We start from the raw sequence: 57,671 nt of genomic DNA, 5'->3' as shown, positions 1-57,671 counted from the left end.
CCAGACCTTCTTCGGTTCCTTGCGCCTGTGGCTGGGCATCGAACGCAGCACCACGCGCGCCAGCGACAAGTGGCTCTCCGGCCTGGGCGCGGCGTTGGGCATCGTGGCGGTGTACCACCTGACCACCTGGGTGTTTCCCCAGGGCTTTGACGGCACCGCTAGCGGGCTGGTGATGGTCGCCTCCATGGGTGCCAGCGCGGTGCTGTTGTTCGCGGTGCCCTTGGGGGCGTTGTCCCAGCCCTGGCCGGTGATCGGCGGGCACCTGCTGTCGGCCATCGTCGGCGTCAGCGTGCAGAAACTGCTGCCGGGGCATGTGCTGGCGCCGGCCCTGGCCGTGGGCGCGGCGGTGGCGGTCATGGCCTTCGCGCGCTGCATCCACCCGCCCGGCGGGGCGACGGCGCTATCGGCGGTGATCGGCGGCCAGCAGGTCCACGCGCTGGGCTACCACTACCTGCTGATGCCGGTGCTGGTGAACGTGGTGGCCATCCTGGCCATGGCGGTGCTGTTCAACGGGCTGTTCCGCTGGCGTCGCTACCCGGCGCATCTGCACCGCCTGTCCCACCCGGCGCAGCCGGTGACGCCGGCGCAGCGACAGTTCGACCTGACCCAGGAGGACTTCCACGCGGCGATGGAGCGGCTCAACGCCTATGTGGACATCACCGAGGAGCAGATGACCGAGCTGCTGGAGCTGGCCAAGCAGCACGCCGAGCGGGTGGTGGTACATCCCCGACAGGTCGTGGTGGGACGTTGCTACAGCAACGGCCGCCTGGGCCGTGCCTGGGCCGTGCGCGAGGTGGTGTCGGTCCCCGCGCAGGATGCGGCGCAGGCGATGCTGTCCTATCGGGTGCTTGCCGGAGAGGGAGCCGGCCAACAGGGGCAATGCACGCTGGAAGCCTTCCGGCAGTGGGCGCGCTTTGAGGTGGTGGCCCAGCGCAACGGGCGCTGGACCAAGGCCGAGACCGGCCAGGCCTGAACCGCCGGCGGCTTTGCATCGGTTGCGGGCGGCCTGCGGGCGGTGTGGCGCGGCCTGTTGCGGCGCACGCTGGCAGCGGTGGGCATCCGGCTTACCCTGCCTCACCTCTCCACAAGGATCTCGCCCGATGCGCGCACGCCGCCTGCTCGCCACCCTCGCGCTGCTGTGCGCCGCGTCCGCCGTGCAGGCGCAGCAGGGGGGCTTCCTGCGCACGCAGGGCACGCAGATCGTGGACGAGTCGGGCAGGCCGGTGATCCTGCGCGGGGTCGGCCTGGGCGGCTGGATGCTGCAGGAAGGCTACATGCTGGAGTTGCCCAGGTTCGGCACCCAGCAGGTGATCCGCCGCAACATCGCCAAGCTGATCGGGCAGGACAAGGCCGAAGCCTTCTACCAGGCCTGGCGCGACAACCACACCACCAAGGCCGACCTCGACGCGATGGGCGCCTGGGGTTTCAACTCCGTGCGCCTGCCTATGCACTACGCGCTGTACACCCTGCCGGTGGACCAGGAGCCGGTGAAAGGCCAGCAGACCTGGCTGGAAGAGGGCTTCCGCCGCACCGACCAGCTGCTGGCCTGGGCCAAGGCCAACGGGATGTACCTGATCCTGGACCTGCATGCCGCACCGGGCGGGCAGGGCAACGACATCAACATTTCCGACCGCGACCCCGGCAAGCCGTCCCTGTGGGAGGACCCGGCGCACCAGGACAAGATGGTGGCCCTGTGGCGGGAGCTTGCCCTGCGCTACAAGGACGAGCCGGCCATCGCCGCCTACGACATCATCAACGAGCCCAATTGGGGTTTTGCCAGCCGGCAGGACCGCAGTGGCTGCAAGGAGACCGGCAACCAGCCGCTGCGCGAGCTGCTCAAGCGCACCACCGCGGCCATCCGCGAGGTGGATACGCGCCATATCGTGGTGATCGAGGGCAACTGCTGGGGCAACAACTACAAGGGCGTGCTGGATGCCGGGTTGTGGGACGACAACCTGGTGCTGAGCTTCCACAAGTACTGGAACGCGCCGGACCGCGCCAGCATCGCCGAGCTGCTGGCGCTGCGCGACCAGCACCAGGTGCCGCTGTGGCTGGGCGAGACCGGCGAGAACTCCAACGACTGGTTCACCCGCACCGTGGCGCTGGCCGAAGGCGAGGGCATCGGCTGGGCCTGGTGGCCGCTGAAGAAGATCCGCTACAACAATCCGCTGCAGGTCCAGCCCAATGCCGGTTACCTGCAACTGCTGGACTACTGGAACGGCAAGGGCCACAAGCCCAGCGCCGCCCAGGCCGAGCAGGCGCTGATGACCCTGGCCACGCGCGACGTGCGGTTCGAGCACAACCTGCAGCACCCGGACGTGGTCGATGCGCTGCTGCGCGCGCCGCATTCGGACCGCGCGGTGCCGTTCAAGCCGCATGCGATCGGGCCTGGCGGCGGGCGGATTGCCGCGGTCGACTTCGACATGGGGCCCGATGGCGTGGCCTATCACGACCGCACGCCGGCCAACGAGTCCACCAGGGCCGATGGGCTGGTGTGGAACCCGGCCATAGCCTATCGCAACGATGGCGTGGACCTGGGACCGGATGGCCAGGGCGGGCTCCAGGTGGCCGGCCTGGAGCAGGGCGAGTGGTTGCGTTACAGCTTCAGCGTGGAGCAGGCGGGCACGTATCGGCTGAGGCTGGTCTCGCCCGGGGCGGGCGAGGCGTCGGTGGTGCTCAATGGCGATGCGTTGCCGGGATCGGCCGATGGGACCTTCCAGGGGCTAGCGCTGCTGCAGGGCCGCAATACGCTGATCGTGCGTGCGCAGGGTCGGCCCTTCGACCTGCAGGCGCTGGAGTTCAGCGCGATGCGGGCTGATTGAGGCGGGCTGGTTAAGGCAAGGCCGAGTACCGCGCTTGTGGGAGCGGCGCTGTGTGGCCTGGGTCATCAGCCGCGAAGGGCTTTGCCGGGAAAGCTCCTTCGGCTCCCACAAAAGCCAAGTTGTGCATCGCGGGGGTGTGGAAGCGGCTCTGCGTGGCCTAGGGCCATCAGCCGCGAAGGGGCTTTACCGGGAAAGCTTCTTCGCCGATGAATCGGCTCCCACAAGGGCTGCCAGCCAGGACGGGCGTGATCGTGAAAAGCTTGCCGCGGCTGTCGATCTTCCGTTCCCCCGTTCGTCCTGATGCTGAAAGTCCCCCGGGCATGTTGCCTCCACCTGACAGGAGTTCACCGATGATTCCCAAGAACACGATCTGCCTCTGGTACGACGGCACCGCGCTGGACGCGGCCACCTTCTACGCGTCGGTTTTTCCGGACAGCCGGGTCAAGGCCGTCCACCGCGCCCCGGGCGACTACCCCTCAGGCAAAGAAGGCGATGTGCTGACGGTGGAGTTCGACGTGCTCGGCATTCCCTGCCTGGGCCTCAATGGCGGGCCGATGTTCAAGCACAGCGAGGCGTTCTCCTTTCAGGTCGCCACCGACGACCAGGCCGAGACCGACCGGCTGTGGAGCGCCCTCGTCGACAACGGCGGCCAGGAAAGCGACTGCGGCTGGTGCAAGGACCGCTGGGGCCTGTCCTGGCAGATCACCCCACGGGCGCTCAGTGAAGGCATCGCCGATCCGGACCCGGCCGTGGCCAAGCGCGTATTCGAGGCGATGATGACCATGCGCAAGATCGACGTGGCGGCCATCGAGGCAGCGCGCCGGGGTTGAGCGATCCGGCGCGGCCGCTGTGCGCTGCCACGCCGGCCTTTGCGGGAATCCGGTGGGCGGCGGAGAATGATCGGCCTTCCATTGCCCTCGTCCCGGGCGATGGCGCCCTCATCCCGCCTCGGATCCTGCCTTGCTGCCCACCCCTCAGGCGATCTCGCCACGCGCCATCCGCCTGACCAGCCACGTGCTGATGGCCGCAGGCCTGCTGCTGGTCCTGTGGCTGCGGCTGTTGCCGGTGCTGCTGTCGGCGCTGCTGGTCTACGAACTGGTGCTGGTGGTCAGCCCGTTGCTGCGCGCGCGCTTGTCCAACGCACGCGCCCGCGCGCTGGTGGTGGCGTTGATCTCGGCGCTGGTGGTCGGCCTGCTGGTGGCCATCGCGCTGGGCGCGCTGGGGCTGATGCAGCAGGACCTGGGCGTGTCGCTCTCGGGTTGGCAGGAGCAGGTGATGTCGCTGATCGCCAAGGCGCGCCAGCAGTTGCCGCAGTCTTGGGTGGCGTTCCTGCCGGCCACCGTGGATGAGCTGCGCCTGGTGCTGGTGGAACAGCTGCACAAGCACGCCGCCGCGCTGCAGATCGCCGGGCGCGAGACCCTGCGGGTGCTGCTGCAGATCCTGATCGGCCTGGTGCTGGGCTCGATCGTGTCGCTGACCCAGGCCAGCCGCAGCCAGCACGAGGGCCCGCTCAGCCAGTCACTGCTGGTGCGCTGCAAGCGCCTGGCCAGCTCCTTCCACGACATCGTCTTCGCCCAGTTCCGCATCTCGCTGCTCAACACGCTGTGCACCGCCTTCCTGCTGCTGATCGTGATGCCGCTGTGCGGGGTGACCCTGCCCTTCACCAAGTCGCTGATCGTGCTGACCTTCCTGGCCGGGCTGATGCCGGTCATCGGCAACCTGATCTCCAACACCGCCATCACCATCGCCGCGCTGTCGATCTCGCCGCTGGTGGGCGTGGCCTCACTTGCCTACCTGATCGTGATCCACAAGCTGGAGTATTTCCTCAACGCGCGCATCGTCGGCTCCAAGATCCGCGCCAGCGTGTGGGAGCTGCTGATCGCCATGCTGGTGATGGAAGCGGCTTTCGGCATTCCCGGGGTGATCGCCGCGCCGGTGTACTACGCCTATCTCAAGTGCGAGCTGCGCGGCGAGAACCTGATCTGACGCGGGCGTGTGCCCTGCGGGGCGCACGCTGGCTCAGCGGCGATTCACCGCGTGGTTTGGCACGATGGCGACCCATCCCAAGGGGCGCGACGATGAAGGCCTGGTTGTTCCTGCTCTCGGCCATCGGTCTGGAAGTGATCGGCACCACGGCGCTGAAGGCCAGCGATTCGTTCTCGCGCCTGTGGCCCAGCGTGCTGACCGTGCTCTGCTACGGCGCGGCGTTCTACTGCCTGTCCATCACCCTGCGCACGATGCCCACCGGCGTGGCCTACGCGCTGTGGTCGGGCATCGGCATCGTGCTGATCACCGCGGTGTCCTGGCTGCTGTTCGGGCAGGAGCTGGACGCGCCGGCGCTGATCGGCATGGCGCTGATCGTGGCCGGTGTGGTGGTGATGAACCTGTTCTCCACGACCACCGCGCACTGAGCGTGGGCGCGCGCAGGGTCAGGTTTCCAGGGCGAGGCTCGGCACGATGTTCGGCAGGATCTTCTCGATCTTCGGCGCGCCTTCCTCACCGGGCCGCTTCATGCCGTAGGCGTTGACCGGCTGCGAGCGGTTCACCCAGAGCGTGTAGTACAGATGATCGGCGCGCGGATCGTCGGAATTGGGATGCAGCAGGATGGTCAGGCCCAGGCTGTTGAGTTGCAGCCACGGCACGATCACCGGCAACAGGTCGTTGGTGAAGCCGAAGTAGAACGAGGGCGTGACGTGGGGGCCACGCGGTTCCAGGTTCCAGTTGCCCAGCTCCACCGGGAAGCGCTGGATCACCCATTGCCGCAGGCGGTCTGCCTTCAGGTAGGTGTCCTCGTCGAAGTACACGTGCGCGTGGTAGCTGTAGATATCGGTGTACGGGCGTGGCGCGGCGGGCAGGCCGTCTGCGCCGTCGCGGGGGCGTACGCTGGCAGGGCGCGTGCCAGGCTCCAGGGCGGTGGCATCGCCCCAGGGGCTGTGGCCGGTGTCGCGCGGCGGCACGATGGCGCGAAAGCCCGGGTCGCCCAGTTTTGCGGCGGTGGCCGCAGGCGCAGCCGCGGCGGGCGCGGCGCCACCGGCAAGGCCGAGTGCGCCGGCCGCCAGGCCGGCATTGACGATCAGTCGGCGACGCGTGGGCGAGAGCAGGTCGGCCCAGGCCTGGTCTTCTTCGCTGTTGCGCAGCACCTGGCCGTGGTGGTCGACCAGCGTCGGCGCGGCGGGCAGGTCGAGGCCCGGCGTGTGGAGTGGGTGCTCGTGTTCTTGTTCGTGCTCGTGCTCGTGCTGGCTCATGGTGTGCGCTCGATGGGGTGTAAGAGGCCACAGCGCCGCCGCGGCTCCCATGGCTCGACGGCGTGGAGGCTGGCTGGTCCTTCGTGGTCCCCGCCATCGACGCTATTCAAGTGCCGACAGCACCGCAAAGGACGATTGCGAATGTCGTTATGCGCGAACCGCCGCTATCCTGCACGCCTCGCGACAGGGAGGCGAAACATGAAGATCGCGGCTTGGGTGCTGGCGGGTGTGTTGTTGGTCTCGGCCGGGCTGTACGGGGCCTGGCGCGCCGGCACGACGGTGGGCGAGAAGATGCATCGCCAGCGCGCGGCTCAGGCGAGCTCGCCTTCGGCGCGCGCAGGCACGCCGGCCGACGCGGCGGCGCTGCTGGCTCCGTACGAGCAGGCCCTGTCGCAGACCACGCGCCCGGTGATGCACGTGCGCCTGCAGGCCCTGGACACCGACGATGCCCTGGTCAGCAAGGTCGGCGGCCAAGTGTGGTGGCCGCGGGCGCAGGCGCTGCCGGTGGATGAGCACGGGCGGCCGCTGACGCTGCTGGCGCAGGTCAACTTCGCCGAGCTGCCCGAGCCCTTGCCCGGCTATCCGGACCAGGGCCTGCTGCAGTTCTTCATCGCCACCGAGGACGACTTCTACGGCGCCCGCCTGGACTCGATGGACAGCCGGCGCGCGCAACGCAACTTCCGCGTGGTGTACTGGCCCGACCTGGGCCTGCCCGCGCGGACGCTGCCGGCGGTGCAGGGCGATCAGCTGCCGATGGATCCTAGCCGACCGCAACGCATGCACTTTGTCGCCGGCGCCGAGCGGATGAGCGTGGCGGACCATCGCTTCGACCAGCACACCGGCCAGGACCTGGACGGGCTGACCGAGGCTTATGCCGCAGCCCACGGGATCGATGCCGACAGCCTGTTCCAGGCGGTGCTGGACCTGCACGATGGCGGCGGCCACAAGCTCGGTGGCTACCCCAGCTTCACCCAGGAAGACCCGCGCCGCGATGGCGACGACGAGCTGCTGCTGCAGCTGGATTCGGACGATGTGCTGATGTGGGGCGACTCGGGCGTGGCCAACTTCTTCATCCGCCCGGCGGACCTGGCCAGGCGCGACTTCAGCCGCGTGGCCTACAACTGGGACTGCTACTGACGGGCACGACCTGGTGGATCACCTCTTCTCGACCTGGCCGGCGCCATGCTGACACCCGGCCGCGCCGGTCTGCGCGGTCGCCCCCACCTGTCCCCACCCGGAGTCCATCGTGATCGTCGAGGTCCGCCCGCGCCTGCTGAACGTGCTGCACCATGTGTGGAAACCCCTGGCGGCGTTGTTCATCTGGGACTGCGTGGTCACGATCATGTATTACGTGTTGCCGTTCACCGCGCCGGCCCTGCCTTCGGCGCTGCTTGGCTCGGCGCTGGCATTGTTCCTGGGCTTTCGCGCGAACTCGGCCTACCAGCGCTGGTGGGAGGGGCGCATGCTCTGGGGCCTGATGATCAACGCCTCGCGCAACGTGGTGCGGGTCTCCGGCGACATGCTCACCGACCCGCGCGCCGATGCGCTCAAGCGCGCCGTGGCGCTGCGGCAGATCGCCTACGTCAACGCCGTGCGCTGCCAGCTGCGGCGGCTGCCGATCGACAGCTCGGTGACCCGCCACCTGGCCGAAGGCGACCAGGACCCGGCGCTGAAGAACAACAACGTCGCCAATGGCCTGCTCAACGGCACCGGCCGCCAGATCGCAGGCGCCGTGGGCGCCGGCTGGATGGACACGATCCAGCAGACCACCGCCGAGCGCGTGCTGATCGATATCGCCAATGCCCAGGGCGGCATGGAGCGGTTGAAGAACACCCCGCTTCCCGCGCAGTACCGCTTCTATCCCAATCTGTTCACCCGCCTGTTCTGCCTGCTGCTGCCGATCGGGCTGGTCGAATCGCTGCAATACGCCACCCCCATTGGCTCGACCGTGGCCGGCTTCATGTTCCTGGCGGTGCTGCGGATCGGCGATGAGCTGGTGGACCCGTTCTCCACCGACGTGCACGGCCTGCCGCTGGACGCGATGTGCCGCACCATCGAGATCGACGCGCTCGATGCCATCGGCGAGCCCGCGCCCGAGCCGGCCAAGCCGGTCGATGGCGTGCTGTGGTAAAGCCGGTGCCCTACCACGCTTGCCTGGGTCAGGCGCGCTGATCAGGCCGCCGGGCGCAGGCGCAGGGTCAGGCCCTTGAGGAAATTGCGCAGCAGTTGGTCGCCGCAGGGCCGGTAGTTCTTGTGCTCGGGCAGGCGGAACAGCGCCGACAGCTCCGGCTTGGACACGGGAAACCCGGCCGCCTCGAAGATGGCGTGCATGTCCACGTCCTTGAGCTGAAAGGCCACGCGCAGCTTCTTCAGGATCAGGTTGTTGGTCACGCGCGCTTCCACCGGGCGCGGTGGCGCCGACTCGTCGCGCCCCCGGCAATACACGATCAAGCCATCCAGGAAATGCGCCAGCAGGGCGTCAGAACACGGCGCGTAGCCTTCCTCGTCCTCCTTCTTCAGCGCGGCCTGCACCTCGGCGCGGTCGACGACGAACCCGGGGTCGGCCAGCTGCGCGATCTCGATGATCTTCGGCTCGCTCAGGTCCAGCATGTAGCGCACGCTGCGCAGGACGGTGTTGTGCATCATGGCAATCACTTCCGCGGGCGCATGGCCCGATTGAACAGACAGTCGCGCAGTTTACCGGTCCGCCGGTGCCGCATCCGTGGCCGCTCTTCCATGCGACCGGCCGGGCAGGCACGCAGCCGCGGTGGCACGCCTGCCATGGCATCATCCGTCTCCCCCATCCAATCTGGCATCGCTGCGTGCGCAAGTGCGTGGTGCGAGGGGAGAAGTCTCGATGCTGCAACGTTTCGGTCCATGGTGCTGCGCGGTGATCGCGCTGGTGTCGCTGCTACCGCAGGCGCAGGCGCAGGCCGCCCGCCCGGCGCATGTGCGCGTGGTGCAGCAGGGCGAGGGCTATCAACTACAGGTCGATGGCGCGCCGTTCCTGGTCAAGGGCGCCGGGATGGGCTCGGGCGGGCAGGCCGCGCTGGTGGCCGCAGGCGGCAATGCCTTCCGCACCTGGGACAGCGACGATGTGGCCAAGACCACGGCGATGCTCGACCAGGCCCAGGCCAACGGCCTGAAGGTGTCGCTGGGGCTGGTGGTCGCGCGCGAGCGCCACGGCTTCGACTACGGCGATGCCCAGGCCGTGGCTGGCCAGCGCGAGCGGTTGCGCAAACAGGTCATGGCCTACAAGGACCATCCTGCGCTGCTGACCTGGCTGGTGGGCAACGAGCTGAACCTGGAGTCCACCGACCTGCGCGTGTGGGACGCGGTGGGCGAGCTGGCGCGCATGATCCATCGGCTGGATCCGCATCATCCGGTGATGACCACGCTGGCCGGCTTCGACAAGCCATTGATCGAGGCGATCAAGACGCGTGCCCCGGCGCTGGACCTGATCGGCATCCAGCTCTACGGCGATATCGATGCGCTGCACGACAAGCTGGAAAGCAGCGGTTGGCGCGGCCCGTACATTGTCACCGAGTGGGGCCCGACCGGGCACTGGGAAAGCCCGACCACGGCCTGGGGCGCGGCCATCGAGGACGATGCCTCGCGCAAGGCGCAGCTGCTGGCCCAGCGCTATGCGCGCGACATCGCCAGCGATACGCGCCAGGGGCTGGGCTCGTACGTGTTCCTGTGGGGCAACAAGCAGGAGCGCACGCCGACCTGGTATGGCCTGTTCCTGGCCGATGGCAGTGCCACGCCCAGCGTCGATGCGATGCAGCGGGCCTGGACCGGGCACTGGCCGGCCAACCGCAGCCCGTCGATCACCCCCATCGTGCTGGAGGGGCGCCAGGCCATCGACAGCGTGACGCTGCGCCCGGGCCAGCCGGTCACCGCGGCCGTGCAGACCCAGGACCCGGACGGCGATGCGCTTGAGGTGCGCTGGCAGATCCGCGAGGAGAGCACCGCCACCAGCGTCGGCGGCGACCCCGAGCAGGTGCCCACGGTGATGCCGACCTCCTTCCGGGCCGTGGAGATCGGGAAGGCGTACTTCGCCGCCCCGGCGCGCGCCGGCCATTACCGGTTGTTCGTGGAAGTGCGCGACGGCAAGGGCCATGCCGCCTACGCCAACTTCCCGTTCCGCGTGCAGGAGGACGTGCGCTAGAAGCGCACCTCGATCGCTTCGACGTTCTGCTGGGACGGGCCGTGGTAGACCGCCTCGATGTTGTTGCCATCCGGGTCCAGCACGAAGGCGCCGTAATACCCCGGATGATACCCGCGTTCGCCCGGCGCGCCGTTGTCGCGGCCGCCGTGGGCCAGCGCGGCGGCATGGAAAGCCTCGACCATGCCGCGGTCACGGGCCTGGAACGCCAGGTGGTGGCGGCCGGTGAGCTCACCCAATGCGGCGGCGCTGCTGGCGGTGGAAACGAACAGCTCATCGGCCCAGAAATAGTCCTCTCCACTGCCGGCCAGCGGGATGCCCAGCACCGCCAGGACGGCGGTGTAGAACCTGCGGCTGGCCTCCAGGTCGCGCACGACCAGTTGCAGGTGGTCGATCAGGCGGCCGCGGTAGATGCGATCGGTCTCCAAGGCGTGCTCCTCAAGGGGTGGGTCGTCAGGCGCTTTGTACCCTGGCCGGGTTGCGGTCCTGTGAGTCGTGTCGAGGCCGGGCAGCAAGCGCACTAGGACCGGCCGCTCGCCGGCCGCGGCGCGATGAGGACGGTGGGCGTTACCGGGGCCATCGTCGATGCCACCGAGGGGCCGACAGCAACGTTCACGTCGGAGGGGCCGCGTTGCTGCGCTGCGGCGCGTGACTATCGGTCACGTCGAGCATCCTGCGCGCTCGACCGTCAAGTTCGCCGATCGCGCCGCCATCGGCCAGCAAACAAAGCCGGAAAACCTGTGCAATGATCGGCCCCCACGGATGGGGGATGAGACATGCTGGAAGCCGTCGGAATCTTGATGCTGGTTGGGGTCCTGGCCCTGTATGGCCATCAGGCGCTGGTGCGCACGCGCCGTGAGGATCAGCGCGCCTTCGCCAGCCTGGTGTTCGACACCGCCAGGGGGCTGGTCACGGGCCAGTCGCTGAAAGTCGTGCATCGTGCGGTGCGCTTGCCGCAGTCGGTGCAAGGGCTGCCGGGCGTGCCGGCCTCTGGTGCGAGCTACTGGTTCTGCGTCGGCCCTGGGCCCAGCTATTACCTGGCCGTTCCCCTGCGCGTGCGGGGCGCAGGCTTCGATGGCCCGTTGGAGTGGGTGGTCCGCCCGCTGACCGCCGAGCGGATGCGCGCGGCACTGTCGGCCAGGCCGGCGGCCCTGCGCCGGGCCTTTCCACACGCGGTCCTGTCCGAATGACGGTGGCGCCTTGTCGCTGAGCCATCGCCGAGGGCGGCGCTGCCCCGCGCGTTGGCCCATGCCCGCCGCATGGCCCGCGCAGGCGGGGCCTGGCTGGTGAGTACGCGCGCGATGCTGCATCTGCTGCTGCATGCGGCCGTGCCGGCGCTGCTGGCGGGGCTGTTCTGGCGCGGCCGCTTCCTGCAGGCCTGGGCCTGGATGCTGGCGGGTTGGCTGATCGACCTGGACCACCTGCTGGCCGATCCTGTCTATGCACCGGACCGCTGCAGCATCGGCTTCCACCCGCTGCACACGACGCCGGCCATCGTGGTCTATGGCGCGCTGACTGTTCCGTCGCGCACACGCCTGCTCGGCATCGGGCTGCTGGTGCATATCGCCCTGGACGCGCTGGACTGCTGGTGGATGCACCACGCCTGAGCATGGTGCCGGTGGCGCGCAGCGGGCGCTACATCGCGGCGCGTGCCGAGCGCCCCGCGTCTGGCGGGGCAGGACGCGGGGCGCCGATGCTCAGCGTGCAGGTGACGGCAGCAGGAAGCGCGCGAGCACCGGGAAATGATCGGACGGATAGCGGGCGCCGCGGTGCATGTCGATGGTCTGCACCGACTGCAGCTGCAGGTTGCGGTACAGCACCCAGTCGATACGGTAGTCGGGCTTGCCGGTGAAGTTGTGGAAGGTGCGCTCCGGCCCGCTGCGCTGGGCGGTGGACAGCCAGGCATCGGAGAGCGTTTCGGTCAGCACCTTGTGCACGCCGCTGTCGGGCTTGGCGTTGAAATCGCCGGTCAGCACGAACGGCTCGTTGGCCGGCAGCGAGGCCATGCGTTGCAGGATCAGCTTCGCACCGCGCTCGCGCGCGTCCTCGTCCTGCTCGCGATAGGGCAGATGCGTGTTGTACAGCGTGAAGCGCGCGCCGTCGGCGATGCGCTCGAACCGCGCCCAGGTCACCATGCGCGGCATGAGGTTGTTCCAGCTGATGCTGCCGGGCACCTCGGGCGTGTCGGACAGCCAGAAGTTGCCCGAATCCAGCACGCGCAGACGATCGGGCCGGTAGAACACGCCCATATGCTCGTCGCTGTCATCGCCCCGACGGCCGGTGCCGAACCAGGTGTACTGCGGCAGCGCGGCGATGATGTCATTGGCCTGGCGCTTGACCAGCTCCTGGGTGCCGATCACGTCCGGATCCTGCTCGCGCAACATGTCGAACAGCACCTGTCGGCGGTTCTCCCAGCGATCGTCGTTGGTGTCGGCCGGCGTGCGCACGTTGAAGGACATCACTTTCAGCGTCTGCGCCTTGGCCGGCGTCGCCGCCAGGGCGTTGCCCGCGATCGTCGAAAGCATCAGCAGCGCGACCACGCGCAGCGCGCGATGCAGGGCGGGAAGGAAGGTGCTGCGTTGCGGCATGAGGCGACTCCTACACGGACAAGAGCGGCATTGTCCCCTTTTTGTCCGACATTCGCGTGAGCGCGTTGCCAGCGCTGCACACCGAGCCAAGCACGTTTGCACTGTGGGAGCGGCTCCAGCCGCGAAGGGGCTTTATCGGGAAAGCCTCTTCACGGCTGATGCCGCTCCCACAGGGACATTCGTCTGGGCTTCATCGTGGCAAGGACGTTCGTCAAGCGCAGGATCAAGATCGCTGGGAGCGCTTCAGGCGCGCCGCTCGTTTCTCGTTCCTCCGCACTCGTTCCTCACCCCACGGCCGCCCCTCAACTCCAGTCCGCGTGAAAACTCCCCTCCGCATCGACGCGCTCGAAGGTATGCGCGCCGAACAGGTCGCGCTGGGCCTGCAGCAGGTTGGCCGGCAGGCGTTCGCTGCGATAGCTGTCGTAGTAGGCGATGGCCGAGGAGAAGGTCGGCACCGGGATGCCGGCCTGGATCGCCGTGCTCACCACCTCGCGCAGCGCGCTCTGGTATTCGGCGGCGATGTCGCGGAAGTAGGGGTCCAGCAGCAGGTTGGCCAGCCCCGCATCGTGCTGGTAGGCCTGGGTGATCTTCTCCAGGAAGCGCGCGCGAATGATGCAGCCGGCGCGGAAGATCTTGGCGATCTCGCCGTAGCGCAGGTCCCAGTGATATTCGTCCGAGGCCGCGCGCATCTGCGCGAAGCCCTGCGCGTAGGACACCAGCTTGCTGAGATACAGCGCGCGCCGGACCGACTCGATGAAGGCCGCACGGTCGCCCTGGAACGGCTTGGCCGCCGGGCCGGTCAGCACCTTGGCCGCGGCCACGCGTTCGGACTTGAGCGCGGAAATCACCCGCGCGAACACCGCCTCGGTGATCAGCGGCAGCGGCGCGCCCAGGTCCAGCGCGCTCTGGCTGGTCCACTTGCCGGTGCCCTTCTGCGCGGCACGGTCCAGCACCATGTCCACCAGCGACTGTCCGGTCTTGTCATCGCGCTTGCGAAAGATCTGCGCGGTGATCTCGATCAGGTAGCTGTCCAGCTCGCCCTGGTTCCAGTCGGTGTAGACCTCGGCCAGCTCCTCGTTGGACAGGCCCAGCACCGACTGCAGCACGGCGTAGCTCTCGGCGATCAGCTGCATGTCGCCGTATTCGATGCCGTTGTGGACCATCTTGACGTAGTGGCCGGCGCCGTCGGGACCGATATAGGTCACGCACGGCTCGCCGTCAGGCGCGCGCGCGGCGATCTCGGTCAGGATGGGGGCAACCAGCTCGTAGGCGTCCCGGGGGCCGCCGGGCATGATCGAAGGGCCTTTGAGCGCGCCTTCCTCGCCGCCGGACACGCCGGTGCCGATGAAGTGCAGGCCGGCCGCGGCCAGTTCCTCGTTGCGCTTGCGCGTGTCCTGGAAGAACGTGTTGCCGCCATCGATCAACACATCGCCCGGGGCCAGCAAGGGCTTGAGCGAGGCGATGACCGAGTCGGTGGCCGCGCCGGCCTTGACCATCATCAGGATGCGCCGCGGCGACTGCAGGGAATCGACGAATTCCTCCAGCGTCGCCGTCGGCACCAGGCCGGCGTCGGGATGCGCGGCCATGACCTCGTCGGTCAGGTCCTGGGTGCGGTTGTAGATGGAGACCGAGTGGCCGCGGCTGGCGATGTTCAAGGCCAGGTTACGGCCCATGACGCCCATGCCGTAGACGCCGATGGGTTGCTTCTGCATGTGTTGCGCTCCGCGCCGGCGATGTGCCGGCCCTGTCAGGGGCGCGATGATAATCCTGGCGCGTGCAATGCGGCGTTAGGGCAGGGGCACTGGGACGCGATGGAGCGTTGCGGCCCGCGTCCGGGCCCGGCCGGATTCAATGCAGCCAGAGCTTTTCCAGGCTCTTGAAGCCCCATTGCGCGGGCGATTCGATGTTGACGATGCGGTCCTGGCAGCCGGGCGTGGCCAGGTCGATGTCGTGGATCAGGATCTGGATGCGCGAGCGCGCCGAGTAGAAAGCGCGCACCCGCGGCATCAGCAGCGAGCCCGGCGCCTGCTCGACCACCACGGCCAGCTTGTCCGAGGCCAGCCGCACCAGCGAGCCGACCGGATAGATGCCCAGGCTCTTGACGAAGGCCTGCAGCAGCAGGGGATCAAAGTGGCCCTTCCACGAGACCATGTGGCGCAGGGATTCGGCCGGATCCCAGCCCGACTTGTAGGGGCGGTCGGAGGTCACCGCGTCGTAGACGTCGCAGATCGCGCCCATGCGCGCCATCAGGCTGATGTCATCGCCCACCAGCTTGTGCGGGTAGCCGCTGCCGTCGATCTTCTCGTGGTGGTGCAGGGCGATCTGCAGCACCGCCGGGTTGTCCATGCCGGCGGCCATCAGCAGCTGCATGCCGTCGTTGGGGTGGCGGCGCATGACGTCGAACTCGCCATCGGTCAGGCGCCCGGGCTTGTTGAGGATCTCCAGCGGCGTCATCGCCTTGCCCATGTCGTGCAGCAGGCCGCCCATGGCGGCTTCCAGCACCTGCTCGTCGGACAGGCCCTGCTGCCGCGCCAGCGCACTCATCAAGGCGGCCACGGCCATCGAATGCAGGTAGGTGTAATCGTCGGCGGTCTTCAGCCGTGCCACGCTGATCAGAGCGTTGGGATGCCGCATGACCGAGGCGTTGATCTGTTCGACCAGCGGCATGGCGCGCTCCGGGTCCACGGTGCGCCCCAGTCGCACATCGCGGAACATTGCTTCCACCGTCTCGCGGCCGTCCAGGCAGATGCGGCGGGCGCGCTGCACCTCGGCGGCCAGGCTGCTGGCGGCGGTGGAGGGGGCCTTGCCCGGCGCCGGGGCGCGTCCGGTCTGGCCTTCGTCACTCTCATCGATCCCGGCCTCGCCCGCCTGGTCCTGGGCGGTGTCCAGGGCCGCATCGGTCGCGGTGTCGCGCTTGGTTTCAGGCTCGGGCGGCTCGGCCTGTTCAGCACCGAGGTCCTGCGCCACGTCCAGGCCGCGCGAGGTATCGATCACCACCTGCTCCACCGCGCTGCGCTGCAGGCACAGCACGTCCTCGGCCGAGGCCAGGAACGAGGCGCGCCAGAACGGATGCTTCACCCACGCGCCCAGGAGCTTGTGGATGTACATGCCGGGCTGTAGCTGGGCCGAATCGATGGTACGGAGCATGACAGCCTGAGCGCGCCTCCCCGGCGATGGATGGTGACGGCCGAGACGGTGCCGCCATGGTCGTATCGGCCTGAATCGGCAGTGCTGAAGGGCCGTCACGAAAAAGTCATCAAGGCCTCAACTCGCCCAGGCCCGCGCCGATAAGGCGTACAGCCGCCGACTTGGCGCCCGAATTGGAAGATCCCGCATGCATCCGCTCATCCTGCTGCGTCGGCGCGTTGCCGACCTGTCCCTTGTCCGCAAGTTCATCCTGTTGTGTTCCCTGCTGACAGTGGGGGTGATCCTGCTGGCCGTGGCCGCGGCTCGCCTGCAGTACCTGGATCTGGTCGATGCGCGCAAGAACAGCGTCAAGACCCAGGTCGAGATGGGCATGAGCGTGGTGGAGTACTACGCCGGCAAGGCCAAGACCGGGGAGCTGGATGAGGCCCAGGCACAGGAAGCGGCCAAGAACGCGCTGGCGCAGATGCGCACCAACGGCGGCACCGACTACTTCTTCGTCATGGACCCGGCGATGAAGCTGGTGCTGCATCCGACCCGCAAGCCGGGCACGGACATGAGCCAGTACAAGGACGAGCACGGTGTCTTCGTCTACAAGTCGCTGGCAGCCGCCGCTGCCGACGGCACGGGCTTTGTGAACTACTCCGCGCCCAAGCCGGGCCAGGAAGGCCAGGTCCCCAAGATCAGCTTCGCCCAGCAGTTCCCGGCCTGGAAGTGGACGCTGGCCATGGGCGTGTACGCCGATGACATCCAGACCCAGGCGATGGGCTTCACCAAGACCCTGACGGTGATCGGTGCCGGCCTGGTGTTGCTGGTGATCGGGCTGTGCTGGCTGATCGCCATGGCCATCGGTCGTCCGCTGAGCGCGGCCACCCGCACCGCCGAGGCCATCGCCGCCGGCGATTTCCACAACGAGATCAAGGTCGAATCCCGCGATGAGACCGGCCGCCTGATGGCCAGCATGCAGCAGATGCAGGAACAGCTGCAGCGCTTCAACAACGAGATGCAGCGCCTGATCCAGCTGCAGGCCGGCCAGGACATCACCCACCGCATGCCGGAGGACTTCCCCGGCGACTACGGCACCATGGCCCGTGGCGTGAACACCGCGCTGTTCGAGCACCTGGATGCGATCGGCGAGGCGATGCAGGTCATGGACGCCTACGGCCATGGCGACCTGCGCCCGGACATGCGCCGCCTGCCGGGCCAGCGTGCCGCCCTACACGAGGCGCTGGATGCGGTGAAGCACAACCTGTCGGCGGTCAACGGCGACATCGCGCGCCTGGCCGATGCGGCTGCGCGCGGCGATTTCTCCGCCCGCGGCGAGGAGGCGCGCTACCAGCACGCCTTCCTGGACATGGTCAGCGCGTTGAACCGACTGATGCAGCAGGCCGAGGGCGGCCTGTCCGACGTCGGCCGCATCATGGGCGCCATCGCCGACGGCGACCTGTCCCAGCGCGTGGCCACGCACTACGAGGGCGCCTTCGGCCAGCTGGCCGACGCCGCCAACCGCACCGCCGAGCAGCTCACCGACATCGTGCGCGGCATCCAGCGCTCGGCCGAGTCGATCAACACCGCCGCCGGCGAGATCGCCCTGGGCAACGCCGACCTGTCGGTGCGCACCGAGCAGCAGGCCGCCAGCCTGGAGGAAACCGCCGCCTCGATGGAGGAGCTGACCTCCACGGTCAAGCAGAACGCCGACAACGCCCGCCAGGCCAACCAGCTGGCGCTGGGCGCCGGCCAGGTCGCCGAGGCCGGCGGCAAGGTGGTGGACGAAGTGGTCAGCACCATGGCCGCCATCACCACCTCCTCGGCGCGGATCGCCGACATTATCGGCGTGATCGATGGCATCGCCTTCCAGACCAACATCCTGGCGCTCAACGCCGCGGTGGAAGCCGCGCGCGCCGGCGAACAGGGCCGCGGCTTTGCGGTGGTGGCCTCGGAAGTGCGCTCGCTGGCCCAGCGCAGCGCCAGCGCCGCCAAGGAGATCAAGGAACTGATCGAGGACTCCAGCGAGAAGATCAACCTGGGCGCCTCGCTGGTCACCCGCGCCGGCAGCACCATGGCCGAGGTGGTGACCTCGGTGCGTCGGGTTACCGACATCATGGGCGAGATCACCAGCGCCAGCACCGAGCAGAGCTCGGGCATCGAGCAGGTCAGCAAGACCGTGATGCAGCTGGACGATGTCACCCAGCAGAATGCGGCCCTGGTGGAAGAAGCCACCGCCGCGGCCAAGAGCCTGGAAGACCAGGCCGCCGATCTCACCCAGGCGGTGGCGGTGTTCCAGCTGGAGGAGCAGGCGCTGCGCGCGGCGGCTGCACGTCCGGCGACCGCGCCCGTGGCCGCCGTGGCCACGCGCCCGGCGCCGGTGGCGGGCGCAGCCAAGCGCAAGCCGGCCGCGCCGGCGCGCCGCCCGGCCACCACGGCCAAGGCCCCGGTGGCGAAAGCGAGTGCCGACGAGGCGGAGTGGGCCGAGTTCTAAGCCCGCACGCCACTGCGGTCATCGCGACAGAAAAAGGGGCCGTGATGGCCCCTTTTTTTGTTCGTATCGCAGCGCTGGACGTTGGCCGTGGTCAGGTCCCGCGCGACCTTGCCACTGGCATCGGCGCTCAGCGCTTGCTCGCCAGCACGCCGTCCAGCGCGGGCTGCGCCTTGAAGCCAGCCTTCTCCAGGCGCTTGACCACCTCGCGCGGCACGTCGCGGCCACTGGTGAGTCGATTCGGACTGCCGGTGTAGTGGAACAGCTTGCCGCCCCGCTTGAGCACCCGCGCCAGCTGCGCGTAGAAGTCCTGCGAGTACAGCTCGCCCGCGATGCCGAAGCGCGGCGGATCGTGCAGGATCGCATCGAACCCAGCCTCGGGCAGGGTGGCAATGGACTGGGACACATCGCCGTGGGTGAGCTGCAGGCGGCCGGCGGCCTGCGCCGAGGCCGGATCCGGCGACCACGGGTTGAGCGTGCGCAGCCACAGCACGCTGTCGTTCTTCTCGAAGGACTGGATGCGCGCCACGCCTGCGTCCAGGCAGCAGGCGGCGAAATAGCCCAGCCCGCCGCAGGTATCCAGCACCGTCTTGCCGCGCGGCTCAATCAGCGCGACCTTGCGGCGCGCATCGTCCAGCGGCGATTCCTTCGAGGTCGGCAGCATCTTGATGCCGTCGATCTCGAAGGTCGGCACGTTCCACTCGGTGGGCACCAGCTTGATCAGCGACCCGGCAAAGCGCGAGACCGCGACGAAGTCCTCGCCATCGAAGTGGTACAGCGTGCGCTCGCGGGTCTTGCCCGGGTACGGGTAGCGCACCCCGTGCCATTCCCAGACATCGGCATGCAGCAGGGCGGTGCCGACCGAACGCTCCAGGTCCAGCGAGCCGGTCCATTCGGGCAGGCCGGCATCGCGGGTGGCGGTCAATGCGCCAGCGGTGGCGTGGGTCAGCAGGGGAGCGGTGGCGTGCGACAAGGTTCGGGCTTGCGCCGATTGCAAGCGGAGCGGGGAGGGGCCCGCATGCTACCCGACCGCCTGCCGGCATGCCTCGGCTGCCCTCGACGCGTGCTCAGCGCCTGGGCGCCACCGGCCGGCGAGGTTCCGGAAGGCCGATCGCTCTTGGACCTGTCGCTCGGGTTGGCGAACCCGCAAGGGCGCTGCGGGTGGCGCTCCGTGTCCGTGTCCGAGCGCGCGTGGGCGTTGAGACGGAGATCGAGAGCGTGAAGCTGACCTCGCCGACCAGGAGTGTGGCGTCCGGGAACGACCAGCCGGGCCTGGTGCCGAGTGCATCGCAGCGCGAACGAGCGCCACGTCCCAGTTCAGGGCAAGCGTTCCGATTGCGCCTCAAGTTGCCCAGACGCCAGCCGATGGGCTCGATAGTCACCACAGCCGCACCGAGCCGCCCATGTCCCGCACCGCCATCGTCCTGCTGATCTGTTCCGTCCTCGGCGCTGCGAGCGTGGCACTGGCGCGCGCGGACCTTGAACAGGATCGCCCGCTGAAGACGCACGCCGCCTCGGTCGAGGCAGCGCCGACGGCCTGAGGCGGCCCTCGGGGTCTCGAATCACCTCAAATTTGTCCTGTGGTAGCGGCCTGCCGTGGGAGCAGTCTTCTGTGGTAGCGGCTCGAGGTGGCCTAGGGCCATCAGCCGCGGACAGGCTTTCCCTTTGCAGCCCGGACTGAGGGGCGAACCTCTTCGCGGCTGATGGCCCTAGGCCACCTCGAGCCGCTCCCGCAAGACAGTGCGCTTGGCTCGAGTCGTCTGTCATCCTTCGAGAAGGTGTCCTCGAGTAGCCCATCATGCGCGGTCCAAGACCGCGCCGCTTGAAGCGGTTGTTCCCCTGTGTGGGATTCCCACGGCGAAATGGCCGGTCGCCGTCCCTGTCAAGGGTTCACAAGCCGCGCTACGGCTGGGATCCTGGGCCACGCACACTCGCGTGAACCTTCACGCATCGTCCTGCGGATGCCGCTGGCGCCACGCCGCCAGCTTGTCGCGGTAGGCCGCCATCTCTTCCGCGTACAGGTCGTACACGCACGGATCGCAGCCGCTGTCGCAGCAATCGCCGGGCAACGGCGCTTCCGGTGCGATCGGCATGGGGTCTTGGTCATCGCGCATGCCTGGATTATCCGCCGGACTCAGGTCCGCCTCCAGCCCGGCACCGGCTGCGTGCCAACTTCACCGGGTGTGCTCCCATCCATGACATGAGGAGACACGATGCATTGGCTGACCAGTTACGAACTGCTGGGGAACCGCCTGCTGGCCTGGGCCACCGCCGCGGGCATCACCTTGCTGGCGCTGCTGGCCCTGGCCGCGATCAAGGCGGTGCTGGTCAACCGGCTCGGCGCCGTGGCCAGGCAGGGCTCCACCGCCGACAGAGTCTTCGACTCGCTGGCCTACATGCTGGGCGGCACGCGCCTGTGGCTGCTGTTCTTCCAGGCGCTCAACTTCGGCCTGCAGACCGCGCTGGACCTGCCTGATCGCGCCTACAGCATCGCCGGCAACATCGCCGCGGTGGCCCTGTTCGTGCAGGTCGGCATCTGGGGCACGCGCCAGGTGCGGTTCTGGGTGGACAGCTCGCGCACGCGCGCGGCGCAGGACACCAATCTAGGCGCCACCACCAGCCTGGGCGCGATCAACTTCATCGCCATGACGGTGCTGTGGTCGCTGGTGCTGCTGGTCATTCTGCAGAACCTGGGCGTGGACATCACCGCGCTGGTGGCCGGCCTGGGCGTGGGCGGCATCGCCGTGGCGCTGGCGGTGCAGAACATCCTGGGCGATCTGTTCGCCTCGCTGTCCATCGTGATCGACAAGCCGTTCGTGGTGGGCGACTTCGTGGTGATCGACGAGTTCGCCGGCACCATCGAGCACGTCGGCCTGAAGACCACGCGCATCCGCAGCCTGTCCGGCGAGCAGCTGGTGTTCTCCAACAGCGACATGCTGTCCACGCGCGTGCGCAACTACAAGCGCATGGATACGCGGCGGATCGTGTTCGAGTTCGGTGTGCCGCACCACACCCCGATCGAGCAGCTGGAGGCCATCCCCAGGCTGGTCCGCGAGATCGTCGAAGGCATCGACACGGCGCGCTTCGACCGCTCGCACTTCAAGGGCTTCAGCCCCTCTGCCTTCGACTTCGAGACCGTCTACATCATGCAGACGCCGGACTTCAACGCGTACATGGACGTGCAGCAGGTCATCAACCTGGGCCTGGTCAAGCGATTCGCCGAACGTGGGATCCGCTTTGCCTATCCCACGCGCACGCTGGACGTGCCCGCGCCGGTGCAGGTGGCCATGGCCGGGCCTGCGGCGCAGTGAGCCACAAGCGCGCGCTGAGTCCTGCCGGCCCGGACGGGACACCTTGATGTACGCATGTTGTCCTGCATCAGGTCATCGCCAGGCCTGACGCAGGACAACATGCGGTCGCGCGCCGGGAACATGACAGGTTGCCCGGATTCGCCTGCCGCCTGCCATGCCACGATGCCGCGCCCGTGATCGCCCATGCTGCTGTGGTGTATCGCCTGGGCATTGGCTCTTCCCATCACGCGGAACCATCGAGGTAGACCCGCCAAGGAGACGTACATGAAGCGCATGGTGTTGTGGATGACGACGGTCTTGGCCGTCCTGGTGCTGATGGTCCCGCGCGCAGGCGCGCAGACCGGCAGCGATTACGCCCACGGTGGCGCGGTGGCCGGCAGTACCGCCACGGTCTGGTTCGCGCCCTCGCAAGGCACGACCACCTGGGTCGACATCCACTACCGGCTCAACGGGGGCGACCAGCAGAACCTGCGCATGCAGTGGAACGCCGGCAGCGGCCGCTACGAGACCACCATCGCGCCGGTCGGCAGCGGCCAGCAGATCGGCTACAGCTTCACCTACAACAAGGGCGTCGCCGCCTACGACAGCGCCACCCACACCTACACCGTCGGCAGCGGGGGCGGTGGCTTGCCGCCAGGCAACGGCGGCGGCGAGGGCGGCGCCTGGGACGGCCGCACCACCTTCAACATCGTCAACCAGACCGGCGGCCGCTGGGCCGACGCGCAGGTGTACTGGGCCATCATCGGCCGCGACTGGAACACCGGGCAGTTCGTGCACGTGGACGCCAACGGCAACCTGGTGCCCATGTCGGTGGCCGACAACGGCGCGCTGGTGAAGAACGGCCAGGGCTACACCAACTACTTCCACACGCTGAGCCAGAAGCGCTCTGTCACCATTCCGCCGATCGACTCGGCGCGGGTGCTGATGTCGGTGGGCTCGCCGATGTACATCAAGGTGCTGCTCGACGGCAACGGCAACATCGGCTATGCCGGGGCCAATATCGAGAACCCCACCGATCCGAACATCGATGTGTACTTCGACTTCGGCGAGATGGCGATCCTGCCGCCGGGACACGACAACCCGGGCATCTTCGTCAACACCACCCGCGTGGACCATTTCGGTTTTCCGCTGCGGCTGCGCGTGCAGGGCCTGGGTGGCTTCGACCAGAGCGTGGGCGAGCCGCTGACCGAGTCGCGGGCACAGCTGTTCACCGCCTTCCAGCAGCAGGTGCCGAGCCAGTTCACCCACCTGGCGCAGAACCCCTATGCGCCCTATCGCATCGTGGCGCCATCGCACGCCACCTTCATCGCCGGCCAGCCCAATGGCGACTACCTGCAGGGCTACATCGATGCGGTGTGGGCCAGGTTCCGCAACGAAGACCTGGTGTTCACGCTGGACAACCTGGGGACCTTCCGCGGCCGCGTGCAGGGCGATCGCTTCGTCTTCACCGGCGGCAACCAGAACGGGACCTATTACATCAACGGCAAGCCCACCACCTCCGAGGTGTTCCTCGGCGCGGGCCTGCTCAACGATGCGCGCGAGGCCAGCAACGTGGATATCCAGCTGCAGCTGCAGGCCCAGCTGTGCGCCGCATTGAACCGCCACGTCGCCGAGACCCCGGCCCTGTGGTACGACCAGCCTTCGCACTACCCGGCGGGGCAGGCGGCCAACTGGTACGCCAAGTTCTGGCACGACCACAGCATCGGCGCGCTGGCCTACGGGTTCGCCTACGACGACGTCGGCGATTTCAGTCCTTCGATTCACACCGACGCGCCGACCACGGTGACCTTCACCATCGGCTGGTAAGCGTCACCAACGCCGGTCCTGGCCTGGCGCGGCGGTTCCAAGGCGGTGGTGGGCCGGGCGGCACGATGACGCTTCGTGCCGCCCGCATGCGGCCAGGTCGGGGACTTGGCACAATGTGCGCTTCTTCCAGGTCCGCGCGTTCCCGTCGCGGGCCGTTCCCGCCAGGCCCCCATGTCCCCGCTGCAATCCGAACTGGCGCAATGGCGCCACCGACCCGTGCGCGAGCTGCTCGCCGGCGCGGTGGCCACCTTCGCGCTCATCCCGGAGGTGATCGCCTTCTCCTTCGTGGCCGGCGTGGACCCGCAGGTGGGCCTGTACGCCTCGTTCGTGATCTCGCTGGTGATCGCCTTCACCGGCGGGCGCCCGGCGATGATCTCGGCCGCGGCCGGGTCGGTGGCGCTGGTGGTGGCGCCATTGATGGCCAGCCATGGTTTGCCCTATCTGCTGGCCGCCGGCGTGCTGGCCGGGGCGATTCAGATCGTGTTCGGCCTGCTGCGGCTGGGCGTGCTGATGCGTTTTGTCAGCGCCTCGGTGCGCACGGGCTTCGTCAACGCGTTGGCCATCCTGATCTTCAGCGCGCAGCTGCCGCAGCTGGCCGGCGCGGGCGTGGCGACCTATGCGATGTTGGCGCTGGGCCTGGCGATCATCTATGGACTGCCGCGCCTGCCATGGCCGGGCGTGTCGGCCATTCCCTCGCCATTGATCTGCATCGTGCTGCTCACCGTCATCGCCGGCGCGATGGACTTGCCGCTGAAGACCGTCGGCGAGCTCGGCCAGCTGCCGGATCGGCTGCCGTACTGGCATGGCCTGGGTGTGCCGCTGGACTGGGAGACGCTGCGCATCATCGCCGGACCTGCGCTGGCGATCGCGCTGGTGGGCCTGCTGGAATCGCTGATGACCGCGCGGGTGGTCGATGAACTGACCGACAGCCCCAGCAGCAAGAGCCGCGAATGCGCTGGCCTGGGCCTGGCCAACATGGCGGCCGGCCTGTTCGGTGGCATCGCCGGCTGCGGCATGATCGGCCAGACCGTGGGCAACGTGCGCTACGGTGGCCGCGGCCGCCTGTCCACGCTGTTCGCCGGGGTTTTCCTGCTGATCCTGATGGTGCTGCTCAAGCCCTGGGTGTCCAAGGTGCCGGTGGTCGCGCTGGTGGCGATCATGGTGATGGTCTCGGTGTCCACCTTCGACTGGGGCTCGCTGCGCAAGCTGGCAGCGCACCCCAAGCTGTCCAGCCTGGTGATGCTGTCCACGGTCGCCGCGACCCTGGTCTCGCACGATCTGTCCATCGGCGTGGGCCTGGGCGTGTTGCTGAGCGCGCTGTTCTTCGCCTGGAAGGCGGCCTCGGCGGTCCGGGTGGTGCACGCGGTGGAGACCGGGCCGGATGGCGCGCCGCTGCACCGCTACACCGTGGCCGGGCCGGTGTTCTTCGCCTCGGCCGATGCCTTCCTCGATGCCTTCGACCCGCGCCAGGCCCAGGGCGCGGCCGTGGTGCTGGACGTGGGCGGCGCGCGCTTCTGGGACATCACCGCGCTGGCGGCCCTGGACAAGCTGCGGGCGCGTTTCGAGCACCATGGTTGCAGCTTGCAGCTCATTGGCCTGCAGCAACGCGCGCTGCTGGACGATGGCGCCGATGAAGTCGCCGGGTGATCCACCGGCGCCAGCGGCGCTGACCAGTTCGTCGTAAGCCGGCGTTCTCGATGACCGCTGCAGGGCACGGCCACCGCGGAGTGCATCCCAGCATTCGTGTGGACCGCCGGCCACGCCCGCGCGCGACGTGGCGCGCCGCACAACCGGCTGGCGCGATGCGCTGCGTATGATCGTGCCGGCCACGCCGGTGCAACGCCGCGGCGCGTGCGCCAACGGATCCCGTTGCCGCCGCAGCGATGCCCTGCGCATCGGGGACCTTCGCTGCCTGCCGCCGGAATCCGCCGCGCGGCATGGGTGCAGGTCACATGCGCATGGCGCGCGCCGTGCATGATGCTGCCATTCCAAGAGAACGGACGATGCCATGAAGCCCCAAGCCCTGCGCGCGCCCCTGTACGGACTCTGCGCCAGCCTGTTGCTGGCCGCCTGCGCGGGCGCGCCCCGCGCGGTGCCGAGGCCCGCACCGGCGGGCAGCCCGCCAGCGCCGCGCCTTGCCGCCACGCCGGCACCGGTCACGCCGGACCTGCTGTACCCGGCGCTGTTCCGCGCGGTGCAGGAAGGGGAGGTCTTCAGCGACCAGAAGCATTTCGTCGACATGACCGTGCGCGGCGAGCCTGCGCAGGTGGAAGCACGCTACCTGGCCGAGCGCGGAAGGCCCGGCTTCGATCTCAAAGCCTTCCTCGCCCAGCACTTCGACGAGGACCCACCGCTGCAGGTGCCGGTACTGCGCCAGGACACCGGCCTGCGCGCGCACATCGACGCGCTGTGGCCGGTGCTGACCCGCAGCTTCAAGACCGTGCCGCCACACAGCAGCGCGCTGGCGCTGCCGCAGCCGACGGTGGTGCCGGGCGGGCGCTTCCGCGAGGTGTACTACTGGGATTCGTACTTCACCATGCTGGGCCTGGCCGAAAGCGGGCGCGGCGCGCTGGCGCGGCAGATGCTGGACAACTTCGCCTACCAGATCGACACCTACGGCCATGTGCCCAATGGCACCCGCAGCTACTACCTGAGCCGCTCGCAGCCGCCGTTCTTCGCCTTCATGGTCAGCGATGCGGCCACCCGCGAGGGCAAGGACGTGCATGGCCGCTATCTGCCGCAGCTGCAGGCCGAGTACGCCTACTGGATGCGCGGCAGCGAAGGCCTGGCGCCGGGCAGCGCCTCGGCGCGGGTGGTGAGGCTGGCCGATGGCAGCGTGCTCAATCGCTATTGGGACGATCGCGACACCCCGCGCCAGGAAGCCTGGGTGCACGACATCCGCACTGCGGCCGAAGTGCGGCAGACGCGCCCGGCCGGCGAGGTCTATCGCGACCTGCGCGCGGCGGCCGAGTCGGGGTGGGATTTCTCCAGCCGCTGGTTCGACGACCCGCAGCGGCTGTCCAGCATCCACACCACGCAGATCGTGCCGGTGGATCTGAACAGCCTGATGTATCACCTGGAGCGCACGCTCGCCGCGGCTTGCGCAGAGCAGCCCAAGGCCTGCACCACCGATTACGCCGCGCGCGCCAGGCAGCGGCAGGCCGCGATCGAGCGGCATCTGTGGAATCCCAAGGGCTATTACGCCGACTACGATCTGCGTACCCAGGCGCCGCGTGAGCAGGTGACGGCGGCCATGCTGTTCCCACTGTTCGCAGGCCTTGCTTCGCCTGCGCATGCGCAGGCCACCGCGCAGGTCGCGCAGGCCCAGCTGCTGGCGCAGGGCGGGCTGGTCACCACGCCCGTGCGTAGCGGGCAGCAGTGGGACGCGCCCAATGGCTGGGCGCCGTTGCAGTGGGTGGCGGTCGATGGCCTGCGCCGCTACCAGCAGCACGCCCTGGCCGAGAAGATCGGCCGCCGCTTCCTGACGCGCGTGCAGGGCGTGTTCGATGCCGAGCACAAGCTCACCGAGAAATACGACGTGCTGGCCACCGGCCAGGGCGCAGGCGGCGGCGAGTACCCCAACCAGGACGGCTTCGGCTGGACCAACGGGGTGACGCTGCGCCTGCTGGACCTGTATCCGCCGCGCTGAAGCGCAGCGAACGAGGGCACCGGCCTGGCGACTGATCTTCAGGGCGAGCGCTGCGGGAGGTCGATCAGGGGCCGCCCATCGCCATTTTCGGTCCCTGCTCCTGCTGCTGGTGTTGCTTCTGCGTCTGTTCCAGCGCCTGCTGGCGCAGCTGATCCTGCTTGAGGGTTTCGGCCTGCTGGAGGTTCTGCTGGGCCGGTTCCTGGGCGGCCTGGCGCCCATCGACATGCGCGTGAAACATCGGCGCGACGCCGATGCCGTGCGGGGCGTAGACCGCAAAGACGTTGTGCGCGCCATCCTTGCCGAGCCCTCCGGATACCTGATCCACGCGCTTGACCAGCGGGTCGTCCAGCTGCTGCCGGTAGAGCGAGGCGGCGACGTTCCGGCTTTCCTCCTCGTTCCAGTTGCCCGTGCCACTCACCCACGTATGGATCCGCTGATAGGTCGCGTGGTCCGGGTGCGTCGGGTCGTCGGCCAGCACCCGGCCTGGGGCGGCCTTTTCCGGCGCTGACGACTGCGCTTGCGCGTCGGCCCTGGCCGGCGCGGTCACCGAGACCGCGGCCAGCGTGGGGAGGTGTTCCATGGTGGTCTGCCTCAGCTCCGCCTTGGCCTGGCGCAGTTCCTCGGAGCTGGTGGTGGCGACCTGCCGAACCACCCCGTCCGGCCCTGCCTGCAGGTGCGCGATGGGGCTGTCGTAGCCGTAGTGGCCGTGCTCGTCCCGTTGCAGCTGCTGCATCGTCGGCCCGGTGAGGCCGGCGGCATCCCGCGTGCGCTGTGTGGCCAGTTGCACCGCCTGCAGGTTGCCCTCCTGGGCGTTCAGATCGATGCCGGCGGCGCGGTAGCGGTGCAGCAGCTCGCTGTGCTCCTGCTGGGCGGCCGTGGGCGCGGGCCGGGCCCGCAGGGCCGCCAACGTCTGTTGGTCGCGCTCCAGCACCGGCTGACGCAGCTGGTGCGTCAGTTCCAACTCGATGGCCAGGTTGCCGGTGGCCTGGCCGTCCGGCCCGGACCATTGGTGATCCGGGCCGCGCCGGTAGGCCTGGCCATCGTGACCCTGCACCTGGTCGGGCTGGGCCCTGGCCTGTTCCACCGCCGCCGGCACGCCCACGCCGTAGTCCTGGCCGCGTTGGGCGGCGTGATGCTCCAGATAGGCCTGGGCCACCGCTTCGCGGCCATTGGCGATGTTGGACGCAATGCGCCCCAGGGCCTCCTGGTCGAGCCGGCGGGCCTGTTCCGGGCTGGCGGTCTGGGCCTCGTAGGTACCGCGATCATTGGCGCCGGACACGCCGGTCTTGACCTGGCGCTCCCAGGTCTCGGTTTCCGGGTTGCGACGCCAGGGCTGGTTGTCCAGCCCGGTCTGATCGCTGGGCTTGGCCGGCAGGTTGAACGGATCCTGCGGCGCCGGCACCTTGCCGAGGGCGAACTCGACGGCCCTGGCATTGGCCATGGCGCCCAGTTCCTGCGACTTGGCGTAGCTGGCGCCCACCGCTGCCTGGGTGGGCTGATCGCCGGCGCGGTCGAACGTGGCCTGGCGTTCCCAATCCCGTCCGTTGAACCGCCACGCCACGCCGTCCTTGTCGGTCTGGTGGAAGATCTCGCGGTTTTCCTTGAGGTCCACCGCCTTGTCGAAGGCCTTGCTCATCAGCAGTGCATCGCCGGCCACGATCGCCGCCGGCACGAAGCCCGAAGCGCCGGCCGCGCCGACGGCATAGGTGGCCGTGGCCCCACCGATCCAGCCACCGGCGTTGCGGGCCAGGGCATGGCTCAGTTCGGACTGCGCCGCCGTGCTATTGCCCTGTTCCATCAGCTCCGCGGCGCGGCGGGCGGTCTGCGCGCCGTCGTACACACTCGCGCCCACGCCCAGGGCCACGCCGGCCCCGCCCGCGAAGCGCTGGGCGAGACTTGCCAGCTTCTGCTCGGCGGGCAGCGGGCCGATGCCCGCAGCTTCCGCCTTGGCGATCCGCTCGACATTGGCGATGAACGACGCGCCTGGCTGTTCGGGAATCGGGCCAAGGCGCGAGGGGACCGAGGGACCAAGGGCGATGCGGTCGCCGAATTGCTGGGGATGGTGAGGCAAGGCGTCCTGCATCGTCACCTGCCCGGCGTTGGCGGGCGCTTGTGGTGCCAGGCGCGTGTTGGCGCCCTCGGGCGTTGCGCGATCGACCTTGCGGTCCAGCAGGTAGATCGCCATGCCCTCGTGCGAGTTGTGCACCCGGTTCAGCCGCGGATCGTGCGGCTCGTACACCTTCTCGAACATCGGTGCGTCAGGCCGCTGGGCGTTGAGGTAATCGCTCATCAGGTTGAAGCTGCGACGCGACAGGCCATCGCGCAGGTAGCCGCCACCGATGTTCGAGTGCGCCCCGGCAACCATCACATTGAGGAAGCGTCCGTCCTCGGACACGCCCAGCGGCAGGATGCGCTCGGATACGAACTTTATCCGCCGCTCGTCCAGCGCGGTGATCTGGAAGCCGGAGACCACCGAAGGCGCCAGCCGGCGGTCGTACAGCTGCTGCACGCCCGTGGACACCGGATCGAACAGGCCCACGGCCTGCGGCGTCATGCCGGGTGCGGCGATATGGCGGGTGTAGAAAATGCGTCCCTCCGCATCGTACGTACGGCTAGTCGGATCGATGATGCCCCGTTGATCTAGCAGGTTGCTGAAGATGGCGCACTGGGTGGCGCCACGGCTGAAACCGACGGAGCACACGCGGATATTGACGTGGGGGTCGGCGCGTGACCACTCCTCTGCCTTATCGGCGAGCCTCCAATACATCTCCTCCATGCGTGCTTCATGCGTAAGGCCCAGCGCACCGTCCAGGCCCCGGGCGAGGACCTGATCTTGCGTGCCGACGCCGGCGACGTAATGCGAGGCGATCTGGGGGTCGCTGGCTTGTAATGCTCTGACCTGCTTTCGCAAAGCGTCCACATTGGTCGCATGCAGCGGGTCCTTGTCGGCATCGTTTCCGGTTCCGTCGAAGAAGGCATAGAAGAGCTTCTCGTGCGGGTTGGACGCACCAACCAGATGCGGCACAGAGAACTTGGACAGCTGATCACTGGCGTCCCGAAAGGTCTGAAGCCGCGCTTCGTCAGCAACGAACGAGGTGACATCATCGTCCATCGCAACCACATGATGTGGGACTTTGTCGTCCATATCGGCGCTCCTTGCCAATCAGTAGGTATGAGTCCAGACCTCAATCAGGTCGCGTCGACCCATGCTGCGTGGATTGCCTGGGATCTGAGGCGTCCTGGTCGCAACGAGGGCCCGGGTATAGATCGTGATGGTGCGATCGTTGATTTCCATCAGCACATCGATCGGGACCGGCTCGATCGCATTCGCCGCCAGCCAGCCTTCGGGGATCTCCTCTTTCGGCACGTTGTGACGCACCAGCCGGTCCTTAAACAGGGCGCCGATGTCAACCTGGGCATGATGCTCAGTACCATCCTGTGAGATCCAATCGACCTGAGCGGGGGGAGGGAAGCCGGTTCCCACCCCATAACTTGCCCGCCAACTATCCTTCCAGTCAGGTCGAAGTGGCGCTCCCGCGGGCTCGTACTCGTGCAGCGAGTGTTGGTGACGATCGTAGATAACGCTACACCGTACGACGTTGAAGCACACCGCATCGAAGCTGTGCGTTCCGAACTTCAGTGGCCACGGGTCTTTCGATCCAAAGTTCAAGCCAAACATGCCGGTCTCCTTCCGTGAGCGAACAGGTCAGATGCTAGGGCCGTCGAGCGTCGCTTGCCACCGCAGCCGCGCCTCGTTGGCGAAGGACGAAGCCAATCAGCGTCCTTCGCGGTGAGCTTGGAGTCATGGCCAAGTCCAGGGCGCGCTGGTTGACGCGTGCCCGATGATCCTCGTCAAGCCAGGTCGACCGCGGCGACGGCCGGACAAGCCACTGACAGGAAGAGCCACGATACCGCGGCTGATTCCATGTCTCTCCAGAAGTCAGCGAACCGGCAGAGGCTCGAGGTGATGTCCGTCGGCCACCGGCCAGGGCGCGGACGGCGGCGAGCCCGAGTCAAAACGGCTTAGGGCTGACCAGGCGGGTGACGCTGCCTGCCGGACCTGTACCCCAAGGTCCGACCGCCCGCATCCTTGCCCTGATCCCGGCCGCCCGTTGCGGGCAGGCTGCACGCATACTGTGCGCCGTTGCATCGCGCCACTTTCGCGCGCGGTGCGTGGATGGGCGGGGTGGCCGTGTTCAAGGGTGTGCTGCTGGGCTTTGCGTGTTACGCCGCCTATGCGATCAGCGATGCGTTCGTGAAGCTGCTGGAGGGCACCCTGCCCTCGTATGAGGTGGTGTTCTTCGGTGCGCTGTTGATGCTGGTAGCGCTGCCGTTCCTGAAGAAGCCAGAGGACCGCTGGCGCGAGGTGGTCATGGCGAAAAAGCCCGCGATCTGGCTGCTGCGCGCCTTCTGCGGCGCCACCGGCAACCTCACCTCGGTGATCTCCTTCACCCACTTGCCCATGGCCGAGGCCTTTGCGCTGATCTTCCTGATGCCGATCTTCGTGACGGTCCTGTCGGTGCTGTTGTTGCGCGAGGAAGTGCACTGGCGGCGCTGGACAGCGGTGGTGGTGGGCTTCATCGGCGTGCTGGTGGTGCTGCGCCCAGGCTTCCGGCAACTCAGCGAGGGCCACGTGGCGGCGATCGTCTGTGGGCTGACCGGCGCGGTGTCGGTGATCAGCCTGCGCATGGCCGGCCCGGAGGAGAAGCGCATCACCCTGTATGGCGCCGGCGTGCTGGGGCCGCTGCTGATGGGCGGCATCCTGATGCTGCCGCACTTCGTGTGGCCGACCCTGGCGCAGTGGGGCCTGATCGCCGGCTACGGCCTGCTGGCCGGCGCGGCGGCGATCTTCATGATGTATGCCACGCGGGCCGCACCAGTCAGTGCGGTGGCGCCCACCCAGTACAGCCAGATGCTGTGGGCCATCGCCTTTGGCTACTGGCTGTTCCACGACCGGCTGGACTGGCCGATGGCGGTGGGCATCGCGCTGATCCTGGGCTCGGGCATGGTGACCTTCATCCGCTGGGGCAAGGTCACCAGCTGGCGGCGCAAGACGCCGATCGTCTGATCGGCGCAGGCCTGGCGGCGATGCGGTGGCCGGCGCTTATCTGGCCACCACGCTGCTGCCGTTGGGCACCACGTAGCAGGCGGCGGCCTTGGTGCAGGCTTCGGCGTTGATCTCGGCGATCTGGCGGGCCAGGTACTGCTCGGGTGAAAGATTCATCGCGTTGCGATAGGCGTTGTCGGCATCGGCCATGGCCTTCTGCTCCTTGGCCCGCTGCAGCTCGGCATTGGTCGCTTCCACCAGCGTCTTGACGCGCTGCTGCTGGGCCGCAGTGAGGTTCATCTGCTGCAGCACGTCCGGGTTGGGCTTGGCCCGGCCCAGGGTGATGTTCATGATCTCCACGTCCAGCCCCTGATCCTTGACCACCTTGCGGATGGCCTCGGTCACCGCGTCGTCGATCCGCTGGGCGGTGGCCACGTCGCTCATCATGCTGGTCATGTCGAAGCGCTTGACCTGGTCGCGCACGATGGCCGCATACTGGCTGCGGATGTTGTTCTTGAACCAGTCGGCGCCAAACTTGCGCAGCAGGTTGGGCGCGTTGGTGACGCGGTACTGGATGGTGGTCTCGAAGTCCAGCAGGATGTTGTCCGAGGACGAGAAATCGTCGAAGGACACCGCAAGCACCTGCGGGCTGACGTCGACCATGATGGCGTCGGTGGTGAGCCAGGTATAGGCCAGCCCGGGCTTGACCGTTTCATCGCGAATGCCGCCCTCGCCGAACAGGCGCGGACGATCGATCAGCACCGCCTCCTGGCCAGGATCGACCTTGACCACGGTACAGCCGCCCATGCCGGTCAGGCAGGCCAGTGCCAATGCAATACGCTTCATGTTGTCCCCTTGTCTACGCAATCTCCCAGCGGCGGTCGGCAACGCTGGACTCAACCGCATCATAGGCGCGGCGGCAGGGCGCAGGGAACGGGTGGCGACGGGGCAGTGGATCTTCGCGCGCAGCCCATCGCACATCGGTCGCCAGGACGGCCCAGGTGAGGATTCGAATCCGGCGGCGCTGGCGATACGCCTGCACGGGTCTCGAGCAGTCTTCTGACAGGCGCGGGCGGCCGCTTCCGGTTTTCCTGCAAGCGCGTGCGGGGAAGGATGAAAGCCAATCCAGTTGGGATCGTCCAATGCGCACCACCACGACTGCCTTCGCCCCCCTTCTGCTGTCCCTGGCGCTGCTGGCGCCGGTGCCGCCGCTGCATGCCGGCACCGCGCCGCCGCTGATGCTGGCGACCGCTGCCCCACCGGAAGTCGAGGTGTCGCGCTATCTGGTCAGCGAAAAACTCGACGGCGTGCGTGGCTACTGGGACGGAACGTCCATGTGGACGCGCGGCGGTGCGCGGGTGGCGCTGCCGGCCGGTTTCACCCGCGGTTGGCCCTCCGTGCCGATGGACGGCGAGTTATGGCTGGGACGCGGGCGCTTCGATGAAGTCAGCGCGCTCGTGCGCAGCAGCCCGGCGCACGCGCGGGCATGGCAGCCGCTGCGTTTCATGGCGTTCGATCTTCCCGCCGAGCCAGCGCCTTTCTCACAGCGTGCGGCGTTACTGGAGCGAGCGATCCACGCGGCCGGCAACTCGCATCTGCTGCTGGTAAGGCAGGAGCGCTTGTCCAGTGCGGCGGCGCTGCAGGCGCACCTGCGCGCGGTGGTGCGTGGCGGCGGTGAGGGGTTGATGCTGCATCGACGCGACGCGCTCTACAACGCGGGCCGCAGCGAGGCGCTGCTTAAGTACAAGCTGTTCGAGGATGCCGAGGCGCGCGTGGTCGGGCATGTGCCTGGCCAGGGACGGCTGGTGGGGACACTGGGCGCCCTGGTGGTGGCCTTGCCCGATGGACGACGCATGCGTCTGGGCAGCGGCTTCACCGATGCCCAGCGTGCCGCACCACCACCCATAGGCAGCTGGGTGAGCTTTCGCTACAGCGGCACCACCTCCACCGGGCTTCCGCGCTTTGCGCGCTTCCTGCGCGTGCGCGAGGAACTTCCACCTGTGGAAGTACGCAGCGAGCGCTAAGTACTGCATGTGCCGGCGTGCTTCATCGCGTCGTGAATCGACTTACGCTCGCGTGGGGGTTTCGTCTCATCTGGAATCAATCATGCGCGTGCTTGATGAAAATTTCGCCATGTTCGCGACGACGTATGTCGAGCCTTGTTGGATCGTGATACACAGCTTGATAGGGGAATTTCAAGGGAGCGCCGCGCCGCGCCTGTCCGAAGACGGGCCGGCGATGGCCTCGCTTTGCCTGGAGTTTCCCTGTCTGCAGAACCGCTTCATCCAACCCCCACCCACGACATCCGTCGAATCCAAACTGGAGAGATTTGGAAGTGAATGCCGCATCCTTGAAGAGAACGGCGCTGGCCACCGCGCTGTTGCTGGCCAGCAGCCCCTTGTTCGCGCAGTCCACCACCGGCTCGATCTTCGGCACCGTTGCCGAAGGGCAGGGCACCACGGTGTCGGTGGCCAACGACAGTGGCTTCAGCCGCGAGATCCAGGTCGAGGGACGCGGCCGCTACTCCATCGCCAACCTGCCGCTGGGCACCTATACCGTCACCATCAAGCGCCAGGGGCAGGTGGTCGACACGCGCGGCAATATCGGCATCACCGTCGGCGCCGGCACCGAGGTGTCCTTCGCCGGGCCCAACGTGGAGACGCTGGACGCGGTCGCCGTCACCGGCACGCGCATGGCGGGCATCGACGTGGCCAGCACCGATACGCGCACCGTCATCACCTCCCAGGAGCTGGACATCCTGCCGCTGGGTCGCACCGCCGAGGCCATCGCCCTGCTCGCGCCGGGCGTGGTCAACAACAGCGGCAGTTTCATCGGCACCGGCGGCAATGGCGGCTCGCTGCCGAGCTTCGGCGGCTCGGCCGCCTCGGAAAACGCCTACTACCTCAACGGCTTCAATACCACGATCCCTACCGCAACCTGGGCGGCCTGACCCTGCCTTACGGCGCCATCGACCAGCAGGAGATCTTCACCGGGGGCTATGGCGCGCAGTTCGGCCGTTCCAACGGCGGCGTCATCAACCAGGTCGGCAAGCGCGGCACCAATGCCTGGAAGTTCGGCGGCGCCTTCATCTATGAGCCGCAGTCGCTGCGCGCGCGGCAGAAGGACCTGCATTACTCCAACCCGGGCGTGATCCCCAGCCCGGTGGCCGGCTCGCTGTATCGGCCCAACAGCGAGAACGAGATGGATCGCCTGGTCTACAGCGCCTACGTCGGCGGCCCGATCGTCAAGGACCGGCTGTTCTTCTTCCTGGCCGGCGAGCTGGGCAAGACCGATGGCCAGCGCCTCAATACGGTGGAGGACACCGCCGCGCCCTACGTGTCCTACAGCTACGACAGCCCGCGCTACTACGCCAAGCTGGATTGGTACATCACCGACGACCACCTGCTGGAGTTCACCGGGGCCGAGGACAAGTACGAGGCCAGCGGCAACATCTACAACTACGATTTCAATGCGCGCCAGGTCGGGGCCTACCGCGGGCCGGATAACGACATCGAGACCGGACATACGCTGCGCAGCCTGCGCTACACCGGCTATCTGACCGACAGCCTCACGGTGACGGCGCTGTACGGCGAGCAGGAATCTCCCAACTACAACCAGAACCCGGGCTACAACCCGGACCTGCCCTTCATCTCCGGCCTGGCCAACCAGAGCCCGGCCTACACCGGCGGCCGTCCGATCGGCAATGCGCAGACGGTGTCCTCGGTGGTCGATCCGGATCGTCGCTACGAGAAGGACAACCTGCGGCTCAACCTCAACTGGGTCATTGGCGATCACAGCATCGACGTGGGCGTGGACAACCAGGAACTGCGGGCCTTCAACCAGGGCTCGCGCACCTCCGGGCCGGGCTTTGCCTGGGCCTACGGCTACACCGCCAACCCCGACCCCAACGCACTGCTGAGCGGCGCCACGCGCCAGGACGGCACGCCGGGCGGCGTGCCGAGCCCGCGTGGCTATCCTTTCGGCGCTGGCGGCTACTACGCCATCCGCACCCAGGCCTACGCGCTGAGCTCCTACAAGGCCGAGCAGGACGCCTGGTACATCGAGGACCGCTGGCAGGTCACCGACAACCTGCTGTTGAACCTGGGCCTGCGCAACGACAAGTTCACCAACTACAACGACCGCAACCAGCCGGTGTACGACGTGGACAACCAGTGGTCCCCGCGCCTGGGCTTCTCCTGGGACGTGCACGGCGATTCCACCCTGAAGTTCTTCGGCAACCTGGGCCGCTACTACCTGGGCCTGCCGCTGGCGCCAGGCGGCCTGGCCAACTCCAGCCTCAACACCAGCACCTACTTCACCTACAGCGGCATCAACGCCGATGGCACGCCGGTCACCGCCGCGCAGCTGGCGCCACCGGTGTCGGCCAACGAGAACTTCGGCAACCCGCGCGACTACCGCACCATCTCGCCCAAGAACATGGAAGGCGAACACCAGGATGAGCTGATCCTGGGCTTCAACAAGCAGCTGGCCAGCGGCTGGCTGGTGGGCGTGCGTGGCGTGCACCGCGACCTGAAGGCCGCCATCGACGACACCAAGGCCAATATCCCCGCGATCCTGGCGGCGGCGCGCCAGGCCGGCTTTGCCATCAGCCCCAACAGCTCGGCCAGCCTGCTGTTGAACGCCGGCGACACCAACACCTTCCGCCTGCTGGGCACCGATGGGCAGATCCACGAGCTCACCCTGACCAACGCGCAGATGGGCTTCCCCCAGCTCAAGCGCAAGTACTCGGCGCTGGAGTTCACCCTGGAGCGGCCCTCCGACGGCACATGGTTCACCCGCCTGAACTATGTCTGGTCGCACAGCCGCGGCACCACCGAGGGGCAGATGCGCTCGGACCTGTACCGCGGCAACGGCGAGAGCATCGGCGTCAACCAGGGCCAGAACTACACCGCCACCACCCAGACCTGGGATCACCCGGCGCTGATGGAGTTCTACAACGGCGACCAGTCCAACGACCGCCGGCACGCGCTCAAGGGCTATGGCTACTACCAGCTCACCTCCGAACTGGGGGTGTCGGGCAACTTCAGTCTGGTCTCGGGCACGCCCCGGCAGGTGCTGGGCTACTACTGCGGCGACAACTACCCGCTGGCCAGCTCGACTTACATCTACAACCCCGGGCAGAACCCGGACCCGGTCGGCTATGGCGGGTCCTATCACTGCTACCAGGGCGAGCCGGCCCTGCCGGGCAAGTCCGGGCGCCTGCCGTGGACGCGCCAGTTCGACCTGGGCGTGGTCTACAAGCCGGCCTTTGCCGACGGCAAGCTGGGCATCACGGTGAACGTGTTCAATGTCACCAACGAGCAGGCCGCGACCTATCTCAACGCGCGTTCTGAGTTGAGCCCGGGCTCGGCCCACCCGCTGTTCGGTGCGCCGATGTTCTACCAGGAGCCGCGCAGCGCGCGCCTGACGGTGAGCTACGACTGGTAAGCGGGACTGCCGAGCCCATCGCACCGTCCCGCATGGGCCGGTGCGATGGGCTGTCGCGCCAGGGTCGACAGGCCCTGGCGATTTTCTGGCCAGTGGCTAAGCCACCAGCACGAGCTTGCCGATCATGCTGCCGGCTTCCAGCAGGGCGTGCGCCTGCTTGAGCGTGCCGGCGTTGAGGCCGTCGATGCGGCGGGTCAGGGTGTGCTGCAGGTCGCCCTTGCCCACCAGCTCGGACACACGCTTGAGCAGGGCGTGCTGACGCTCGAGGGTGCGGGTGTTGTGCACCGGGCGGGTGTACATGAACTCCCAGTGGATCGAGATCGACTTGGACTTGAACGGGCCGATGTCGAAGCCGACCGGGTCGTCGATCAGCGCCAGCTGGCCTTCGGCGCGCAGCACCTCCACGATCTGCGGCACGTAGCTGGCGCTGGCATTGAGCCCGGCCACGTGGGTGACGTCCTCGATGCCGAGCGCGGCCAGCTGCGGTGCCCAGGGCTGACTGTGATCGATGACGTGATGCGCACCGTGGGCCAGCACCCAGTCGCGGGTCTCCGGCCGCGAGGCGGTGCCGACGATGGTCAGGCCGGTCAGCCGCCGCGCCAGCTGGGTCAGGATGGAGCCCACGCCACCGGCCGCGCCGGTGACCAGCAGCACGTTGTGTTCGACCGGGTCGGCCTGGTGCGCCTTGAGGCGGTCGAACAACAGTTCCCAGGCGGTGATGGCCGTCAGCGGCAGCGAGGCCGCCTCGGCGAAGTCCAGCGAGGCCGGCATCGGACCGACGATGCGCTCGTCCACCGCCTGCAGTTCGGCATTGCTGCCGGGACGGTTGATGTCCCCGGCATACCAGACCCGGTCGCCAGGCTTGAAGCGCACCGCACGCGGGCCCACCGCCTTGACGACGCCGGCCGCATCCCAGCCCAACACGCGCGCCTGACCTTCGGGCACCGCGCCGCCGCGACGGACCTTGGTGTCCACCGGATTGACCGACACTGCCCGCACCTCGACCAGCAGGTCGTGCTCGCGCAGCTCCGGGGTAGGCAGCTCCAGGTCCAGCAAGGCCTCGGGGTGGTCGATGGGGTGGTTCTGGCGGAAACCGACGGCTTTCATGCGCAGTGCCTCATGCAGGGTTGATGGCGGCCATGGTGACTTACCTGGTACCGACGAAAAATGGGCTATAAGGGCTAACACTTTCCGCGATTCGAAGAAAATGATCCGGCTCGACGACGTCCAGATCTTCGTGCAGACCGTGGACGCCGGCAGCTTCTCCGAGGCGGCGCGGCAGTTGAGCATCGCCCCGGGCCTGGCCAGCAGCGCGGTGCAGCGGCTGGAGAAGGCGCTGGCGGTGCGCCTGTTCGTGCGCTCCACCCGCAGCATGCAGCTGTCCGAGGACGGCGAGCGCTACCTGCCGCACGCGCGCGCCCTGCTGGTGGCGCTGGCCCAGGGCGAGCAGGCCCTGGCCCACGGCCGTGGCGCGCTGTCCGGGCCGCTGCGGCTCTCGGCGCCATCGGACTTCGGCCGCAATCTGCTGCTGCCGTGGCTGGATGCGTTCCAGCACGCGCATCCGGAGCTGTCGCTGCAGCTGCGCATCAGCGACCGCGCCGCCGATTTGCTGCGGCAACCGCTGGATGCGGCCATCCGCTACGGCGCGCTGTCCGATTCGGCCCTGGTCGCGCTGCCGCTGGCGCCAGGCAACCGCCGCACCCTGTGCGCGGCACCGGCCTACCTGGCACGTCATGGCACGCCCTCCAGCGTGGAGGAGCTGCGGCGGCACAACTGCCTGCGCTTCGTCTGGGGCGAGCAGGTGCATGAGCGCTGGCGCTTCACCCTGCCCGGCGGCGAGCGCACGGTGACGGTCTCCGGCGACCGCGTCAGCGACGATGCCGATGTGGTCCGTCGCTGGGCCATCGCCGGCGAGGGCCTGGTCTACAAGTCGCGGCTGGATGTGATCGAGGACCTGGCTGCAGGCCGGCTGGTCGAAGTCTTCCCCGGCGAGCACTGCGAGCCGGCCCCGCTGCACCTGGTGTGCGCCCACCGCAGCCAGCTGACCCCGGCGCTGACGCGGCTGCGCGAGTTCCTGCAGGCGCGCTGCGACGCCTTGCTGGCGACGCGGCCTTAGTGCGGCTGCCGATGCCGGGACAACTGGTGATCGTCTGCGCTGAGGGAGCGTCTCGAAGTGTTCAGGCCCATCAGCCGCGATGGCGCGCCCAGCCGCGCCGTTATGCCGCCGATGCCCCGGGGCCGCGTTAGTCGCTCTCATGGAAGAAGTCGGGATGGTTCGAGGTGCCCCGAAAGCCACGCGCAACCACGATGCGACCAGCGCGGCCGGCATGCTCGCGGCGCAGGCAGACAACGCATGCTGATGACGCGCGCTAAATTTCCCGGTCCTGCTCGTCCGCCGGCCACCGGCGCTGGATGCGCGAGGGGCAGGCGCCAAACTGCGCCCTGCGCTGCTGGTGGAAGGCCAGGAAGTCCGCTGCCGGCATGGCCTTGGCGAACAGCCAGCCCTGGGCGAAATCCACCCCACGCGCGCGCAGGTAGTCGGCCTGCGCCTGGGTTTCCACGCCCTCGGCGATCAGCAGCAGGCCCAGGGCGCGGGCCATGCTGATGATGTGGTCGGTCACCGAGCTGGTGGCGCTGTCCAGGCCGATGGTCTCCACGAAACTCTTGTCGATCTTCAGCGCATCCAGTGGTAGCGACTGCAGGTACTGCAGGCTGGAGTAGCCGGTGCCGAAGTCGTCGATGGCCAGCGAATGCCCGGCCGCGCGCGCCTGGCCGATGGTGGTGCGCGCGGCCTCCACGTCGATGAAGCCACGCTCGGTGGCTTCCAGCAGCAGCTGGCCCGCTTGCAGCTCCTTGCCTTCCAGCTTGCGCGCGATGACGCGCACCGCGCGCCCGGTGCGGATGTCGTCGGCGCACAGGTTGATCGCCACGTGCATCGTCGCATCGGCTGCCAGCGTGGGGCCCAGTTCGTCCAGGACGCTGTCGATGACCTGGTCGGTGATCGGCTTGATCAGCCCGCTGTCCTCGGCCAGAGGGATGAACAGGTCCGGCCGCACCAGCGAGCCATCCGGGCGGCGCCAGCGCACCAGCGCCTCGGCGCCGACGCAGGCGCCGGTGGGCAGGTGGATGACCGGCTGGTAGTGCACGACGAACTCGCGCTTGCCCACGGCGATGGCCAGCTCGCCGCGCGGCGACAACCGCCGTCGCGACACCCAGACGATGCCGCCGATCATGATCAGCGTCAGCAGCAGCGCAAACGGCAGCAGCAACAGCTGCTCGCGCCGCAGGTGCTGCAGGGTCTGCGTGCGCGGCTCGGTCGCCACGGCGACCCAGTCGCCCGCGCGGGCGACGGCGTAGAAGCTGTCCTCCTCGCGCCCGGCACCGTCCCGCGCCAGCACGCGCGCCAGCAGGTCAGGGTCCGGGGCGTGGCGCTGGGCCATGATCTGGCCGTCGCGGGTAGCCACCGTCAGCGACAGGCTGGGGTCCACCAAGACGTCCACCAGTCGCGCCGGATCCACCAGGGCGTTGTGGGCGCCGGCCTGCATGGCGATCATCACGTTGCCGGTGCTGACGATGGGCCGCACGTGCAGGTTGAGCCTGACACCCTCGCGGGTGGTGAAGTGCGCACGCGGCTGGCGCACCTCGCCTTCCACCACGCCCCAGGACGTGCACTTCAGGCGGCGCTGCTGGAAGTAGCCCAGCTCCTCCACCGAGATGTTGCTCAGGGTCAGTGCACGCATCCGCGCGATGTGGTCCTGCGAGCACGCGGCCAACCCGGCGGCATCGCTCTGGTGCAGGGTCTGGACGACTTCCTGATAGACCAGCTGGGTTCGTGCCAGGGTCGATCCGGCGATCTCGGACAGGCGGTCCTGTTCCTCGCGCACCGAAAGCTGCCAGGCGCCGTAGAACAGCGCCGCAAGCGGCAAGGCGATCGCCAGCCCGATCATCACCGTGGCAAAGAAAATGACGCGTGTGCGAGCCAACGGGGGCATTCCTGCGATGCGTATCGAATTTATAACAAGCCGCCGCGGCCCACGCTGGGAGGCGCGTCATGCTTGTGAATGTCCCGTGAAAGATTGTGGCCAGGTCGGTCCGGCTAAGCTGGCGCCCTTTCTCGATGAGGTTGGACATGAGGCATTGGCGCGGGTGGGCACGGGCGTGCGCGGTGTGGATGGGCCTGGCCGCGCTGACGGGGGTGCAGGCGCAGACAGCTGCCCCCGTGCCAGACCGGCGCATCGCGGTGACCATCGACGATCTGCCCTGGCAACGCATCGACAAGACCCCGCCCGACCAGTTGGGAGATTGGCATCGGCAACTCATGCAACAGCTCAGGCAGGCGGGCGTGCCGGTGACCGGCTTCGTCAACGAGGGCAAGTTGCAGGGCGCCGCCGCGGGCCAGGCGCTGCCGGCGACCCAAGGCACAGTGCCGCCCGAGCGGGTGGCGATGCTGCGCGACTGGCTGGAGGCCGGGTTCGACCTGGGCAACCATACCTGGGGCCACGTCGGGCTGAGCCAGACCCCGCTGGCCGAGTACCAGCAGCAGATCCTGCGTGGCGAACACGTGTTGCGTCCGCTGCTGGCCGAATATGGCAGGACGCCGCGCTGGTTCCGTCACCCCTACCTGCAGGCCGGCACCACGCCGGAGCTGCGCGCGCAGCTACGCGATTTCCTGTCCGCGCACGGCTATGCCATCGCGCCGGTCACGGTGGACAACGGCGAATGGGTCTGGGCCTTCGCCTATGCGCGCGTGCTGGAGTCGCAGCCGCCAGGGCCGGAACGGCAGGCCACCCTGCTGCGGCTGCGCAAGGGCTATGTGCCCTACATGCTCAACAAGCTGGACTACTTCGAGCAGCAGTCGATCAAGCTGCTGGGCCGCAATGTCGCCCAGACCTGGCTGCTGCACGCCAACGAACTCAATGCCGTCAGCTACGCCGACCTGGTGGCGGCCACGCGGCGACGCGGCTATCGCTTCATCACCCTGGACCAGGCGATGCAGGACCCGGCCTACCGGCGGCCCGATGGCTATACCGGCCGCTACGGCGTGAGCTGGCTGCACCGCTGGGCCATGGCCGAACACCGGCCCAAGGATTTCTACGCCGGTGAGCCGGTGGTGCCACGTTGGGTGATGGACCTGGCCGGGGTGGAGAGCGAATGACGCGACAGGCGGGTCCGCCGCGCCCCACGCCGTGCCTGGATGAGCGGCGCGCACTTGCCCCGCGCCGCGCGGTTCAGGGCTGCGGCGGAGCCTGAGTTTCGGGCACAGGTGCAGGCGGTGCTGGTGTCGCCGATGGCGCAGCCGGGCAGCGCGGTACGCCGCCACCGACCACGCATTGCACGCAGCAGCGGCCCGTCGACGGCACCGGCGCCTGCGGAAGCACCGGATCGCCATCATTGTGTTCCGGCGGGGTCGGCGTCGACTCCGGAGCTGAGGACGTGCCTTGCAGCCGGGCCAACTCCGCGGCCGGTTTCAGCTTCAGCAGCACCGCCCAGTCCTGCCGGTTGAAGTTGCATGCGGCCTCGTTGTCGGGCGTGCACGGCGCACCGCCGCTGTTGCGCTGGAGCAGCCCCCAGAACGCGCCTTTGCGGTTGAGCGGCAGCAACCGCATCGTCACCGCCTGCTGCACGTTGCCGCCAACCAGATACGCGGTGCTGTCGCCGCCTGGATTGGCCGCCACCACGATGTCGCAGTGCATGCTCAGGCCATCGCGCCCCTTGGCGATGCGCTGCAGGCCGGTAAAGCCCAGCGCATCGCCACTGCCGCGCACATGGCAGAGCAGGTCGCCCTGGGCCGGTGTGGCCAGGGCAGGATCCACCGGCAGGAACGGGCTGCGCTCGGGCGCGCGAAAGGCATCGCGCACATAGTCCATGTGGCTGGCCGACAGCCGGAAGCCGGGCACGCCTGCCCGTTGCATCGTCCAGGACACGAAGGCCGCCGACCAGGCGTAGTCCACCACGAAGCTGCGGCAGCGCGGCGCCATCGCAGGATCCAGCGGCGCGGCCAGGCAGCTGTCGGTATCGCCCACGCCAAGTCGCGACAGCAGTCCGGTCTCGCGCCAGTACAGCGCCACCCGCTGCCACGCCGGGGTGGCTTGGTCCTCCAGCAGCGTGTCCTCCGCTTCCATGACCTGCGCCCGGGCCAGGCGGCCCTGGCGGTCGATGAAGGGCCGGTACCAGAGCAGATGCTCGTTGCAGGCCACGGCGGCGATGCGCGTGGCGGGATCGGGCGCGGCGGTCTGCGTGCGCAGCTGCGGGCAGACATCGCCTGCGTGCGCTGGCAGCGCGAGCGATCCGAGCATGGTCAGCAGGCTGGCCAACAGCAGGCGCATCGTCATTCCCTGGCGGCGTCGGTGGGGATGTCCATCATCCATGACGCGCCGCATGGCGGCGTGCACAGGCGGCGAGCAGCCGGCAAGCTTGCTCCGCGCCATCCCGGCACCAGCTGCTGGCGCCTGTCGCCACCGGCGCCGGGCCGGCTTGCGCAGGCGCTGACGGCAGGTTCAGTCCCGTGCATCCAGCCTGTCGCGCCTGGGGCGCCGCACCCGTAGTCACAGGAGGCATCGATGGACAAGCAGTACGTGCTGGCGATCGACCAGGGCACCACCAGCTCGCGCGCGATCCTGTTCGACCGGGCAGGGGGCATCAAGGGCGTCGCCCAGCGTGAGTTCACCCAGATCTTTCCGCAGCCGGGCTGGGTGGAGCATAACCCGCGCGAGATCCTGTCCACGGTGCTGACTACCATGACCGACGTGCTGACCCAGGCCGAAGTGGATGCCGCGCAGGTCGCCGCCATCGGCATCACCAACCAGCGCGAGACCACGGTGGTGTGGGACCGCCACACCGGCCAGGCGGTATACAACGCCATCGTCTGGCAGTCGCGGCAGTCGCTGGGCGTGTGCAAGGCGCTGATCGAGGCCGGGCACGATGCGCTGTTCCGCGCCAGGTCCGGATTGCTGATCGATGCCTATTTCGCCGGCACCAAGCTCAAGTGGATCCTGGACAACGTCGAAGGCGCGCGCGCCAGGGCAGAGCGCGGCGACCTGCTGTTCGGCACCATCGACAGCTGGCTGATCTGGAACCTGTCCGAGGACAAGGCCCACGTCACCGACCAGACCAACGCCGGGCGCACCCTGATGTACGACATCCACGCGCTGCGCTGGGACCAGGAGTTGCTCGACATCCTTGGCGTGCCCAGCTCGATGCTGCCCAAGGTGTGTTCCTCCAGCGAGGTCTACGCGCACACGGCCGGGCGCCATTTCTTCGGGCAGAAGGTGCCCATCGCCGGCATCGCCGGCGACCAGCAGGCGGCGCTGTTCGGCCAGGCCTGCTATGCGCCCGGCATGGCCAAGAACACCTACGGCACCGGCTGCTTCGTCCTGATGAACACCGGCGAGCAGGCGGTGACCTCGCGCAACGGCCTGCTGACCACGATCGCCTGGGGCCTCGATGGCAAGGTGGAGTACGCGCTGGAGGGCAGCATCTTCGTTGCCGGCTCGGCCGTGCAGTGGCTGCGCGATGGCCTGCGCATGTTCGGCAAGGCCAGCGACACCCAGGCCTATGCCGAGCGCGTGCCCGACACCGACGGGGTGTACATGGTGCCGGCCTTCGTCGGGCTAGGCGCGCCGTACTGGGACAGCGAGGTGCGCGGTGCGTTCTTCGGCCTGACCCGCGGCACCCGCAAGGAGCATTTCATCCGCGCCACGCTGGAATCCATGGCCTACCAGACCCGCGATGTGCTGGCGGCGATGGAAGCCGATGCCGGCCTGACGCTGCGCGAATTGCGTGTGGACGGCGGCGCGATCGGCAACGACTTCCTGGCCCAGTTCCAGGCCGACATCCTCGATGTACCGGTGGTGCGCCCGCAGGTCTCCGAGACCACCGCGCTGGGCGCGGCCTACCTGGCCGGACTGGCCATGGGCTTCTGGGAAAGTCGCGAGGAGATCGCCAGGCAGTGGGCGGTGGATGCGCGCTTCGAACCTGGCATGCCGGAAGCGGACCGCCAGCGCCGCTACCGAGGCTGGCAGAAGGCGGTCAAGGCCACCATGGCCTTCAAGGACGATTGACCTCCGCGCGCCTTGACCCGGCCTTGCCAAGGCCGGAATCACACTGTGGCCGGCGAGCACGCCATGGCGGCGTGTGGCGCGCAGGCATGCGCGCCGCGCCGGGCCATACAGACCTCAAGGAGATGGACGCATGATCAAGACGATGCACGCACCGATGCTGGCCGTGGGCCTGATGCTGCTGAGCCCGCTGGCGCAGGCCGAAGTGGTCAACCTCACCAACAGCGCAGAGGGCGCCACCAAGGACGCGGCCGTCAGCGAGGCCCGCAAGAAGCTGCAGGACGCCTGCACCGACCGCAAGGGCAAGCCGGACCCGGCGTCGTTCGAGGTCGTGTTCGAGCGGACCAGCACCAACCCCGACGTCCCCAAGCCGCACTACGTGGACGCCAAGCTCAAGTGCGACCTGCCCTGACGCGCACCAAGCCCCGGTAGACAACCGCGCGTCATCCTCCCGTAGGGTGGATGACGCTCTTACATCCACCATCGCCGCAAATCGAACAAAGCGGATATGTGGAGGGACCTGCGCAAGCGGAGGATCCGCACGCGAACGGCGCCTGCGTGCTCTCGCGACGCCTGCCTTGATGGACAAGCCTCGCGTTGTCCACCCTACGCGGGCCTCTGGCCCTTTGGTGAGAGCGGCTTCAGCCGCGAAGGGGCGCTCCCGAGCAAGCCCCTTCGCCGATGAATCGGGTCCCACATGAAGAAGCAGGCCGTAGGGTGGATGACGCTCTTCCATCCACCATCGCAGCGAATCGAACAAAGCGGATGTGTGGAGGCGTGCGACCCGCGCAAGCGCAGGATCCGCACGCGCACGGCGCCTGCATGATCTCGCCGAGCCTGCCTTGGTGGACAAGCTTCGCCTTGTCCACCCTACGCTGGTCTTTGGCGCTTCCGTGGGAGCGGCTTCAGCCGCGAAGGGGCGCCCCCGAGCAAGACCCTTCGCCGATGAATCGGCTCCACATCAAGAAGCAGGCCGTAGGGTGGATGACGCTCCTCCATCCACCATCGCCGCGAATCGAACAAAGCGGATATGTGACCACGCCAACGGAAGAGTCGCGCCCGCGGCGCCTGCGTGATCTGGCGGCACCTGCCTCGGTGGACAAGCTTCGCGTTGTCCACCCTACCGGGGCCTCGGACCCTGTTGTGGGAGTGGCTTCAGCCGCGAAGGGGCTTTCCCAAGCAAGCCCCGCCGCCGCTGAATTGGCTCCCACATGAAGGCGCAGTCGCCGGGAATAGAGTCTGGTCCAGACGACGCAACCCATCGTTGACAGCAGCGCCTGGTGCGAGCGCTGGCTGCTGCAAGCACGCGCTCACCATTGCGCGGTCAGGCTGCGAAACGGCCGCGGCACGCTGATGCCGCGCGCATCGAAGTCGCGCATCGGCTTGCCATCGACGATGACCGAAGTCGGCCGCGTGCGACTGGGCCAGAGCACCTTGAGCGCGGCGTCCGCGCGCAGGCCCTTGCCCAGGGTGATGGTCAGTCGCTGGTCCTGCTGCCGCGCCTGCATCGCCAGCGTGCCATAGGCGGTCGGCAGCCCATCGATCTTCAGGCCGGGCCCTGCGACCCAGGAGGGCGGCGTGCCGGGCAGCAGCGACAGCGCATCGTCGCCTTCGGACATCAGCATCCCGAACACGCTGCGCGCGTACTCGGCGCCGATCCAGGTGTGCGGCATGTCGCCCAGGTAGATCGCATGGCGCTTGTCCGAGTAGATCACCTCGGCCAGTTCCTGCCAGGCGCGCGGGCGACGGTCGCCGGCCACGTGCTGCAGCATGAACTCCGCATCGGCCGGACGATCCAGGTGCACGTAGGTCAGCACGTTGCGCATCTCGTAGGGCGTGTAGGCATACAGCGCGCCAGGCGTGTCGCGCTTGCGCACCTCGGCCAGGTAGCGGTCGAAGGTGTTGGCCAGCGCTTGGGGCGGCAGCACGCCCTGCGCGCCGGTGGGGTCCAGCGCGATGGAGAGGCTGGTCGGGTCGCTGCCGCCCTGGTCGGCGTCGGAAGGAAGGGTGTCGATGCCCTTCCACTGCATGGTGGTGCGGATCGAGGCGGCCAGCGAATCGCGCAGCAGCGCGTACTGCTCGCGCGCCCAGCGCGCGGTGGCCGCATCGCCCCACTGCTCGGCCAGCCATGCGCCATCGTGCCAGCCGCGCAGGGCCCAAAAATTGTCCCAGTAGCTATGCGTGGGCACCGAGTAGCCCTCATGGCTGATCGACGGGGCGATCAGCCCGGCAAAGCGCTCCGGCATGGGGCGATCGGCCTGGTAGCCGGGCACCAGCGTGCGTTCGCGCAGGGTTTGCAGGAACTTCAGCGCGCGGTTCACCTGCGGCTGGTATTCGCGCACGCTGCGCGCCCCGCCATCCAGGCGTGCGACCTCGGCCACCAGCCACAGGTACTGGCCCTGAGCGTCGTACTCCAGGTCCGAGCCGAAGCCGGTGTTGACGCTGCCATCGTCGTTGAGGATCGGCGAGACCAGGCCGTCCTCGTGCACGGCGTGGTCGCTGTACCAGTGCAGGTAGTCGCGCGCGGTGCCGGCCATGCCCATGCGCAGCAGCACCGCCGCGGTGGCCGACCCATCGCGGATGAAGGAGCGGTTGTAGTTGCGCGGGCCCGGCTGCATGGCCGGGCCGCTCTGGTTGAGCAGCATGTAGGCCGCCTGCGCGCGCAGCATGTCCACCAGCGAGGCGTCGGGCAGGGACAGGCCGATCCGGCCCAGTCGCTGTTCCCACTGCGCGGCCAGCGCATCGGCCAGCGCATCGAAGCGCGCGCCGGCCCGGTTGCCTTCGCCCAGCAGCGCCTGCACGTCCAGCGTCGGGGCGGGCGGCCAGCGCGCGGCCTCCACGGTGGCCGCGTCGATCACCTCGTTGCCCAGCGCGAAGGCCAGCACGATGTCGCGCTGCGCGCCCGGCGCCAGCGCGATGCGATAGCCCAGCAGGCCGGCGGCCAGGCCTTGCGGGTCGCTGGCCTGCTGCGCCTGCGGCGCGCTGCCGTCCGCGGCGAAGCGGGTGATCTCGTGCTCGCCATGCGCACCGAAGGCAGCCACGCCGTGCAGCTCGGGCGCGGCGGCGCTCTGGAACAGCAGCCGGCCGTTCACGCGGACGCCGCGGCCCTGGTCGATGGCGATCTCCCGGATCGGCGAGAGCCCGCCGTTCTGCCACGGCGGGCTGACCTGCAGCGGTCGGGTCAGCAGCGACAGCGTGCCTTCGACCGGCGTGCCGCCGGTATTGCGCAGGCGATGGCGCACCAGTACCACCGGCGCGCCAGCCTTCGCTGCATCGGCATGTTCGATGGCGATCGCGCTGCTGGTCAGCTCCAGCCCGGGCTGCGGCGACCATTGCAGCTCCGGCATCGGCATCCAGCCGGCGCGCAGGCGATGGACGATGGACGTGTCCACGTTGGCCGCCGCGGCCTTGCCGCTGGCGTCGCGCCACACCGGCTGCACCAGCGGTGCGCCCTTGAAGGCCTCTAGGTTGCCGTATTCGTCGAATACCGCCTTTTGCCGGCCCGCCGGGATGCCGACCATCGTCCAGTACACCTGCTGCATGTGCAGCGAGGAAGGAAACAACGCCGCATGCCGGCCGGTGGCCGCCAGCTGGTAGCGCTTCATCGGCGTCATGACCGCCTGGGGGCCCAGCACGCGCAGTCGCGTGACGCTGGGCGGCTTGCCATCGGCCGCGTGGGTCAGCAGGCGCAGGGCGGTGACGGTGCGTGGCGCATCGCCGGCCAGGTAGGAGGCCGCGCCGAAGGACTGCGGTTCCTGCGCCAACGGCGTCCACTGCCCAGAGGCATCGCGCCCCTCCACTTGCGCGCTGCCTGGCGCCTGGCCCCAGCTGACCTGCAGGCCGGCCACGTCCTGCGGCTGCGGGAAATCCACCTGCAGGCCCTGGCCGTGGCCGAGCTTGCCGAGCAGGCGTGCCGGGCCTGGGCTCCACAGCGCCGCCGCCTCGCCCTTATCCGCCAGGCCGACGATGCGTGGCGCCTGCCCGGCGGCCAGCGGCTGGAACTCGAAAATGCCCACGCCCCAGTCGGCCGTGCGCGTCGGCGCGGCCAGCCGCAGGAAGCGGGTGCGCACCGCGGGGAACAGCACGTACTCGGTCTTTCCTGGGCTGTCCTGGGTGGTGTAGATGGTGCGCCAGGCCTGGCCGTCGTCGGAGGCCTGCAGCAGATAGTGGTTGGCGTGGCTGACGTCCCAGGCGATGCGTACCCCGCCGATGTCGGCCGGTGCGCCGATATCCAGCTGCAGCCAGTGCCCGGGCGAGAACGGCCCGCCCCAGCGCGTGGCCGGATCGCCATCGAAGGCATGAGCCGAGGCCAGGGCCGGGGCCTCGGTGGCCGAGCTGCTGGCCTTCCACTGGCTGCGCGGCGGCAGCGAATCGCCCGCGGCCTGCGCAGCCTGCGCCAGCATCAGCCACCCCAGCGCTGTCGCGCAGACGCCCCGCATGCCCATGATGCCCCCTTGTTCGCCCGTGTGGACCTGATGTTAGGAGCGCTCACAGAGCCCAGCGAGCTGCGTTGCAGCAGCTGGGCTTGCCGCAACGTGCGTATTCACGCGTGCAAATGACGCGATCTCGGCCAAATGCTCGAGGTATACGGAACGGAATGGCGGTTATTCAAAATTGCCATTTGCTTCACTGCAGCATGAGGGGGACACTCACTCCGTCGCCTCCCTCCCGGCGACACAAAGGCCCCGCGATCCCTCCCTCGCGGGGCCTTTCTCTTTGTGGCGGCAATGGAACGTCAGCGGGCCTGCGCGCCCAGCCGCGACATCAGGATCCCCGCACGGATCGCCTGCCGGTCCAGGCTGCCCAGGTCCGCGGTTTCCCCGGGTGCGTGACTGCCCGCACCGGCGATGCCCAGCCCCACCAGCCCATCGACGTCGGCCGCCACGAAGGCGATATCGCCGGCGCCGCGCTTGAGCGGGTCCAGCTCGGCCATCGGCGCCAGGCCCAGGTCCTGGTTCACCGCGTTGAGCTGGGCCAGCAGGGCGCGGTTGCCCGCCGTCGGCGGCATCGCCGGGTAGCTCTCATCGAAGCCGATGCTGGCCTCGGTCAGCGGCAGGTGGCGCGCGACGATGGCCTGCATCTTGCGGCGCACGCGCTCGGTCTGGTCCTGGCTCAGGGTGCGAAAGTCGCCCTTGGCCACGGCCACGGAAGGGATGATGTTGCTCTTGCCATCGGCGCTCAGGCGCACCCCATCGGCATCGAGCTCCGCGCGCTGGCCGCCGCCGATGAGTCCGACATTGAAGGTGAGGTTGGGCTCGGGCAGCTCCTGCCGGAAGGCGGTGAGGATGCGCGAGAGCTCGAAGATCGCCCCGTCGCCGGCGCTGGAAGAGAAGATCCCGGAGCTGTGCCCGGACTTGCCGGTGGTCTTCAGCGTCCAGCTGTTGCTGGAGCGGCGGGCGATGGAGCCCATGTCCTGGCCGTCCTCCTGCGCCAGGTTCTCGAAATCCAGTGCGACGTCCGCGCGCTTACCGGCGGCCACCAGGTCGGCGCGCGCCAGGTCCTGCGGGTCGCCGACATCCTCTTCATCGCCGGTCAGCACCACCTCGATGTTGGCCGCCGCGAGCGTGCCGGCCGCCTGCATCGCGCGCAGGGCACCGAGCATGACCACCACGCCGCCTTTGTCGTCGCCCACGCCCGGGCCGGTGGCGGTCTGGCCCTTGGCCGAATAGGTCTGGAACGGCGCATCGGCCTCGAACACCGTGTCCAGGTGACCGATCAGCAACAGCCGCTTGCCGCCGGGTCTGCCGGTGTGGGTGGCGATCAGGTGGCCGGCGCGCTGAGTTGCGGGCATCGGCTTCCATTGCACCTTGAACCCCAGCGCCTCCAACTCCGGCCGCAGCAGCTGCGCCACCTTGGCCACGCCCTCCAGGTTCATCGAGCCGCTGTTCTGGTTCACCAGCGTTTCCAGCAGCGCCACCGAGCGGCCGTGCTCGGCTTTGACGGTGCTGGCGATCTTCTGCTCGGGGGCAGACAAGGCCGCCTGCGCGGTCATGGGCAGCAGCGGGGCGAGCAGCAGGGCACGGGCACAGGCGTGGCGAAGCATCGTGGCGTCCATCGGCGGGGAAGGGCGAGCATAGCCGCAGCGCATTGCCCAGGCAGGCCGCACCGCCGCGGGACATGACGCCCATGTCATTCACCGCGCCTGGCCACGGCGCAGGCCACAGTGCGGCCATGCTGCCGCGTCTGCTCCTGCTGTTGTTGTGCGCGATGCTGCCCGCGCCGCTGCTGGCGCAGGCCGCGGCGGGCGCGGAGCTGCCGCACGTGCTGGACGACGCGCGTGCCCTTGCGCCCTTGCGCGCGGTGCTCGTCGCCCGCCACGGCAGGCTGCTGGGCGCGCAGGCCTACCACGGCGCATCGCTGGACCGCGCCACCAACATCAAGTCCGCGTCCAAGACCGTGGTCTCGGCCCTGGTCGGCATTGCCATCGACAAGGGCGTGCTGACCGGCGTGGACCAGCGCATCGCGCCGCTGCTGCAAGGCGAGCTGCCGACCGATCCCGATCCGCGCTTGGCCAAGGTGACCGTCGGTCACCTGTTGAGCATGCAGGCCGGGCTGCAGCCGACCTCCGGCGCGAACTACGGGCGCTGGGTCGCCGGCCGCAACTGGGTCCGCGGTGCGCTGGCCCAGCCCTTCGTCGATGAGCCCGGCGGCGGAATGCTGTACTCCACCGGCTCCACGCACCTGCTGTCGGCCATCCTCACCCGCCGCACCGGGCGCAGCACCCTGCAGTTGGCCCGCGACTGGCTGGGCCAGCAGCCCGGCTTTGCCATCAGCGCCTGGGGCCGCGATCCGCAGGGGATCTATTTCGGCGGCAACCAGATGTCGATGACGCCGCGTGCCCTGCTGGCCTTCGGCGAGCTGTATCGCAATGGCGGCAAGACGGCCGACGGCACGGTGGTCGTTTCCGCGCACTGGGTGCGACAGTCGTGGACGCCACGGACGCGCTCGATCTACACCGGCGATGGCTACGCCTATGGCTGGTTCCTGCGCCGGATCGCCGGACAGGACGTGGTCTTCGCCTGGGGCTTTGGGGGGCAGATGCTGTACGTGGTGCCGGCGCTGGGACTGACCGTGGCGATGACCTCGGATGAGCACACGCCTTCGCGTACCGGCCACCTGGGCGATCTGCACGCGCTGATGGGGCGGATCATCGACAGCCAGTCGCCCGGTGCGCCGGTGCGGACCGCGCGGTAAGGGCACCGCTCACAACCCGTCCGGCACATGCGGGTCGCATGCGCGTCGCCTCGCGGAGTTGTTTCTGTGGGAGCCGCTCCCACAAAGGGCCATTCCCACAGAATGCTTCCAGCGCAATTGAGCTTTGCCGTCGGGCGTCGCGCACCGCCACGCGCCCTCAGCGGCGCCGCCCGTACCAGAAGTCCAGGTGCCGCCGCGAGGTCAGCATGCGCCGGCGCATCAGCGCGAAGCGCAGCATCAGCCGCAGGTGCTCCCAAGGCGTGAACATCTGCAGCTTGCGCGCGGAGGTGCGCACCGCCTCGCGCAGGATCACGAACCGCCCGATGCGCGCCAATGCGCGGCTCATGGCCACGTCCTCGCCCGCGTAGTAGCGCTGGTTGAAGCCGCCGGCCGCGTCGAAGGCCGCGCGCGTGCAGAACAGGAAGCAACCCGGGGCGATGCCGGTGAAGCGGAACAGCCAGCCGAAGCACCACTCGCCCAGCCGCACATGCCAGGCGCCGGCCTCGGGCATGGTCACGCGCGCGCCGCCGCCAACCGCGCCACCTTCGAGCGCAGCCACGGCCGCGGCCAGCACCGGCGCATCCACGCTGGTGTCGGCATCCACGAACAGCAGCGCCTGGCCGCGGGCGGCCTGCGCCCCGGCATTGCGGGTCGCGGCGATCTGGCGATGTTCCACCCGCAGCACCTGCGCGCCATGGACGCGGGCCACCTCCGCGGTGCCATCCTCGGAGGCGTCATCGACCACGATCACTTCCCAGTCCAGCGCCAGCGCTCCGGCGGCCTGGCGCAGGGCCATCAGCGTCGCCGGCAACTGGGCGGCCTCGTTATGGGCGGGGATGATGACCGAGAGCATCGGGTGGCCCGTGCGGAAGAGGAGAACTTGGAAACTGTGTCGCGAATGTCACCGTGCGGACATCCGCAGACAGTTTCCTGGTGCTAGTGTGAAGTTCGCGAGGTCCCCCATGAGCCACCCTGTCGAAGGTCCCTTCGTCATCCGCGTGCTGGTCGGCCAGAGCCCCTACGGCTCCAACCGCTGGAACGCGGCCGCGCGCCTGCATCATGGCGATGAGGCGCAGGCGGTGGAAACCGTGGCCCTGGAGGACAACTACCGCACCGAGGCCGAGGCCCGGGCCGCTGCCACCGAGGCCGGTCGCGCGCTGGCCCGGCGCCTGCCGGGCGACCACAGCTATCGCAAGAAGCTGCTCGAGGCCGACGCCTGAGCCTCAGTCCGGCACTGTCGCCGCCGGCGTGTCCGCCGGTGCGGTCAAGGCCGCGCCGGCGGAGGCCATGATCACCGCGCCGATGGCCAGCCACTGCAGCAGGCTCAGCACCTCCTGCAGGAAGATCAGCCCGGCCAAGGCGCCGACCGCCGGTTCCAGGCTCATCATCATGCCGAAGGTGCTGGCCGGCATGCGCGGCAGCGCCATCATTTCCAGGGTGTAGGGCAGGGCCATGGACAGGGCGGCCACGCCCAGCGCGGCCGGCAGCAGCGCCGGGTCCAGCAGCTTGCCGCCGGCATCGGCCACGCCCCAGGGCACCACCACGCAGGCGGCGATCACCGCGCCCAGGGCCACCGACTGGGTGCCGTGCTCGGCGCCGACCTTGCCGCCGAAGACGATGTACAGCGCCCAGCACGCCCCGGCGGCCAGCGCGAAGGCCGCGCCCAGCGGATCAACCCCCTGCTGGCTCTCCGACCACGGCACCAACAGCAGCAGGCCCACCACCGCCAATACGATCCACAGGAAGTCGCGCGGTCGCCGCGAGCCCAGCACCGCCAGCGTCAGCGGGCCGGTGAACTCAAGGGCCACGGCGATGCCGATCGGCACCGTCGCCAGGGCCTGGTAGAACAGGCCGTTCATCGTGCCCAGCGACAGGCCGTAGCCCAGCAGCGAGCGCCAGGGCAGGCCGCGCAACGGGGTCCGCCATGGGCGGAACACGATCAACAGCATCGCCGTGCCCAGGGCCAGGCGCAGCGCAGCGGCGCCGGCGGCCCCCACGGCGGGAAACAGGGATTTGGCGATGCTGGCGCCAACCTGGACCGACACGATGGCCAGCAGGACCAGCAGCACCGGGACCAGGCGAGACGCGCGCGGAAGGGAAGCGGCCTGCATGGCAGCGGGAGTCACCGTCGTGGGGCCGATCAGGATACCCCGCCAGCCCACGGAAAACGGGCGCCGAAGCGCCCGTGTGAAGTGATCGAGCCGTGGCCCGGCGCAGCCGGGCGTCGGCTTCAGTGCGCGGTGCCGCCCGAAGGCTTGGTCGCCGCACGACTGCCGCCGCCGATGGTGTCGCTGGGGACATGCGGCGGCGTCTGCTTGGTGGCGGTATCGGCACGGCCCGACGCACTGGCCGAGGCCACGGACGAAGGCGACTGGACCTCCGATGCGGTCGGGATGGCGCTGGAGACGGTGGAGCGCGCCGTGAAGGCACTGGCCTCCTGCGTGTCCTGCGCCTGCACGCGCACCTGATTCTCGACGTCGGTCACCCCCCGGCAGCGCTCGGCCAGGTCCTCGGCAAGGTGCTTCATCCAGCGGTGCGGCACGGTGCCGGTCATCAGCACCACGCCCTGGTTGACCTGCACGGCGATATCGCGCGCATCGATGGCATCGCTTTCGTAGAGGCGCTCGTTGATCTCCTCGGCGATGCGCTCATCGCTGCGTTGGTAGTCGCGCGGGCCCATGCCCCGGTACCCGTAGGCATGCGGGGCCGGACCCTGGCGCCCGGGGCCACCGCGACGGCCGCGTTCGATTCCCTGCTCGCGGTCCCAGTCCGGGGTCGAGCCCCCGGTCCAGGCGGCGCGCGCATGGCGTCCACGGCGAGCGGCGCCGGCGCCCTCGCGTCCTGTGCCGATCGGATCTTCCACGCTATCGACTCCCTCGCCGCGCGCGGCACGGCCGGCATCGCGGTAGGCGCGTGCCAGAAAGTCTTCTTCCTCATCCACTTCGGACTTCCTGGACTGGACGCGCTGGTCGAAGACCCGCTGCTGCATTTCCTCGGCCCGCTGCAGGAACCAGTCGCGTGCCGCGCCCATGTAGCGGGCGCCGGCATCGAAGGCCTCGCGGGCGTTGGCCTTGAAGTCCTCGGTGATCTCATCGGCCGTGCTGTGTCGCTGATAGCGGTTGCGCATGCTGTCCTCCGTGTCTGGGACCGCCCCGCACCTGCTGGTGGGGGCTTTGGCAGCAAGTCTGGCGCGTCCCTGCGATAGCGGTCTGCGAAACCGTAGCGCCCGCGTGTTGACGCGGGCTTAGCGTTTGCGTCGACGCTGGGCGCGACGCCTTGCCCATTGCTTCGGGCGCGGCGTCGCCCCGGGCATGGTCAGCCCAACGCGGGGAACAGTTTGGCCAGCTGGGCGATTGCGTCGTAGGTCAGCTGCGCGTTGGGGGCGGTGCTGTCGTCGCCGAAATCGTGCTCGCCCTGGGCCTGCACCAGGATGCCGTCGCGTCGTGGCACCACGCTGAGGTTGTGGCCGCGCCAGTACAGGCCGTAGTTCACCTCCGGCTGCGGGATCAGCCGCGCCGTCTGCCCGCGTACCGGCACGATGCTGTCATCGCCCAGCAGGGCGCGCGCGCCGTAACCGGTGCAGTTGAGGATGATCTTCTCGCGCAGGTCGGCGAATTGGCGCGGGCTCTCGAAGTGCCGCGTGTGGACCTCGCCGCCGAGCTGCAGGTACTCGTCCATCAACATCCGCGAATAGCTGGAGATGTTGAACACCATGTTGGTGGTGCGCTTGGCATAGGGCACCGGGAAGGGATGGGCGCTCTGTGCGATGGGCTGCGAGCGGTGGTGCAGCTCCGGCGTCAGCCGGCTCTCCAGCACCGGGTACTCCGGCTCGCCGGATTCGGCGCCGGGCATGGGCTGGTCGAACGGGACGTCCGACAGCACGTACTGGTCGCGCCACTCGATCGGGTCGCCCGGCAGGCCGAGCATGGTCTGGTAGCGGCGGTGGGAAATGCGCGCCATGTCGGCCCAGCGTCGTTCGAACTCGGGCGTGGCGTGCTCGGCGCTGCAGATGCGCGACTCCGGCGTCCACGCGCCGGTGGCCAGGAAGGAGCGCACGTCGGGCATGCGCTCGGCCGCGTAGATGCGCACGCGGTAGCCGGCGCGCTGGGCCACCAGCGCCGTGGTCAGGCCGATGGCGCCACAGCCGATGATCGCCAGTTCGCGCTCGTCCATGTCCTGGATCAGCCGCAGCGCGTGCTCGGCCGTGCCCCAGGACAGCGACCAGCCGCTGCCGCCGTGGCCGTAGTTGTGCACCACGGTCTTGCGGCCGATCTGCTCGCGCTCGGTCCGCGGGCCCTGCGCGCGGAACGGGCGGGTGCACACGCTGATGGCCACGATGCGGTCGCTCGCCGCCTTGATCGGCACCAGCGGGGGCGTGGGTGCGAAGGCCTGTCCGCCGAGTGCCGGCGCGGTGCTGGCGGGAACCGCCGCGGGCGTGGCGGCGCGCGCCGCCGATGCGGCCAGCAGGGAAGGCGAGGACAGGGCAGCGGCGGCGATGCCGGCCCGGCCCAGGAATTGGCGACGGTGCATGCGGACTCGTTGGCGTGAGTGGAGCCCGGAGCATACCGGGCCTGCCGCGCGCGCCCGCGCGGCGGGCGAGTAGGGGACACCGCGCTGGGTCGGAGCGCGGTGCCATCGGGCCAATGGTGTTGCTAGGGAAGTGCTGGTGAAGTCGTCAATGAAGTTGCTGCTGATGCTGTGGGAGCGGCTCCAGGT

Annotated in this window: 44 protein-coding genes and 1 pseudogene (1 of these 45 running past the window's edge); 26 read left to right on the top strand and 19 right to left on the bottom strand. The window is 68.7% G+C overall.

What is annotated here, in order from left to right; genetic code table 11:
• The 5 genes from EPA99_RS13460 to EPA99_RS13440 all read left to right on the top strand — a co-directional run.
• On the top strand, window positions 1–973 hold the 3' portion of the coding sequence (locus EPA99_RS13460; RefSeq protein WP_129471753.1) for an HPP family protein. The gene continues 5 nt to the left of window position 1, outside the view; the window shows 973 of its 978 coding nt (coding positions 6–978); the start codon falls outside the window, past its left edge; it ends in the stop codon at window positions 971–973.
• Window positions 974–1,100: 127 nt separating this feature from the next.
• Window positions 1,101–2,822, top strand: a complete 1,722-nt coding sequence (locus tag EPA99_RS13455; protein WP_129471752.1) for a cellulase family glycosylhydrolase — start codon at window positions 1,101–1,103, stop codon at window positions 2,820–2,822.
• A gap of 350 nt (window positions 2,823–3,172) precedes the next feature.
• Entirely contained in the window at window positions 3,173–3,652 is a 480-nt protein-coding gene (locus EPA99_RS13450; protein ID WP_129471751.1) for a VOC family protein, read from the top strand.
• A gap of 130 nt (window positions 3,653–3,782) precedes the next feature.
• Window positions 3,783–4,808 (top strand): AI-2E family transporter, encoded by a 1,026-nt coding sequence (locus EPA99_RS13445; RefSeq protein ID WP_241688393.1) that lies wholly within the window; start codon window positions 3,783–3,785, stop codon window positions 4,806–4,808.
• A gap of 92 nt (window positions 4,809–4,900) precedes the next feature.
• Entirely contained in the window at window positions 4,901–5,233 is a 333-nt protein-coding gene (locus tag EPA99_RS13440; protein WP_129471750.1) for a DMT family transporter, read from the top strand.
• Between the two features lie 18 nt (window positions 5,234–5,251).
• Here the strand turns inward: EPA99_RS13440 and EPA99_RS13435 are convergent, their stop codons facing one another.
• Window positions 5,252–6,067 carry a DOPA 4,5-dioxygenase family protein gene (locus EPA99_RS13435; RefSeq protein WP_129471749.1) on the bottom strand — a complete coding sequence of 272 codons (816 nt, stop codon included), beginning with the start codon at window positions 6,065–6,067 and terminating at the stop codon, window positions 5,252–5,254.
• 198 nt (window positions 6,068–6,265) lie between these two features.
• On the opposite strand from EPA99_RS13435, the gene EPA99_RS13430 reads away from it, so the two are divergent.
• Window positions 6,266–7,204, top strand: a complete 939-nt coding sequence (locus tag EPA99_RS13430) for a YwqG family protein (protein ID WP_164978656.1) — start codon at window positions 6,266–6,268, stop codon at window positions 7,202–7,204.
• A gap of 109 nt (window positions 7,205–7,313) precedes the next feature.
• Entirely contained in the window at window positions 7,314–8,198 is an 885-nt protein-coding gene (locus EPA99_RS13425; protein WP_129471747.1) for a bestrophin family protein, read from the top strand.
• Between the two features lie 41 nt (window positions 8,199–8,239).
• Here the strand turns inward: EPA99_RS13425 and EPA99_RS13420 are convergent, their stop codons facing one another.
• Entirely contained in the window at window positions 8,240–8,713 is a 474-nt protein-coding gene (locus EPA99_RS13420; protein ID WP_129471746.1) for a YehS family protein, read from the bottom strand.
• Window positions 8,714–8,924: 211 nt separating this feature from the next.
• Here EPA99_RS13420 and EPA99_RS13415 point away from each other — a divergent pair, with 211 nt between their 5' ends.
• Entirely contained in the window at window positions 8,925–10,238 is a 1,314-nt protein-coding gene (locus EPA99_RS13415; protein WP_241688392.1) for a glycoside hydrolase 5 family protein, read from the top strand.
• Here EPA99_RS13415 and EPA99_RS13410 read toward each other — a convergent pair.
• Window positions 10,235–10,663, bottom strand: a complete 429-nt coding sequence (locus EPA99_RS13410) for a VOC family protein (RefSeq protein ID WP_129471745.1) — start codon at window positions 10,661–10,663, stop codon at window positions 10,235–10,237. The genes EPA99_RS13415 and EPA99_RS13410 overlap by 4 nt on opposite strands.
• Before the next feature lie 372 nt (window positions 10,664–11,035).
• On the opposite strand from EPA99_RS13410, the gene EPA99_RS13405 reads away from it, so the two are divergent.
• Window positions 11,036–11,425 (top strand): hypothetical protein, encoded by a 390-nt coding sequence (locus EPA99_RS13405; protein WP_129471744.1) that lies wholly within the window; start codon window positions 11,036–11,038, stop codon window positions 11,423–11,425.
• Between the two features lie 96 nt (window positions 11,426–11,521).
• Window positions 11,522–11,842 carry a DUF6122 family protein gene (locus EPA99_RS13400; protein WP_129471870.1) on the top strand — a complete coding sequence of 107 codons (321 nt, stop codon included), beginning with the start codon at window positions 11,522–11,524 and terminating at the stop codon, window positions 11,840–11,842.
• Window positions 11,843–11,932: 90 nt separating this feature from the next.
• On the opposite strand, the gene EPA99_RS13395 is transcribed toward EPA99_RS13400, so the two are convergent.
• The 3 genes from EPA99_RS13395 to EPA99_RS13385 all read right to left on the bottom strand — a co-directional run bounded on the left by EPA99_RS13395 (window position 11,933) and on the right by EPA99_RS13385 (window position 15,970).
• Window positions 11,933–12,823 carry an endonuclease/exonuclease/phosphatase family protein gene (locus EPA99_RS13395; protein WP_129471743.1) on the bottom strand — a complete coding sequence of 297 codons (891 nt, stop codon included), beginning with the start codon at window positions 12,821–12,823 and terminating at the stop codon, window positions 11,933–11,935.
• A 302-nt stretch (window positions 12,824–13,125) separates the two neighbouring features.
• On the bottom strand, window positions 13,126–14,535 hold the full coding sequence (gndA, locus tag EPA99_RS13390) for an NADP-dependent phosphogluconate dehydrogenase (protein ID WP_129471742.1): 1,410 nt from the start codon (window positions 14,533–14,535) through the stop codon (window positions 13,126–13,128).
• 136 nt (window positions 14,536–14,671) lie between these two features.
• A complete protein-coding gene (locus EPA99_RS13385) occupies window positions 14,672–15,970 on the bottom strand; it encodes a cyclic di-GMP phosphodiesterase (RefSeq protein ID WP_129471741.1) in 1,299 nt (432 codons plus the stop codon).
• A gap of 205 nt (window positions 15,971–16,175) precedes the next feature.
• Here EPA99_RS13385 and EPA99_RS13380 point away from each other — a divergent pair, with 205 nt between their 5' ends.
• Window positions 16,176–18,446, top strand: coding sequence for a methyl-accepting chemotaxis protein (locus EPA99_RS13380; RefSeq protein ID WP_241688399.1), 2,271 nt, complete (start codon window positions 16,176–16,178; stop codon window positions 18,444–18,446).
• A gap of 127 nt (window positions 18,447–18,573) precedes the next feature.
• On the opposite strand, the gene EPA99_RS13375 is transcribed toward EPA99_RS13380, so the two are convergent.
• Entirely contained in the window at window positions 18,574–19,416 is an 843-nt protein-coding gene (locus tag EPA99_RS13375) for a class I SAM-dependent methyltransferase (RefSeq protein WP_129471739.1), read from the bottom strand.
• A gap of 430 nt (window positions 19,417–19,846) precedes the next feature.
• On the opposite strand from EPA99_RS13375, the gene EPA99_RS18725 reads away from it, so the two are divergent.
• Entirely contained in the window at window positions 19,847–19,984 is a 138-nt protein-coding gene (locus tag EPA99_RS18725) for a hypothetical protein (RefSeq protein ID WP_164978655.1), read from the top strand.
• 402 nt (window positions 19,985–20,386) lie between these two features.
• On the opposite strand, the gene EPA99_RS13370 is transcribed toward EPA99_RS18725, so the two are convergent.
• A complete protein-coding gene (locus EPA99_RS13370) occupies window positions 20,387–20,557 on the bottom strand; it encodes an oxidoreductase-like domain-containing protein (protein ID WP_129471738.1) in 171 nt (56 codons plus the stop codon).
• Window positions 20,558–20,656: 99 nt separating this feature from the next.
• Between EPA99_RS13370 and EPA99_RS13365 the strand changes: the two genes are divergently transcribed.
• The 4 genes from EPA99_RS13365 (at window position 20,657) to treA (ending at window position 27,209) form a co-directional block, all read left to right on the top strand.
• Window positions 20,657–21,754, top strand: a complete 1,098-nt coding sequence (locus EPA99_RS13365) for a mechanosensitive ion channel family protein (protein WP_129471737.1) — start codon at window positions 20,657–20,659, stop codon at window positions 21,752–21,754.
• Between the two features lie 264 nt (window positions 21,755–22,018).
• Window positions 22,019–23,560 (top strand): glycoside hydrolase family 64 protein, encoded by a 1,542-nt coding sequence (locus tag EPA99_RS13360; protein WP_129471736.1) that lies wholly within the window; start codon window positions 22,019–22,021, stop codon window positions 23,558–23,560.
• A gap of 171 nt (window positions 23,561–23,731) precedes the next feature.
• Window positions 23,732–25,207, top strand: a complete 1,476-nt coding sequence (locus EPA99_RS13355; protein ID WP_129471735.1) for a SulP family inorganic anion transporter — start codon at window positions 23,732–23,734, stop codon at window positions 25,205–25,207.
• A 361-nt stretch (window positions 25,208–25,568) separates the two neighbouring features.
• Entirely contained in the window at window positions 25,569–27,209 is a 1,641-nt protein-coding gene (gene treA, locus EPA99_RS13350) for an alpha,alpha-trehalase TreA (RefSeq protein ID WP_129471734.1), read from the top strand.
• A 64-nt stretch (window positions 27,210–27,273) separates the two neighbouring features.
• Here treA and EPA99_RS13345 read toward each other — a convergent pair whose 3' ends face one another.
• Window positions 27,274–30,129, bottom strand: a complete 2,856-nt coding sequence (locus EPA99_RS13345; protein WP_241688390.1) for a T6SS phospholipase effector Tle1-like catalytic domain-containing protein — start codon at window positions 30,127–30,129, stop codon at window positions 27,274–27,276.
• Between the two features lie 9 nt (window positions 30,130–30,138).
• On the opposite strand from EPA99_RS13345, the gene EPA99_RS18980 reads away from it, so the two are divergent.
• Together EPA99_RS18980 and EPA99_RS13335 are read left to right on the top strand one after the other, a co-directional pair.
• Window positions 30,139–30,651 (top strand): hypothetical protein, encoded by a 513-nt coding sequence (locus EPA99_RS18980; protein WP_241688389.1) that lies wholly within the window; start codon window positions 30,139–30,141, stop codon window positions 30,649–30,651.
• 750 nt (window positions 30,652–31,401) lie between these two features.
• Entirely contained in the window at window positions 31,402–32,277 is an 876-nt protein-coding gene (locus EPA99_RS13335) for a DMT family transporter (RefSeq protein WP_164978661.1), read from the top strand.
• Window positions 32,278–32,313: 36 nt separating this feature from the next.
• Here EPA99_RS13335 and EPA99_RS13330 read toward each other — a convergent pair whose 3' ends face one another.
• On the bottom strand, window positions 32,314–33,102 hold the full coding sequence (locus EPA99_RS13330; protein WP_129471731.1) for an SPFH domain-containing protein: 789 nt from the start codon (window positions 33,100–33,102) through the stop codon (window positions 32,314–32,316).
• Between the two features lie 296 nt (window positions 33,103–33,398).
• Here EPA99_RS13330 and EPA99_RS13325 point away from each other — a divergent pair, with 296 nt between their 5' ends.
• Window positions 33,399–34,280: a DNA ligase gene (locus EPA99_RS13325; RefSeq protein WP_129471730.1), complete on the top strand. Its 882-nt coding sequence runs from the start codon at window positions 33,399–33,401 to the stop codon at window positions 34,278–34,280.
• Window positions 34,281–34,591: 311 nt separating this feature from the next.
• Window positions 34,592–37,704, top strand: a pseudogene (locus EPA99_RS13320) (TonB-dependent receptor).
• A 96-nt stretch (window positions 37,705–37,800) separates the two neighbouring features.
• Here EPA99_RS13320 and EPA99_RS13315 read toward each other — a convergent pair.
• Window positions 37,801–38,811 (bottom strand): zinc-binding alcohol dehydrogenase family protein, encoded by a 1,011-nt coding sequence (locus EPA99_RS13315; RefSeq protein ID WP_129471729.1) that lies wholly within the window; start codon window positions 38,809–38,811, stop codon window positions 37,801–37,803.
• A gap of 100 nt (window positions 38,812–38,911) precedes the next feature.
• Here EPA99_RS13315 and EPA99_RS13310 point away from each other — a divergent pair, with 100 nt between their 5' ends.
• Complete coding sequence (locus EPA99_RS13310; protein ID WP_129471728.1) at window positions 38,912–39,820, top strand: LysR family transcriptional regulator; 909 nt, start codon at window positions 38,912–38,914, stop codon at window positions 39,818–39,820.
• 253 nt (window positions 39,821–40,073) lie between these two features.
• On the opposite strand, the gene EPA99_RS13305 is transcribed toward EPA99_RS13310, so the two are convergent.
• Complete coding sequence (locus tag EPA99_RS13305) at window positions 40,074–41,687, bottom strand: EAL domain-containing protein (protein ID WP_129471727.1); 1,614 nt, start codon at window positions 41,685–41,687, stop codon at window positions 40,074–40,076.
• A 188-nt stretch (window positions 41,688–41,875) separates the two neighbouring features.
• On the opposite strand from EPA99_RS13305, the gene EPA99_RS13300 reads away from it, so the two are divergent.
• On the top strand, window positions 41,876–42,859 hold the full coding sequence (locus tag EPA99_RS13300) for a polysaccharide deacetylase family protein (RefSeq protein WP_129471868.1): 984 nt from the start codon (window positions 41,876–41,878) through the stop codon (window positions 42,857–42,859).
• Between the two features lie 73 nt (window positions 42,860–42,932).
• Here the strand turns inward: EPA99_RS13300 and EPA99_RS13295 are convergent, their stop codons facing one another.
• Window positions 42,933–44,030, bottom strand: coding sequence for a DUF2272 domain-containing protein (locus EPA99_RS13295; protein WP_129471726.1), 1,098 nt, complete (start codon window positions 44,028–44,030; stop codon window positions 42,933–42,935).
• A gap of 234 nt (window positions 44,031–44,264) precedes the next feature.
• On the opposite strand from EPA99_RS13295, the gene glpK reads away from it, so the two are divergent.
• Both glpK and EPA99_RS13285 read left to right on the top strand, forming a co-directional pair.
• Complete coding sequence (glpK, locus tag EPA99_RS13290) at window positions 44,265–45,764, top strand: glycerol kinase GlpK (RefSeq protein ID WP_129471725.1); 1,500 nt, start codon at window positions 44,265–44,267, stop codon at window positions 45,762–45,764.
• Window positions 45,765–45,894: 130 nt separating this feature from the next.
• Entirely contained in the window at window positions 45,895–46,173 is a 279-nt protein-coding gene (locus tag EPA99_RS13285) for a hypothetical protein (protein ID WP_206733759.1), read from the top strand.
• Window positions 46,174–47,071: 898 nt separating this feature from the next.
• On the opposite strand, the gene EPA99_RS13280 is transcribed toward EPA99_RS13285, so the two are convergent.
• Both EPA99_RS13280 and EPA99_RS13275 read right to left on the bottom strand, forming a co-directional pair.
• Window positions 47,072–50,206, bottom strand: a complete 3,135-nt coding sequence (locus tag EPA99_RS13280; protein ID WP_129471724.1) for a discoidin domain-containing protein — start codon at window positions 50,204–50,206, stop codon at window positions 47,072–47,074.
• A 290-nt stretch (window positions 50,207–50,496) separates the two neighbouring features.
• Complete coding sequence (locus tag EPA99_RS13275) at window positions 50,497–51,804, bottom strand: M20/M25/M40 family metallo-hydrolase (RefSeq protein ID WP_206733758.1); 1,308 nt, start codon at window positions 51,802–51,804, stop codon at window positions 50,497–50,499.
• A gap of 128 nt (window positions 51,805–51,932) precedes the next feature.
• On the opposite strand from EPA99_RS13275, the gene EPA99_RS13270 reads away from it, so the two are divergent.
• A complete protein-coding gene (locus EPA99_RS13270; RefSeq protein ID WP_129471722.1) occupies window positions 51,933–52,955 on the top strand; it encodes a serine hydrolase domain-containing protein in 1,023 nt (340 codons plus the stop codon).
• A gap of 157 nt (window positions 52,956–53,112) precedes the next feature.
• Here the strand turns inward: EPA99_RS13270 and EPA99_RS13265 are convergent, their stop codons facing one another.
• Window positions 53,113–53,808, bottom strand: a complete 696-nt coding sequence (locus tag EPA99_RS13265; RefSeq protein ID WP_129471721.1) for a glycosyltransferase — start codon at window positions 53,806–53,808, stop codon at window positions 53,113–53,115.
• Between the two features lie 109 nt (window positions 53,809–53,917).
• On the opposite strand from EPA99_RS13265, the gene EPA99_RS13260 reads away from it, so the two are divergent.
• Entirely contained in the window at window positions 53,918–54,175 is a 258-nt protein-coding gene (locus tag EPA99_RS13260; protein ID WP_129471720.1) for a hypothetical protein, read from the top strand.
• A 3-nt stretch (window positions 54,176–54,178) separates the two neighbouring features.
• On the opposite strand, the gene EPA99_RS13255 is transcribed toward EPA99_RS13260, so the two are convergent.
• The 3 genes from EPA99_RS13255 to EPA99_RS13245 all read right to left on the bottom strand — a co-directional run bounded on the left by EPA99_RS13255 (window position 54,179) and on the right by EPA99_RS13245 (window position 57,485).
• The gene (locus EPA99_RS13255; protein WP_129471719.1) at window positions 54,179–55,066 is read right to left on the bottom strand and encodes an EamA family transporter; all 888 of its coding nucleotides are present in this window, start codon (window positions 55,064–55,066) and stop codon (window positions 54,179–54,181) included.
• A gap of 119 nt (window positions 55,067–55,185) precedes the next feature.
• Complete coding sequence (locus EPA99_RS13250) at window positions 55,186–56,082, bottom strand: BON domain-containing protein (protein ID WP_129471718.1); 897 nt, start codon at window positions 56,080–56,082, stop codon at window positions 55,186–55,188.
• A 188-nt stretch (window positions 56,083–56,270) separates the two neighbouring features.
• Window positions 56,271–57,485, bottom strand: coding sequence for an FAD-dependent oxidoreductase (locus EPA99_RS13245; RefSeq protein WP_129471717.1), 1,215 nt, complete (start codon window positions 57,483–57,485; stop codon window positions 56,271–56,273).
• Between the last annotated feature and the right edge of the window lie 186 nt (window positions 57,486–57,671).

It is taken from the genome of Pseudoxanthomonas composti, from assembly GCF_004122095.1.
Taxonomy (GTDB): domain Bacteria; phylum Pseudomonadota; class Gammaproteobacteria; order Xanthomonadales; family Xanthomonadaceae; genus Pseudoxanthomonas_A; species Pseudoxanthomonas_A composti.
The sequence above is the reverse complement of the archived record's forward strand: the minus strand, read 5'-3'. Positions and strand labels throughout refer to the sequence as shown.

What these genes read in the sequence shown, in the direction of transcription:
- EPA99_RS13455 (WP_129471752.1), top strand. Translation starts at nt 1,101, where the DNA reads ATGCGCGCACGCCGCCTGCTCGCCACCCTCGCGCTGCTGTGCGCCGCG.
- EPA99_RS13450 (WP_129471751.1), top strand. Translation starts at nt 3,173, where the DNA reads ATGATTCCCAAGAACACGATCTGCCTCTGGTACGACGGCACCGCGCTG.
- EPA99_RS13440 (WP_129471750.1), top strand. Translation starts at nt 4,901, where the DNA reads ATGAAGGCCTGGTTGTTCCTGCTCTCGGCCATCGGTCTGGAAGTGATC.
- EPA99_RS13435 (WP_129471749.1), bottom strand. Translation starts at nt 6,067, where the DNA reads ATGAGCCAGCACGAGCACGAGCACGAACAAGAACACGAGCACCCACTC.
- EPA99_RS13430 (WP_164978656.1), top strand. Translation starts at nt 6,266, where the DNA reads ATGAAGATCGCGGCTTGGGTGCTGGCGGGTGTGTTGTTGGTCTCGGCC.
- EPA99_RS13420 (WP_129471746.1), bottom strand. Translation starts at nt 8,713, where the DNA reads ATGATGCACAACACCGTCCTGCGCAGCGTGCGCTACATGCTGGACCTG.
- EPA99_RS13415 (WP_241688392.1), top strand. Translation starts at nt 8,925, where the DNA reads ATGCTGCAACGTTTCGGTCCATGGTGCTGCGCGGTGATCGCGCTGGTG.
- EPA99_RS13405 (WP_129471744.1), top strand. Translation starts at nt 11,036, where the DNA reads ATGCTGGTTGGGGTCCTGGCCCTGTATGGCCATCAGGCGCTGGTGCGC.
- EPA99_RS13395 (WP_129471743.1), bottom strand. Translation starts at nt 12,823, where the DNA reads ATGCCGCAACGCAGCACCTTCCTTCCCGCCCTGCATCGCGCGCTGCGC.
- gndA (WP_129471742.1), bottom strand. Translation starts at nt 14,535, where the DNA reads ATGCAGAAGCAACCCATCGGCGTCTACGGCATGGGCGTCATGGGCCGT.
- EPA99_RS13385 (WP_129471741.1), bottom strand. Translation starts at nt 15,970, where the DNA reads ATGCTCCGTACCATCGATTCGGCCCAGCTACAGCCCGGCATGTACATC.
- EPA99_RS18725 (WP_164978655.1), top strand. Translation starts at nt 19,847, where the DNA reads ATGTCCCGCACCGCCATCGTCCTGCTGATCTGTTCCGTCCTCGGCGCT.
- EPA99_RS13370 (WP_129471738.1), bottom strand. Translation starts at nt 20,557, where the DNA reads ATGCGCGATGACCAAGACCCCATGCCGATCGCACCGGAAGCGCCGTTG.
- EPA99_RS13365 (WP_129471737.1), top strand. Translation starts at nt 20,657, where the DNA reads ATGCATTGGCTGACCAGTTACGAACTGCTGGGGAACCGCCTGCTGGCC.
- EPA99_RS13360 (WP_129471736.1), top strand. Translation starts at nt 22,019, where the DNA reads ATGAAGCGCATGGTGTTGTGGATGACGACGGTCTTGGCCGTCCTGGTG.
- EPA99_RS13355 (WP_129471735.1), top strand. Translation starts at nt 23,732, where the DNA reads ATGTCCCCGCTGCAATCCGAACTGGCGCAATGGCGCCACCGACCCGTG.
- treA (WP_129471734.1), top strand. Translation starts at nt 25,569, where the DNA reads ATGAAGCCCCAAGCCCTGCGCGCGCCCCTGTACGGACTCTGCGCCAGC.
- EPA99_RS18980 (WP_241688389.1), top strand. Translation starts at nt 30,139, where the DNA reads ATGCAGCGGGTCCTTGTCGGCATCGTTTCCGGTTCCGTCGAAGAAGGC.
- EPA99_RS13330 (WP_129471731.1), bottom strand. Translation starts at nt 33,102, where the DNA reads ATGAAGCGTATTGCATTGGCACTGGCCTGCCTGACCGGCATGGGCGGC.
- EPA99_RS13325 (WP_129471730.1), top strand. Translation starts at nt 33,399, where the DNA reads ATGCGCACCACCACGACTGCCTTCGCCCCCCTTCTGCTGTCCCTGGCG.
- EPA99_RS13315 (WP_129471729.1), bottom strand. Translation starts at nt 38,811, where the DNA reads ATGAAAGCCGTCGGTTTCCGCCAGAACCACCCCATCGACCACCCCGAG.
- EPA99_RS13310 (WP_129471728.1), top strand. Translation starts at nt 38,912, where the DNA reads ATGATCCGGCTCGACGACGTCCAGATCTTCGTGCAGACCGTGGACGCC.
- EPA99_RS13300 (WP_129471868.1), top strand. Translation starts at nt 41,876, where the DNA reads ATGGGCCTGGCCGCGCTGACGGGGGTGCAGGCGCAGACAGCTGCCCCC.
- EPA99_RS13295 (WP_129471726.1), bottom strand. Translation starts at nt 44,030, where the DNA reads ATGCGCCTGCTGTTGGCCAGCCTGCTGACCATGCTCGGATCGCTCGCG.
- glpK (WP_129471725.1), top strand. Translation starts at nt 44,265, where the DNA reads ATGGACAAGCAGTACGTGCTGGCGATCGACCAGGGCACCACCAGCTCG.
- EPA99_RS13285 (WP_206733759.1), top strand. Translation starts at nt 45,895, where the DNA reads ATGATCAAGACGATGCACGCACCGATGCTGGCCGTGGGCCTGATGCTG.
- EPA99_RS13280 (WP_129471724.1), bottom strand. Translation starts at nt 50,206, where the DNA reads ATGGGCATGCGGGGCGTCTGCGCGACAGCGCTGGGGTGGCTGATGCTG.
- EPA99_RS13275 (WP_206733758.1), bottom strand. Translation starts at nt 51,804, where the DNA reads ATGCTTCGCCACGCCTGTGCCCGTGCCCTGCTGCTCGCCCCGCTGCTG.
- EPA99_RS13270 (WP_129471722.1), top strand. Translation starts at nt 51,933, where the DNA reads ATGCTGCCGCGTCTGCTCCTGCTGTTGTTGTGCGCGATGCTGCCCGCG.
- EPA99_RS13265 (WP_129471721.1), bottom strand. Translation starts at nt 53,808, where the DNA reads ATGCTCTCGGTCATCATCCCCGCCCATAACGAGGCCGCCCAGTTGCCG.
- EPA99_RS13260 (WP_129471720.1), top strand. Translation starts at nt 53,918, where the DNA reads ATGAGCCACCCTGTCGAAGGTCCCTTCGTCATCCGCGTGCTGGTCGGC.
- EPA99_RS13255 (WP_129471719.1), bottom strand. Translation starts at nt 55,066, where the DNA reads ATGCAGGCCGCTTCCCTTCCGCGCGCGTCTCGCCTGGTCCCGGTGCTG.
- EPA99_RS13250 (WP_129471718.1), bottom strand. Translation starts at nt 56,082, where the DNA reads ATGCGCAACCGCTATCAGCGACACAGCACGGCCGATGAGATCACCGAG.
- EPA99_RS13245 (WP_129471717.1), bottom strand. Translation starts at nt 57,485, where the DNA reads ATGCACCGTCGCCAATTCCTGGGCCGGGCCGGCATCGCCGCCGCTGCC.